The sequence below is a fragment of the Polynucleobacter necessarius genome (genome assembly GCF_900095205.1).
GTDB lineage: Bacteria > Pseudomonadota > Gammaproteobacteria > Burkholderiales > Burkholderiaceae > Polynucleobacter > Polynucleobacter necessarius_E.
Genome location: NZ_LT606951.1, coordinates 344,629 through 402,299, shown reverse-complemented (window position 1 = coordinate 402,299; position 57,671 = coordinate 344,629). Strand labels below are relative to the sequence as shown.

The following is a 57,671-nucleotide window of genomic DNA, read 5'->3' as shown; positions in this document are numbered from 1 at the left end:
AGTCTTTCAGATTGATCCACTGGGTGTAATCGGAAACAGTGTTCTTACCATCGGTAGATCTAGCAACACCTACTGGAATATCCACGTTATTCAAGACATGATCAGCAGCTTGCATGGCATCAATAACATTGTTTGGCTTATATGCAAAATGTTTTAAATAAGTCGCTCTAACAAAGCGAGATGGTGGTGTGTAATCAGTCGGTAAGCCCATTAAGCCGCCGCCCTGCCCTAATTCAGTAACGTTGAGGTTATTCACACAGTTACTGCTGCGGTTGCAGTAGATGTAAGCGATAAATAGTTACGCAGATTATTTAAGTGCCAGTCATAGGTTGTGGGGCATTCGTTAATACCCCTGCCAGATTGTTATGGATGATCATTTGACCCTTAACAAACTCAACAACAATGCTGTCACCACTACGATCAGCAATCACATAATGTAACCATGGCGGCGTTGGAATGCCCTTTACCTCGCTCAGGTCATACCAAACTTTATATTTAGGAATCTCTGCCTTGACCTCTTTTATCGAAGCAAAAGATCCCAACACAAATCCACCGAAATTCAATACGGAAACATATTTCTTGTCTTGTGGAGTTACTGTTTGGTACTCAGTAAAACCAGGTAAAAAATTTCCACTAATGCCAAGACCTGCTTCATTCTGGCCTTCTAAAAATGCTGGGGATCCTTGCAACACTCCAGGGGCAACTCCAACAAAAGCATAGTTAGTAGATAGGTTTGCGGCCGGCAACTTCGTGGAGGCTGGCGCAGTCGAAGCAATAGTAGAGCCCTTAGGATTAGCAATCAGCTCCCATTTCATATCAAAAGCCCACTCCATGGTTCTTCCAGCAGCAACAGAACCATCTTTGGCTACTATATTTACTGCTGTACATGCATTACCCAATATTGGGGCAAATGCCAAAGTTGTAGCAACGGATGCGGCTACTAATCGTTTCATTATTTGCCGATTCATTGTCATCCCTGTATTTACTTATCGTGAAATTAACTTAAAAAATAATATCACTTATTTTGACCATAGATAGACGATTTATAACGAATTATTAAAGCTAGGGAAAAGGTTTAAGACCTAAATTCACGACCCTGTAAGCAGTTCATTGCTTCAGTAGCAGAACCCATATATATTTACTGGGATTGAACTGGAAAATGCGTATAGATTGCTACACCTAGTGGTGCTGAAAGAAAAACGGCTTAAGAATCGCTCCCTAAGCCGTTGATTTCATTGGTGGGCCCACCAGGACTTGAACCTGGGACCAAAGGATTATGAGTCCTCTGCTCTAACCAACTGAGCTATAGGCCCATTAGTCTTTGGGTCAATCTTCCTCGAGGAAAGTTTTGAGTTTGTCGCTACGGCTTGGGTGACGCATTTTACGTAAAGCCTTTGCCTCAATCTGACGAATACGTTCACGAGTAACGTCAAATTGCTTACCTACTTCTTCGAGTGTGTGGTCAGTACTCATCTCAACACCAAAGCGCATATGTAATACTTTTGCTTCGCGAGGTGTTAAAGAGTCAAGAACATCCTTCACAACATCTCGCATCGAATCATGTAATGCCGCTTCAGCTGGAGCCAAGGTATTGCCGTCTTCAATAAAGTCACCTAAATGTGAATCTTCATCATCACCAATTGGCGTCTCCATAGAAATTGGCTCTTTAGCGATCTTCATGATCTTGCGAATCTTGTCTTCAGGAATCTCCATTTTCAAAGCCAATGTTGCAGCGTCTGGCTCGTGACCAGTTTCTTGCAAGATCTGACGGCTGATACGGTTCATCTTGTTGATAGTCTCAATCATGTGAACAGGGATACGGATCGTACGCGCCTGGTCAGCAATAGAACGAGTAATTGCTTGACGAATCCACCAAGTTGCATAGGTTGAGAACTTATATCCACGGCGGTATTCAAACTTATCTACCGCCTTCATCAAACCAATATTGCCTTCTTGAATCAAGTCCAAGAACTGCAAGCCACGGTTGGTGTACTTCTTAGCAATGGAGACCACCAAACGTAAGTTTGCTACTGTCACTTCATGTTTCGCCTCACGAGCTCGCTTCTCGCCCGCAATCATTTGCTTATTCACTTCTTTTAATTCTGGTAGCGGGATAACCACGTTCTTTTGAATATCAATCAACTTCTGTTGAAGTTCTTGAATAGCAGGAACGTTACGTTGTAAGAGTGCGCTGTAAGGCTTATTTTCTTTAAGCAACTTGTCAGTCCAAGTCAAGTCCATCGACATCTTAGGGCAATCTTTTAATACTTCACCACGATTTACGCCAACTTTATCTACCAACAAACTGACGATGCCGCGCTCCAACTTCCATACTTGGTCTACTTGTGAACGCATGGTGTCACATAACTTCTCAACACTTTTCGCAGTTAAGCGGAAGCCGAGTAATTCAGCACGAATTGCGTTTTGAGCCTTGATATATGCAGGACAGTTATAGCCATCTTTATCAAAGGCACGACGCATCTTGTCGGCTTGCGCACGAACAATTGCAAATTTCTCTAGAGAAATTTGCTTCAACTCTTCTAATTGCTTGGCGTTAGCTGTCGCAGCACCACCTCCGCCACCCTCATCGTCGCTGTCATCTTCTTCATCTTCAGCATCCGGGTCAATTTCCGGCTCTTCAGGGCCAAGCTTAATATCTTCCGCGTTTGGATCAACCAAACCATCAACAAATTGATCAATCTCCATCTTACCACTAGCGATCTTGTCGACGTTACTCAAAATCTCAGCAATAGTCACAGGGCAAGCGGCCAAAGCCATCACCATATCTTTGAGTCCGGCTTCAATCTTCTTAGCAATGACAATCTCACCTTCGCGAGTTAAAAGATCTACCGTGCCCATCTCACGCATATACATACGAACTGGATCAGTAGTTCGACCGAATTCTGAATCCACTGTAGATAAAGCAGCTTCAGCCTCTTCCTCTGCCTCTTCTTCAGAAGCAGCAGCGGCTGTATTGTCAGAGAGGATTAATGTTTCAGCATCAGGCGCTTGTTCATAAACAGGAATACCAATGTCATTGAGCAAGCTAATTAGAGTTTCTAATGCATCAGCATCAGATAACTCATCAGACATCACGTCATTCATCTCTCCATGGGTTAAATAACCCTTGGACATACCCACCTTGATCAATGTCTTCAAGCGAGCACGACGAAGTTCTTGCTGCTCTTCCGTACCTAGCTGTTGTGCAGCGAATTCTTTTAAGAGTGCTTTCTCTTTTGCTTTACGCTCACGCGCCTTTTGACGGTCGGTTAAAACTGGTTCTGCATTCTCGGCAGGCGCATCCGCTTTTGCCTTACGTCCGCGCTTCTTCTCCTCTTCAACCGCTGGAACTTCAAGCTCAGCAACTTTGGCTTTTTTATCTTTAGTCTCTTTTGCCGCTTTAACTTCTTTTGCAGGCTCAACCTTAGGGGCAGCCGCAGTCTTACCTTTTTTTACAGGCTCAACTTTGACTTCAGTTTTAGCAACTGGCTTGGCCGGTGTTTTGGCAATAGGTTTTGCAGCAGCTTTAACTGGCTTAGCTGGAGCTTTTGCCTTTGGATCTGGCTTTGCTGCAGCTTTAACTGGCTTAGCTGGAGCTTTTGCCTTTGGATCTGGCTTTGCTGCAGCTTTAACTGGCTTAGCTGGAGCTTTTGCCTTTGGATCTGGCTTTGCTGCAGCTTTAACTGGCTTAGCTGGAGCTTTTGCCTTTGGATCTGGCTTTGCTGCAGCTTTAACTGGCTTAGCAGGCGCTTTAGCAACCACTTTTACTGGTTTGGCTGGAACCTTTGCTTTCGGAGCAGGCTTTGCTGGTGCTTTTGCCTTTGCAGCTGGTTTTGCTGCGGCTTTTACTGGTTTAGCAGGTGTTTTTGCTTTTGGAGCTGGTTTTTTGGTCTTGGTATTTGGCATTTTATTAGCACTTACTCACATTACTGTTATTGATATCGACTGATGAAACACACAGCCCCGTAACTCACTTACCCACTTACCCCAAATTTCATCAAAATAAAGCGTAAGTGGCTGAATTAAATCGGTTTTTTCTTGGGAACAGAAGATTATAGTCGATTGCGACTTTTTTTACCCCTTCCTCAATAAAAAATATGGGGAAATTTAAGTCGATTTCTAGGGGTGTTTCAGGAAATTTTTACGAGAATTTGAGCTTTTCACCCAATTCTCGGTAGCGAGCTCGATCTTGCTCCGTCGCAGTACTGCCTGCAATTTTTTGAGCAATTTCTGTCATTTCTTGCTTTAAGTGGGTCAATTCCAGTTTTTTGAAGGCGCCTTCAAGATCGGCGGTAGCACCCTCCAATTCCACATCAGAACCCATCACTCGATTTCTCAATACTTCATACAGGGGAGCAAGCTCACTTCGCGAGAGTTGATCTTGGAACATGGCAAATGCACCCGCTCCAACAGTTGCCGTCTTGCCATCCTCGCCTAGAATTTGCTCCACTAGATCACACTGAGAAAAAAGATCCCTCATCAAAGCATGGGCCTTTTGAGATCTTTGCTCTGCTGCGTTTAGAGCGAGAGTTCGCTTGTTAGCATCTAACGCTTTGCCTAAATGCGGAAATTGAATAATGACTCGTAATATTTGCTCGGCCAAATCAGTGGGTGCCTTAGGCGGATCAATGTTTTGCGTGGCAACCCGTTTTGCAGATCCTTTGGATGCCTGCCAAGGAGCACCCTGCCGATTTCCATTGCTGGAAAAATGATTCTGATTATTTTGGTTTATCTGCGCCGGCTGATAAGTAGTTTGACGAACAGGTGCAGGTACCACAGTTAAGCCACAAAATGCCTCAAGCTCAGCAGGTGTGGTGTTAGTTCGAATAGCAAGTTCTCGTAAGATTTGAGTGCGCAACGCAATTGGCGGCATCGAGAGTAAAAGTGGTTTTGCAGCATGGTGTGTTTGAGCCCGCCCTTCTGGGGTAGTTAACTCATGTCCTTCACTCACCACTTTAAAGAAAAAGCTGGAGATAGACATTGCCTCCTTGATCACCTTTTCAAAAGCGGGCGCACCATAAGCACGAACATAACTATCGGGATCGTGTTCTGTTGGTAAAAATAAGAAACGGATTTCTTTATCATCAAACATTAACGGCAAACAAGCCTCTAGCGCGCGTTGTGCTGCTCGTTGGCCAGCAGAATCACCATCGAACGAGAACACTGCTTTATCGGTTTGTCGTAAGAGCATACGAACATGGTTTGCTGTGCACGCAGTACCCAAAGTTGCCACCGCATTTGGAAATCCCAATTGAGCTAATGCAACAACATCCATATAGCCTTCACAGACCAGCACAAATTCTTGTGCGCGAATAGCTTGCCTTGCTTCAAACAATCCATAGAGCGTATTGCCCTTTGAAAACAGCGGCGTCTCAGGAGAATTTAAATACTTAGGTTTGCCTTGATCCAGAATTCTTCCACCAAATCCTATGGTTTGACCTTTAGGATTACGAATAGGAAACATGATGCGATCACGGAATCGATCGTAGCGTTTAACAAGCTGACCAGCTTCTGAGGGCTCACTCTGAATAAGTAAACCGCCTTCTAATAAAGTTTTAGCGACTTCATCATTGGAGTAAGGGCCAAAAACAGCTTCAAGGCCCTGCCAGCCATCAGGTGCATAGCCGAGAGCATAGCGCTTGGCTATTTCACCAGTTAGTCCGCGCCCCTTGAGGTATTCAACCGCTCTTGCGTTCCCTTTAAGTTGAGTGCGATACCAGTCTGCAGATGAATTCATGACTTCGCTCAACGCCATTGCTTGCTGTTGACGAGCTACATCGTTAGCAGTCCGCTCTTCTCGAGGAACATCTAAGCCCGCTGAACGAGCAAGATCTTCAATCGCATCTACATAACCGAGACCAGAGTATTCCATTAAGAAACTAATGGCAGAGCCATGCGCCCCGCAACCAAAGCAGTGATAGAACTGCTTAGTAGACGACACCGAAAAGGAAGGTGATTTCTCTGAGTGAAAGGGGCATAAACCTTGAAAATTTGCGCCTGCTTTTTTTAACTTTACGTGCTGCCCAACTACGTCAACAATATCAACCCAATTTAATAGATCGGCAATGAAGGATTGTGGAATAAGTGCCATATGGCTAGTAGTATGAGTCTGTTTTACTGAGCAATATACTAAGTAGGCTACGTATTACTTTGCTAGCGCCGCTTTAACCAAGCCAGAAACTTTACCCATGTCAGCCTTACCTGCTAACTGACCTTTGAGTACGCCGATGACTTTACCCATATCTTGTGGTCCAGCAGCTCCCGTAGAACTTACTGCGGCAGCTACAGCAGCCTCAACTTCAGCATCGGATAATTGCGCAGGCAAATAGGCTTGCAAAATAACCATCTCGGCAGCTTCAACAGCCACTAAATCATCGCGTCCTGCTTTTTCAAACTGAGCGATTGAGTCTTTGCGTTGTTTAATCATTTTTTCAACGGTCGCAATCACACCCGCATCATCGACCACAATACGTTCATCGACTTCACGTTGCTTAATTGCAGCCAACAAAAGACGAATCGTTCCCAGGCGCTCAACTTCTTTAGCGCGCATCGCGTTTTTCATATCTTCGGTAATTTGGTCTTTTAAAGTCATGGCTTGATTCCTAATGTTGAATACATCTAGCAGTATTTGGCAATTTAAAAAAACAAAAACCCGCTGCGTTTCACCGTCAGCGGGTTTCAAAGCTTCTCGGTGAAGAGAGCTTTTAAATTCTATTAGTAAAGCTTTTTAGGCAACATTTGGCTGCGAATACGCTTATAGTGACGCTTAGCAGCAGCAGCCTTCTTACGCTTACGCTCAGCCGTTGGCTTCTCATAGAACTCGCGCGCACGCAAGTCGGTCAAAAGGCCATTCTTTTCAATAGTGCGCTTGAAACGGCGCAATGCCACTTCAAATGGTTCGTTTTCGCGGAGGCGGACTGTAGTCATACTTGTTTAACTCGTATATGCTCGAAAAATATCGAAAAATTAACTAAACTGCAATTCTAGCACGACAACGACAAAAAATGATTGTTTTAGGAATAGAAACTTCTTGCGACGAGACTGGGGTGGCTTTATACAACACCACCCCCTGGGAAGAGGGTAAACCTGCCTTCCAGGGCATTCTGGGACAGGGTTTGCACTCCCAGATCGCCATGCACCGTGACTACGGGGGCGTTGTACCGGAATTGGCCTCTCGCGACCATATTCGTCGAGTTTTACCCCTTTTAGACCAATCTTTAGCCCAATCTGGGCTCAAATTAACCGATATTGATGCGGTGGCATTCACCCAGGGCCCCGGTTTGGCTGGCGCCCTCCTCGTAGGCAGCGCATTTGCTAAATCGCTGGCCCAGGGTCTCAATTTGCCATCAATTGGGGTGCATCACCTTGAAGGGCACCTACTTTCCCCACTTCTAGGTCAGACCGCTCCACAGTTTCCATTTATTGCCCTTCTGGTATCAGGAGGGCACACTCAACTGATGAAGGTCTCAGGAATTGGGCAATATGAACTGCTTGGCGAGACTTTGGATGATGCCGCGGGAGAAGCCTTTGATAAAACAGCGAAGTTACTTGGCTTGGATTACCCGGGTGGCGCAGTAATTTCTAAGCTCGCTGAAAAAGGGCGGCCTGGAATTTTTGATCTCCCAAAACCCATGCTGCATTCAGGTGATTTAGATTTTTCCTTCTCCGGCCTAAAAACTGCAATTCTCAATCAAACCAAAAAATTTGCCAAGAAAAATATAGTGGACGCCAATGAGATTGCGCAATTTCATGCCGATCTCGCTAGAAGTTTTGTCGACTCCATCGTCGCTGTTCTAGTCAGCAAATCTGAAAAAGCACTTATGCAAACTGGTTGCAAACACTTAGTGCTTGCTGGTGGTGTTGGTGCCAATTTGCAATTACGTAAAGCACTTAATGATAAAGCAACGCGTAATGGTTTTGAAGTGCATTATCCGCCGCTAGAGTTATGCACCGACAATGGTGTGATGATTGCGTTTGCAGGAGCACTACGAATGCTTGCTAAAAATAATGGCTCCACATTATCTGGAGCATTTGATATCAAACCCCGCTGGGATTTACAAAGCAATAATTTGAAGTGATTAATGAACTGCTGTTTTAGCTTATTGAGATTTTTTATCTAAGCTAATACGGGCAAATGCGCTATGGTTGTGTATAGACTCGAAGTTCTCAGCTTCAACCACAAAAGATTGAATACGCTGATCTGCCTTGAGTCTGCCAGCAACATCGCGCACTAAGTCTTCCACAAACTTTGGATTACTGTATGAACGCTCGGTAACCCACTTCTCGTCAGGGCGCTTTAGTAAGCCCCACAACTCACTAGAGGCTTCGCTCTCAGCAGCAGCCACTAAGTCTTCGACTGTCATTTTAGTTTCAGCATCTAATACTACTGACATCGTTACATGTGAGCGCTGGTTATGCGCACCAAAATCAGAAATTTCTTTTGAGCACGGGCATAAACTCATTACTGGAACTTGCGCACGCAAACTTAACTCAACATCAGCGCTACCAGAAGTATTTTGTTTGGCAGTAGCCATCCAAGTCACTTCATAATCCATCAAACTTTCTACACCGGATACAGGCGCTGCTTTTTTGACGAAGTGAGTATAAGTAAATTGCACATGCCCTTCTTTAGCATCGAGCAAAGGCAACATCTCACGCACCATCGCCACCACCGAACTGCTATCCACTGCGACATCTTGTTTTTGCAACAAAGCCATAAAGCGTGACATGTGAGTACCTTTCACATGCGCAGGCAACGCAACGTCCATCTCAAAAAGACCCACTGAAGGAAAGTTACCAGTCTTGCTGCGAATAGTCAGCGGATGTCGCACTCCACGAATACCCACCTGCTCAATCGGCAATGCACGCTCATCCAAAGTGGATTGGATGTCAGGCATTGCGCTAGCTTTTAAAAAGGCGGGATTCATATCATTCATAGCTCTATTTTCAGGCAAAACAGGCTTATTTGCCTGCCAGCACTGAATTTATGGCTACTACAGCCGGAAAACGCTGTTTTATGGAGTTAGTGATGCCCTCCACATCCAAGCCACACTTAGTCATCAACAGGTTATATTCACCGTGTTCGATGAATTGGTCAGGAAGGCCTAACTGCAAGAGGGGCTTGTTAATTCCAAGCTTAGAAAGTGCCTCTAAGCAAGCGCTTCCAGCTCCGCCAGCAATCGCGCCATCTTCAATTGTCACAAAATAATCGTAGTCTACAGCCAAAGATTGAATTAAATCTATATCGAGGGGTTTCACAAAACGCATATTGGCCACTGTGGCATCAATACCTTCAGCCACCTCAAGTGCCGAGTAGAGCAAAGTGCCAAATGACAAAATTGCTACACGCTGTCCAGTGGGCGCACCCGATTTGCGTCGTATCTCACCTTTACCTAGAGGTACAGTTCTCAGCTCTTTTGATGGGATGGTTCCAACACCCGAACCACGTGGATAGCGAACTGCACTTGGGTGTGGTTGATGAAAAGCTGTCGTTAATAAATCACGGCACTCCGCTTCATCTGCTGGTGTCAACACCAACATATTCGGGATACAACGCAAGAATGGAATGTCATACGCACCTGCATGAGTAGCGCCATCAGCGCCAACCAAGCCTGCGCGATCAAGCGCAAACAATACGGGTAAATCTTGCAACGCTACGTCATGAATCAGTTGGTCATACCCACGCTGTAAGAAAGTGGAATATATCGCCACCACGGGTTTCATGCCTTCGCATGCCATACCCGCTGCAAATGTCACTGCATGTTGCTCAGCAATACCTACATCGTAGTAACGCTTTGGGAAATTCTTTTCAAACTCAACTAAGCCAGAACCTTCACGCATAGCAGGAGTAATACCAATGAGCATAGGATCGGCATGCGCCATATCGCACAACCACTCACTAAAGACTTGAGTAAAGGTTTTTTTGCTAGCAGTCGATTTTTTAACACCCTCTTCAGAATTAAATTTACTTGGTCCGTGATACAGCACCGGATCAGCCTCAGCCAACTCATAGCCTTGACCTTTTTTGGTCACTACATGTAAGAGCTGCGGGCCGCGCCCTTCAAGGGCCAAACGGTGGACATTTTGCAACATCGGAATCAAGGCATCAAGGTCGTGACCATCGATCGGGCCGAAGTAATTAAAGCCAAACTCCTGAAAAATGGTCGATGGAGAAACCATGCCTTTGGCATGATCTTCAAGGCGTTTAGCGAACTCACGCAATGGCGGTGCAATCGACAAAACGCTATCAATCCCTTTTTTAGTTGCTGAGTAAATGTTGCCGCTGAGCAATCTTGCCAAGTGACGATTAAGCGCACCTACTGCTGGCGAGATAGACATATCGTTGTCATTCAAAATAACAACTAATGGCAGGTCGTCATACACGCCTGCATTATTCATGGCCTCGAAAGCTTGGCCCCCCGTCATCGCGCTATCACCAATGACTGCTACCGACACATGTCGCTCACCTTTGGTTTGAAATGCCCGCGCCATTCCCATTGCAGCAGAAATACTGGTTGATGAATGGCCTGTACCAAATGCATCAAACTCACTCTCAGAGCGATGCGGAAATCCAGAGAGTCCTTTGTATTGACGCAATGTGTTCATGCGTTCACGTCGACCAGTGAGAATTTTATGCGGATAACTTTGATGCCCCACATCCCATACAATGCGATCGTCTGGCGTGTCAAATACATAATGCAATGCAATTGATAACTCCACAGTTCCTAAATTGGATGAAAGATGACCGCCTGTTTTAGATACTGAATCCAAAACAAACTCACGTAACTGCTCAGCTAAAACAGGAAGCTCTTCGCGTGAGAGTTTTTTGAGTTCGGTAGGGGAGTTGATGGAATCTAAAGTCATTGAATCTTCATAATCTGTAAGAATCTGTTTCTCTTATTTACTTCTATTAACCACCAAGAGAGCCAAATCTTTTAATGCTTGGGCTTGCTCGCCAAATCCATCCAAGCTCGCTATAGCGGTTTCCTGGAGTTCTTTAGCTTGTTTCTGTGCATAGTCTAAACCCATCAAAGTGATATAGGTTGGCTTGTCATTGGCAGCGTCTTTACCAGCTGTCTTACCGAGGGTTTGACTATCAGCGGTGGCATCCAGTACATCATCCACAATCTGAAATGCCAAACCCAGAACTTTTGAATAACGTTGTAGTTGCTCCATTTGGGAGCTTTGCAAATGCGCGGCAATGCCGCCCAACTCCACTGCACAGGTTAGTAAGGCACCGGTCTTCATGGCATGCATTTGCTTCAAACCCACGAGATCGAGTTTTTTGCCAACACTCTCAAGGTCAATCGCCTGCCCACCGGCCATCCCACGGGATCCAGAAGCGGCTGCCAAAGCCTTCATCATGCGCAGTTGAACTTCAGCATCACCATGTGCATTAGCCAAAATTTCAAAGGCACGGGTTTGCAAGGCATCCCCAACTAAGAGTGCGGTGGCTTCATCAAAGGCCTTGTGAACCGTTGGACGACCGCGACGCAAGTCATCATCATCCATGCAAGGCATATCATCATGCACTAGCGAGTAAGCATGAATACACTCTATCGCTACAGCCGCTGCATCCAAGACATCTCCATTTACAGTCTCTGAACCAACACTAAGTTGTCCTGCCGCATAGACCAACAAAGGGCGAATACGCTTCCCTCCGCCTTGTGCGGCATAGCGCATGGCTTCATGCAATCGCTGCGGGACAGTCTGCGCAGAATCGAGCAAGCGATCTAGAGCCCACTCAGCTCGCTGAGAATGGGCATTAACCCATTCTTGAAATTGAAAAACGTTGGTCATTAGGCCTCAAATACTCGAACCTGTTGCTCAACTTGAGCCAACATACCTTGACAGTGTTTTAGCAAAGCTGCGCCCCTCTGATAAGCCAGCAATGTTTCTTCTAGGGAAAATTTGCCAGATTCCATATCGGAAATCAGCTTTTCTAGCTCTTTTACTGCTTCTTCATAGCGTAATTCGGGGTCAATTTGGACCTCGAGACCAGGTTTTGGGTTCTCTGACTTCTTAGCTGGCACAAGTAATTTCCTTCCTATTTCCTACACGGATAACCCCACATCTTAAAGCGAGAAGCCTTTTGGATGGGTATAATCCACCCCTTCCTTTCCAATATCGATCCGTCGATGGTTGGATTGGTTATTCCGCTTAGCTTCGGCTGATGTTTTCGGGGGTGGGGAGAATGACTAATCTGGCTACCGCGCAGAAGCTTGCGCCGTCCAATCTACAACTGCCGGTTTCGGCATACTTTGACGCTGACTTGTATCAGCGGGAAATTGAACTGCTTTTTAAGCAGGGACCAGGCTATGTCGGCCATGAATTAATGGTGCCTGAAATTAGCTCGTATCAAACTTTAAGTGCGGAAAATGAAGGTCGCATTCTGGTTCGCAATGAATCCGGCGTAGAACTTCTTTCAAACGTTTGTCGTCACCGTCAAGCGCTCATGCTCAATGGCGGTGGCAAAGCAGACAATATTGTTTGGCCCATTACATCGTTGGACTTATGACTTAGGTGGCACTCTATTAGGTGCTCCACACTTTGAAGATAAGCCATGTCTAAATCTGGGTAAGTCCCCTCTGCAGAATTGGCAAGGGCTACTGTTTGAAGGTCCGCACGATGTGCGTTCTGATCTTGCCAAACTCGGCGTAGCTGACGACCTCAAGTTTGATGGTTATGTTCTAGACCATGTTGAAGTACATGAATGCAACTACAACTGGAAAACATTCATCGAGGTTTTTTGGAGGACTATCACGTTGTTCCTTTCCACCCAGGTTTAGGCAAGTTTGTTTCTTGCGAAGATTTGCATTGGGAGTTTAGTGATTGGCATAGCGTACAAACGGTAGGTATTCATAAAGATTTACAAACCCCGGGTTCGTCAACTTACCGTAACTGGTATGAGGCTGTCCTGCGCCAATTTGACGGCAAAGGCCCCACGCCACGGCGTCATTTGGCTTACCTACTATCCTAATGTCATGGTGGAGTGGTATCCAGGAGTTCTCTGCGTATCAACACTGCACCCTATGGGGCCTGGTAAAACTCGCAATATTGTGGAGTTCTACCCAGAAGAAATTGCATTATTCGAGCGCGAGTTTTTAGAAGCAGAGCGTGCAGCTTATATGGAAACTTGCATCGAAGATGATGAAATCGGCGAACGCATGGACCAAGGACGTGCAGCCCTACTGGCGCGCGGCATCAATGAAGTAGGTCCATATCAAAGTCCAATGGAAGACGGTATGCAGCACTTTCATGAATGGTATCGTCGCGTCATGAAATTTGAAGGCGCACAATCAACTCAGTTTGATAGTTTTCATATAACGCTCTCGTCACATAAAACAGGAAGCATCATGACTCCTCTAATCTCAGCGAATCAATTAAAAGAAATCCTCAATAGTGGCGAGAATGTCTTGCTGTGCGATTGTCGCTTTGATCTAGCGGATCCACAAAGTGGTAAAAAATCTTACGAAGAAAGTCATATCCCTGGCGCAATTTATGTCAATCTCGATAATGATATGTCGGGCAACAAGATTGGATCTAACGGTAGGCACCCTCTTCCTAGCCCAGAGGCTTGGGCGCAAACCAAAACGCGTTTGGGTATTAGCCCCAATACCTTGGTTGTTGCTTACGATAAGCAAGGCTCGGTATACGCTAGTCGCTTATGGTGGATGCTCAAAGCCACAGGTCATGCCCATGTTCGCGTTCTAGATGGCGGTTTGGACGCGTGGAATAGTCCGATGGGTACCATTCCTGGATTACCTAATCCATGTACCCAGGCCGTTGGGGTGATGCCCTTTGCAGGATTAGTTCTCGTTGATGAAGTCCTTGGCAATCTTCAGTCAAAGAAAAATAAGGTCATCGATGCACGAGCGGATGACCGCTTTCATGGACAAAATGAAACGCTTGATCCTGTTGGTGGCCATATACCTGGTGCCCTGAATCGCTTCTTTAAAAATAATCTCAATGCAACTGCATTTAAGACTCCGGAACAGTTGTTCTCAAAGAGTTTTCAGAATTTCTCGGCCCAATTAAAGCCTCCGAAGTGATTCATCAATGTGGATCTGGAGTAACTGCTTGTCATAATCTGCTAGCTATGGAAGTCGCAGGGTTTAAAGGCTCACGCCTTTATGCAGGAAGTTGGAGCGAGTGGTACGCAGACTCTGCTCGCCCAGTTGAGCTCTAAATTAGTGCAAGAGCGATAGTAGGACGACAAATCCTACGCCACAAGCAATCAATATTGTTTGACGCAAAGATTCAGCCCAGTGTGGACGACGGTGCATTTGCGGAATCAAATCACTCACCGCAATATAAATAAAACTACTAGAAGCAATGACCAGCAAATAAGGCATGGCTGCATGTGCCCGCTCCAAGAAGAAGTATGCAAGCACGCCACCGACTACCGCTGATAAACCGCAGATAAAATTATACAACAGGGCACGCGCACGCGAGAAGCCAGCATTAAGCAAGACGATGAAGTCGCCGATCTCTTGTGGAATCTCATGCGCAATGATCGCTATCGCTGTAAACATCCCCACCTGATAGTCGGCCATAAATGCAGCGGCTATCAAGATGCCATCTACAAGGTTATGAATGCCATCCCCCACCAAAATCATCCAGCCGCTTCGCCCAGCATTTTCTGCATCATGCCCATAATGATGGTGGTGACCATCACCCTCATGATGATGGTCATGACGCAACAGGGCAATTTTCTCAAGCAAGAAAAAGCCTAAAAGACCACCAAGCAAAGTGGCAAATAAAAGCTGAGGCTTTGTGCCCTCCATGCTAAAGGCCTCAGGCAATGAATGGAGTAATGCTGTAGCCAGCAAAATGCCAACAGACAAACTCACCATGTTGTTGACCATCTTGGAAAGCATGGCTAAAGAGCAGCTTGCTGCAACTAATACGCTCGCAGTGCCCGCTAACGCTGTAACCAAGAGAATGCTTTGTAAAACAGTCATTACGCTTACGCTACTCCCATTTTCTTAAACCAAGCGAGGCACTTTTCCCAACTATCCTTTGCTGGGCCTTCGCGATAACTGGCGCGATAGTCTGCGTGAAATGCATGAGGCGTATCAGGATAAATCTCAAACTGACAAGCTTTTGCTGCTGGATTCTTGGGGGCTGCTTGCGCTAAAGCAGCGCGCATTTGGTCAACGCTCTCCAAGGAAATACCAGTATCAGCCGCTCCATATAAACCAAGTACCGGAGCTTTTAGGTCTGCTGCGATATCTACTGGATGACGCGGGCTATTCTCTGTCTTTTCACCAACGAGTCGTCCATACCAAGCTACGCCTGCACGTACCTGAGGCAAGGTTGCGGATAACCAAGTAATGCGGCCACCCCAACAGAAACCAGTAACGCCAACTCTTTTCAAATCCCCACCATTTTTACCAGCCCAGACTAAAGCAGCCTGTAAGTCATTTAAAACTTGTGAATCAGGTGTTTTGGCAACAATATTTTGCTGAATCTCTGCAATTGTTCCGAAAGCGTTTGGATCGCCTGCGCGAGTAAAAAATTCTGGAGCAATGGCGAGATAACCCAGCTTTGCAAAACGCCGTGTAACGTCAGTAATATATTCATGAACACCAAAAATTTCGCTCACCACAATAATGACAGGCAAAGATCCTTTGGCATTTTCTGGGCGCGAAACATATGCAGGTAACTGAAAACTACCAACTGGAATTATCTGCTCGCCAGCCTTCAGTCCTTTGAAATCGGTCTCAATGGTAGCAGCCAGCACTGGCTCGGATGCCGTAACAAATCCGACCCCTATTGCAGTAGCTCCCAACGCAAACGTCTTCATAAAATTGCGTCGACTATTTTGAATATTGTTACCCATTATTTTGTCTCCTATCTTGGATTTTTCATGGAATTCTTAGTGCGCCTCTTCCCAATTATCGCCAATCCCAATGCTGACCATCAAAGGCACTTTCAGTTGAGCGCCATGACACATCAAATCTGGCAACTTGGTCTGCAGCAATTCAATCTCATCAAAGGGCACATCGAACACCAATTCATCATGCACCTGAAGCAGCATTTTCGTTTTTAACTGCTCTTTTTCTAGCCAATTTTCGATGGCAATCATGGCTAACTTAATGAGATCTGCAGCAGTACCCTGCATCGGCGCATTAATGGCTGCACGCTCTGCACCTTGACGACGATGGCCATTAGAACCCTTAATCTTTGGCAACCAAAGGCGTCTCCCGAAAACCGTCTCCACATACCCATTCTCCCGAGCTTCGAGACGGGTACGCTCCATATACTGAGCAACGCCTGGATAACGATCAAAGTATTTGGCTATGTAATTTTGGGCTGCAGATCGCTCAATACCCAAATTTCCAGCCAATCCAAAAGCACTCATGCCATAAATAAGACCAAAGTTGATCGCTTTAGCATAACGACGTTGCCCTGAATTTACATCCTCTAAGGGAACTCCAAAAATTTCTGCTGCAGTTGCTTGATGGACGTCTTTACCATCTCTAAAGGTAGCTAAAAGATTTTCGTCTTCAGCAATATGAGCCATGATACGCAGCTCAATTTGGGAGTAATCGGCTGATAATAATTTACAACCCTCAGCGGGAATAAATGCCTCCCGAATACGTCTACCCTCTTCTGTGCGCACCGGGATATTTTGCAGATTTGGATCGCTAGACGCTAACCGCCCTGTGACTGCGGTAGCCTGAGAAAAGTTGGTATGGATGCGTCCCGTCTTTGGATCAGCCATGCGGGGAAGCTTTTCAATGTAGGTTGACATCAACTTTGCCAAACTACGGTAGTCCAGAATTCGCGCTGGAAGGGGATAGTCTTCAGCCAACTTCTGCAAGACCTCTTCATCAGTAGAGGGCGCACCAGAAGGCGTCTTTTTAATTACTGGTAATTCAAGTCGCCCAAACAATATTTCCGCAATCTGTTTAGGAGACTGAATATTAAATGGCTGACCTGCCAGTTGATGTACCTCACCCTCAAGCTCTAAGAGACGCTTGCCTACCTGTTGACCTTGTTTTGCTAACAATGCAGAATCTATCCGAATGCCATTACGCTCCATAATGCCAAGCACACGCATGGCCGGCATCTCTGCTTGTTCATAGATATAAAGCAAGCCTGGACTTTCCTGTATCTGGGGCCATAGCTCTAGATGGAGGCGCAATGTAATGTCAGCGTCTTCTGCTGCATAGTCGGTTGCGATTTTCAAATCTACTTGGTCAAAACCAAGCTGATGAACCCCTTTGCCACAGACCTCTTCATAGCGGATCGTTTTCATGCCGAGATGACGTTCTGCCAAACTATCCATATTGTGAGGAAGATGAGACTCAAGCACATATGATTCCAGCAGAGTATCAAATGCAATGCCCCGTAATGTGATTCCGTAGTTTGCAAAAATATGCGTGTCGTACTTGAGGTTTTGACCTACTTTTAATTTCGTAGCACTCTCTAACCAAGGCCTGATTTTTTCAAGTACATAGACGCGATCTAGCTGCACCTCACCATTACGATGTGCAACTGGTATGTAACAGGCTTCACCTGGCTTCACAGACAAGGAGATGCCAACCAATTCAGCAGCTAGAGCGTCTAAGCTGGTTGTCTCTGTGTCCACTGCAGTCAGCTCTGCAGCCTCAATCTTTTCCAGCCACTTCTCCAAACTAGCTTCATCCGTCACGCACTCATAACTACGTTCAATTGCACCTTGAAAATCTGTTGTATTTTGCGATAACGCTTTGGTAGGAGCGCTTGCAATTACACGCAATGGCTTGGAGTCGTCCTCTTCTGAAGCGCTGATAATTGGAGTGCCAGCTAAATCAAGCGATATCGCCTCAGAAGCCTGACCATCCGAGCCAGTCAGCTGCCTCTCTACATCACGCAACCAAGTTTTAAACGCATAACGCTCAAACAATTCACGCAATAAAGGTGCGTCTTCAGATTTGGTATGCAGGTCATCTAAACCAGGGAGATGTGGAGATAAATCACAGTCTGTTTTTACAGTGATGAGTTGGCGCGCTTGCGGCAACCACTCTAATGAAGCGCGTAAATTTTCTCCCACCACACCCTTAACTTGAGCGGCATTGGCCATCAAGTTATCTAGATTGCCAAACTCAGCCAACCATTTATTTGCCGTTTTAGGTCCTGCCTTAGGAACGCCCGGTACGTTATCAACAGCGTCGCCAATGATGGATAAATAATCTACGATCAACTCAGGAGGAACACCAAATTTTTCCTTTACACCCTCGATGTCTAACTTTTCGTTTGTCATCGTATTGATAAGCGTGACTGATGGATTGACAAGTTGCGCCAGATCTTTGTCGCCAGTGGAAATGATGGTCTCCCAGCCAGCCTGAGTCGCCTGACAAGCTAAAGTCCCGATCACATCATCCGCTTCAACCCCCGAAACCATCAGGACAGGCCAACCCAAGGCCTTCACCATGGCATGAATGGGCTCAATCTGCTTGACCAAATCCTCAGGCATCGGAGAGCGGTGGGCCTTGTATTCAGAGTACATTTCATCGCGAAAAGTCTTACCCTTGGCATCGAAAACACAGGCTATGTGGTCTGCCTCGAGCTCTGACCTAGCCCGGCGCATCATATTAACCATGCCATATATAGCCCCAGTGGGCTCTCCAGCCCCATTTCGGAGGTCTGGCATGGCGTGAAAGGCGCGATAGAGGTAGCTAGAGCCATCTACCAACAAGAGTCTATGTTTAGTCATACCGCAATCGTACAATCTAGTTGTGAATTGCCTACACGTCTGGTTAAGGAACCATCCGAAAATAGGCTTAAAAAGGTGAAAAAATGCCTTATTTAACGAACTTAATTAGCCACTCAATGAGCCATAACCTCGTACGGACGAGTTTTTTAATGGTTTTTGGTCTGTTTGGAGCACTTTCAGTCCAAGCTCAGAATAACAGCCAAGCTCTCAGTCCAGCCGAATTAAACCGCATCAATAATCAACCACTTGCACCTACGGTAAGTCCAGCTGGCACCATGAATACCCCTGAGGCGCGTAAACCAAACTATCAGTACAGAGACAAAAACGGCACTACAGTTACTGAATATAAGGATGCCAATTCTCCAACCCAGGTTGATGTTAAAACTCCGTATACCAGTTACGAAATGGCGCCCCCTTCCACGGTGATGCCAGCCCCCCCAAAAGAAACTGATCTAATTAGCGTTCCCAGCATTAGCATTCCACTTAGATAAAAAACCTGAATTTAATTTATGGCTGTATTCACCCCAATCGAGCTTGAGGATATTTCTCAATGGATTTCTCAAGACTTTGATATCGGCCAAGCCACTGAAATTCGCGGTATTCATGGCGGCATCGAGAATTCTAATTTTTTCTTAGACACCATCAAAGATGGCAAGAAGCAGGAATATGTTTTAACAATCTTTGAAAGACTGTCGGCCGAGCAACTTCCCTTCTATTTGGAGTTGATGCGTCACCTTGCGAATAAAGGCATCCCTGTGCCTAGGCCGATTGAAAATAAACAAGGGGCAATCCTATTTACTCTTAAAGGAAAGCCTGCCGCCATCGTCACCAAACTCCCCGGCCTCTCAAGGTTGCAGCCAGAAGCAAATCATTGCGCCCTTGTTGGGGAGATGTTGGCAAAAATGCATTTGGCTGGCAAAGACTTTCCAAGACTACAAGAGAATCTTCGCAGCCTTGCTTGGTGGCAAAAAACGATACCGCTGGTATTGCCTCACTTAAGTACATCTCAAAAAGAATTGCTGACTCATGAGCTTGCAACGCAAGAAGCATTTTTTGACTCCGCTTCTTATGATGCACTTCCACAAGGCTCGAGTCATTGCGATCTTTTTCGCGATAACGTCTTATTTGATCCAAGGGGTTCAGATACATCTCAGGATCAATTGGGCGGATTCTTTGATTTTTATTTTGCCGGCACTGATAAATGGCTATTTGATATCGCAGTAACAGCTAATGACTGGTGTCTTGCGGCTAATAAACAGGATTTAGATCCAGTCCTATTTGAAACATTTATGAAGACCTATCAATCCGTTCGCCCACTGACCAAAGAAGAGCAAGCTGGTTGGATTCTAATGTTGCGTGCAGCAGCCTTGCGCTTCTGGGTTTCTCGATTGTGGGATTTCTACTTACCACGCGATGCGCAAATGCTGACTCCACATGACCCTGCACACTTTGAATGTATTCTTTTAAGTCGTCGAGCCCTATGAAACTGAATTACGTTGCACCTAAAGATGGTTACACCTGGATTAGACAGGGCATTTGGCTCTTTAAACAGAATCCCTTGGGATTCCTAATGCTAGTCTTTACGTATGTGTTTGCAGCACAACTAGCAGTCATTGTTCCAGTCATCGGTGCTTTTGCAGTCTTACTACTTACACCAACGCTTTCAGTAGGATTCATGACTGCTTGCCGCCAAGCAATTCAAAAAGAACGTATCAGGCCAATGGTTTATTTAGTGACGTTGCAGTCTAGCCCGAGCACTCGTAAAAGAATTTTGCAGTTAGGGCTGGTGTATACGGCCATGGTTTTAATTCTGAGTTTTACATTAAGCCTTTTAGTCGACTTTGAATTACTTATTCCGCTAATGACTAGTGATAAGGTGATTAGTCCTGAAGCGCTTCGTCAAGTCTATTTAGTGCTATTTTTTGGCGCGACACTTTACATACCAATAGCGATGTTGATGTGGTTCTCACCCGTTTTGGTGGCCTGGGCAGATATGTCTGTGTCTCAAGCATTATTCTCAAGCTGGCTAGCATGCTGGACTAATAAAGCGGCATTCTTTTTATACCTCTCCATTTGGGGCGCCATCCTGATTGCAATTCCCCTTATGGTGGGAATGATTTTTGATGCCCTCGATCTAGGACAAGCGGCCCCATACATCGTTGCCCCAATCTCTATGGCTGGCCTAACGGTGATGCACTGCTCTTTTTATGCAACTTGGAAGGCCTGTTTTACAGAAGACGAAGTGGCTCTAGAAGTCTAATTCAACAATCAATCGCTGCAAGCTTGGCAATACTGAGCTGTAGCCATTTAACGCCGTGACGTTTGAAATTTACTCGTGCTCTTGCGTCGGCATCAACCCCTTCTAAACCAGTCACACGCCCCTCACCAAACTTGGCATGAAATACATTTTGTCCAATCGTGAATGGGTAATTTCCACGCGGTGGAGAAGCCAATCTCTTGACTTCCATCGAAGCTGAGCCAACTCGTTTGGTAGGTCTTTGTCGCTCAGAGCCTGAATCAAAAAAGTCATTCGATTCGTATTCACGTTGACGGGTATAACCATTCTGCCAAGTTGACCCTGATCTTGCATTACCTCCACCCCAACGCGCATCTCTTGCTTTAGGAGTAAGCCACTTCAGAGAATCCAATGGAAGCTCTTCCAAAAAGCGTGAAGGCATGTTGTAACGGACTTGGCCATGCTGCAACATCCGTGACTGCGTATGCGACAAATACAAGCGCTCCTTAGCGCGGGTAATGGCGACATACATTAAACGACGCTCTTCTTCTAGGCCATTTTGTTCATTCACACTATTCTTATGTGGGAATAAACCCTCCTCAAGACCAGTAATAAATACCGATGTAAATTCCAAACCTTTGGCTGAATGTACCGTCATTAGCTGTACTGCATCCTGACCAGCCTGTGCTTGGTTATCACCTGCTTCCAATGAAGCAAGTGATAAAAATGCCGCCAAAGGAGAAACGTCTACTACACCGGGAGCATTTTCCCCTGGCAACATCGCTGCAGCAGCATCTTGACCATACCCTTCTTCAGCAATAAAGGCTGTTACTGCATTAATTAATTCTTGTAAGCTCTCTACACGATCTTGTCCCTCGCGCTCAGAGAGATAATGCTGAATCAGACCACTATTCTGAATGACAAACTCTACAGTCTCCGGCAAAGTATTGTGACGAGTAACTTCACGCATGTGATCAACTAATCGCACGAATCCACCAAGCGCAGCACCCGCCTTACCTTCTAGACTAGAAGCAGCTAGATATAGAGAGCATTGCTGCGCTCTTGCAGCATCTTGCAATGCTTCGATAGATCGTGCACCGATACCGCGTGTTGGAAAATTCACCACCCGGGAGAATGAAGTGTCATCATTCGGGTTCTCGAGCAAACGGAGATATGCAAGCGCACGTTTAATTTCAGCGCGCTCAAAGAAGCGTAAGCCACCATAAACGTGATATGGAATACCAGCTGAAAACAACGCATGCTCAATGATGCGAGACTGTGCATTGCTGCGATAAAGCAAAGCGACTTCAGTGCGTTTAATACCGCTATTCACTAAAGCTTTAATCTCATCTACCAACCAAGCGGCTTCCGCATGATCACTGGGCGCCTCATAGATATGGACTGGCTCACCATGTCCGGCATCAGTACGTAAGTTTTTGCCAAGACGTTCAGAGTTATTGGCAATTAAATGATTTGCAGTATCGAGAATATGACCGTGTGAACGATAGTTCTGCTCCAACTTCACTAGCATCGGATGAAATTGCTTTTCATAGAGACGCATATTTTCTACATCAGCGCCACAGAAAGCATAAATACTTTGGTCATCATCACCTACGGCGAATACTGAACTGCTACCCATATCACTGACATTAATGCGGCTTGCGTCATGACCTGATAACAATTTCAACCATGCGTATTGCAAAGCATTGGTATCTTGAAATTCATCAATCAGAATGTGACGGAAGCGTTCTTGATAATGTGTGCGAATAGGCTCGCTATGTTTGAGTAATTCATAACTACGTAATAGGAGCTCAGCAAAATCCACTACACCCTCACGCTGGCATTGCTCATCGTAAGCTGCATAGAGTTGCGCCATTTTTGCCTGAAAATCGTCGTCAACCGCTAACTCCTTGGCACGTTGTCCACGTTCTTTGGCATGAGCAATAAAGTACTGCAATTGCTTTGCAGGGTATTTTTCATCATCGACTTTCAAGCCCTTTAAAAGACGTTTAATTGCGGAAAGTTGATCCTGAGTATCCAAAATCTGAAAAGTAGACGGCAAACCCGCCTCTTTATGATGAGCACGCAATAAGCGGTTACAAAGACCATGAAAGGTACCAATCCACATTCCACGAGTATTGATGGGCAACATAGCGCTGAGACGAAGCATCATCTCCTTAGCAGCCTTATTCGTGAAGGTTACCGCTAGGACGCCAATAGGCGACACCTGACCGGTCTGAATCAACCAGGCTATACGGGTGGTAAGGACGCGGGTCTTGCCGCTCCCAGCCCCAGCCAAAATCAAAGCCGATTGGGCTTGGCCATTTTCATTTACGGGCGGGAGGGTCACTGCCTCGCGCTGTTCTAAATTGAGGTTCGCGAGCAAGGCTGAGTACATCAGCCCAATTATAATTTGCCTCTTATGCCAAATGCCTCAAATACCCCCAATTCACCAGCGGCCAGCTCAGCAGATGAACTCGCCAAATCCTATGAACCCGCCCCGATAGAGGCCTACTGGGGTCCAGAGTGGGAGCGTCGTGGGATTGCCGATGCCTCAATGGATGAAGGTAAGGGTGATTTTTCGATTCAACTACCCCCGCCAAACGTCACTGGCACCCTGCACATGGGTCACGCCTTCAACCAAACCATCATGGATGGCTTGGTCCGCCATGCACGCATGTCAGGCAAAAATACCTTATGGGTACCTGGAACCGATCATGCGGGCATTGCTACTCAAATTGTTGTTGAACGTCAACTCGATGCGCAAAAAGTATCTCGGCATGACTTAGGCCGTGAAAAGTTTTTAGAGAAAGTATGGGAGTGGAAAGAAACTTCCGGTAACACCATCACACGACAAATTCGTCGCTTAGGTGCATCGATTGATTGGGGTAAAGAATATTTCACGATGGACAGCAAGATGTCCGAAGCCGTAGTTGAAGTTTTTGTGCGCCTGCATGAACAAGGCTTAATTTATCGTGGCAAACGTTTGGTGAACTGGGATCCGGTTCTTGGCACTGCAGTCTCTGATTTAGAGGTGGTTAGCGAAGAAGAAGACGGCTCAATGTGGCATATTCGCTATCCATTAACGGATGGATCTGGTCATCTGACTGTTGCCACCACCCGCCCAGAAACATTGTTGGGTGACGTTGCGGTCATGGTAAATCCAGAAGATGACCGTTACAAGCATCTCATTGGTAAATCAGTGAATCTACCTTTATGCGATCGTCAGATCCCCATCATTGCCGATGACTATGTTGATTTGAACTTTGGTACTGGCGTAGTAAAGGTTACTCCTGCGCATGATTTCAATGACTACGCAGTAGGCCAACGTCACCAACTAGAGATGATCAATGTCCTCACTCTAGATGCCAAGATCAATGAAAATGCTCCGGCGGCGTACCAAGGTATGGAGCGTTTTGCAGCCCGCAAGCAAGTGGTTGCGGATTTAGAGGCTACTGGCTTATTGGAAAAAGTTCAGCCCCATAAATTAATGGTTCCACGTGGTGACCGCACCCAAACGATTATTGAGCCGATGCTCACGGACCAATGGTTTGTCGCAATGTCCAAGCCAAACCCTAATAACAAGTATCAACCTGGCTCCTCGATTGCTGGTGCCGCATTAGATGCGGTTACTAAGGGAGATATCAAACTCGTTCCTGAAAACTGGATTAATACTTACACGCAGTGGTTGGAAAATACTCAGGATTGGTGCATCTCTCGCCAACTCTGGTGGGGCCATCAAATCCCCGCCTGGTATGGTGATGATGGACAGATTTTCGTAGGGCGCTCTGAAGAAGAAGCTAAAGCGAAAGCTTCCGCAGCAGGCTACACCAGCAAACTGAATCGCGATCCCGATGTTTTAGATACTTGGTTCAGTTCCGCATTGGTGCCATTTAGCTCATTAGGCTGGCCCAATGAGACTCCAGCACTAAATCATTTCTTACCCTCCTCTGTTTTAGTCACAGGTTTTGACATTATCTTCTTCTGGGCAGCTCGCATGGTGATGATGACCTGCCACTTCACTGGAAAAGTACCGTTCCATACTGTCTATGTTCATGGCTTGGTACGCGATACTGAAGGTCAAAAGATGAGCAAGTCCAAAGGCAACACTCTGGACCCTATCGATTTAATTGACGGCATACAGATTGAGGAGTTGGTGGGCAAGAGAACTGCTGGCTTGATAAATCCCAAACAAGCAGAAAGTATCAGCAAAAAAACCAAAAAAGAATTCCCAGATGGCATACCCGCATTTGGCACTGATGCCTTGCGTTTTACTTTTGCATCCCTAGCTTCGCTTGGTCGCAATATTAATTTTGACCAAAAACGTTGTGAAGGCTATCGTAATTTCTGTAACAAACTTTGGAATGCTACCCGCTTTGTTTTAATGAACTGCTCTGGCAGCGATGAAGACAACGGCCTAGCGCCATGCGACAACCAATGTGGTCCTGATGGATATTTAGATTTTTCTCCCGCAGACAAATGGATCGTATCTCAACTCCAAAGAACTGAGGCTGATGTTGCTAAGAGCTTTGAGAACTATCGCTTTGACAATATTGCAAGCAGCATTTATCAGTTTGTATGGGATGAGTATTGCGATTGGTACTTAGAGCTTGCTAAGGTGCAACTACAAACTGGCACGCCAGCACAGCAACGCGCTACTCGTCGCACTTTATTACGTGTTTTAGAAACTATCTTGCGCATGGCGCATCCATTGATTCCATTTATTACAGAAACGCTTTGGCAAACTGTTGGTCCGAAATCTGGAAAAGAGTTAGCCAAACAAAATAAGCAAACGATTGCACTCCAACCCTACCCCGTTGCTCAGCCAGAAAAGATTGATGAGCAAAGTGAGGCTTGGGTTGCGCAAATTAAAGCAATCGTAGATGCTTGTCGCAACCTACGGGGTGAGATGCAAGTTCCTCCGGGTCAGAAGGTACCTCTCTGGATTTTTGGCCCACAAGCCTTTTTAGAAAAAGCCACTCCTTATTTGATGGCACTAGCCAAGTTAACCGAAGTTAAGATCTACAGCGATGAATCCGCCTTAGAAAAGGATGCTCCAGGCGCACCAATAGCGCTAGTGGGCGATATCAAGCTTTTACTCAAGATTGAGGTAGATGTTGCAGCGGAACGTGTTCGTCTAGGCAAGGAAATTGACCGCCTAGCCAATGAAATCAATAAAGCCAAGGGCAAGTTAACCAACGAAAGCTTTGTGGCTCGTGCCCCAGCTGAAGTGGTAACTCAGGAAAAACAACGTCTTGCAGGGTTTGAACAAAATCATGAGATGCTTGTTGCACAATTAGAGCGTCTGAAATAAGCGGTAGCCAAATAAAGCGATTGGATCTCATATGCCATTAAGCACCAAAGTAGTCACTAAAGCAGTCTTCCCAGTTGCAGGCTTAGGTACGCGCTTTTTACCTGCAACCAAGGCGAGCCCAAAAGAGATGTTGAATGTGGTCGATAAACCGCTTATTCAATACGCAGTTGAAGAAGCCATCGCTGCCGGCATTACTGAAATGATTTTCGTTACTGGGCGGAGTAAACGAGCTATTGAAGATCACTTCGATAAAGCGTATGAACTAGAGGCTGAGTTAGAAGCTAAAAATAAACAGGCGCTTCTTGAAATCGTCCGTAGCGTTAAGCCGAGTCACATAGATTGTGTATATGTACGCCAACCAGAGGCATTGGGACTAGGTCACGCAGTGCTGTGCGCGGAAAAATTGGTTCGCGACGAACCATTTGCTGTAATCCTGGCAGATGACTTATTAGATGGCCAACCCCCCATTCTCAAACAAATGCTCAAAGTATTTGAAGAGCAGAATGGCTCAGTGCTAGCAGTTGAGAAGATCGACCCAGCCAAGAGTAGTTCATACGGCATTGTGTCAGGCTCTGAAGTTGCAAAAGGTATCTATCGCCTCAATGGCATCGTGGAAAAACCCCAACCAAAAGATACACCGTCCAATCTAGCCGTTGTTGGTCGCTATGTTTTGTCATCAGACATCTTTAGTCATATTCGCAATCTGAAGCCCGGTGCCGGTGGCGAGATTCAGCTCACCGATGCCATTGCCTCTCTATTAAAACAAGAGCCTGTTTTTGCCTATGAATATGATGGCGTGCGCTATGACTGCGGCAGTAAATTAGGCTATCTCAAGGCTTCTGTTGAGTTTGCCTTGCGTCACCCAGAGGTCTCCAGCGACTTCGCCGCTTATCTCAAAAGCCGGTCTTTAACCTAGAATTGTTTAATTGAAGCAAAAAGGCAGAGATCATTCTCTGCCTTTTTTCTTGTGCTGATGAGCTAAACGATCCATCAGACCTATCCAAGATTGGCTACATTGCTTTACCTACGTTTCATATAGAAAACTAATACATTACCTTCAGTAGAGCTAGCAAGCAACTCATTACCGGTTTGCTTAGCGAATGCTGGAAAGTCATGAGCAGCGCCAGCATCTGTTGCCTTAATCTTCAATACTTCTCCAGATTGCATTGTTGCTAGCGCTTTTTTAGTGCGCAAGATAGGTAAAGGGCAATTCATCCCGATAGTATCTACTTCTACATTAAAGGGAATATTAATAGCCTCGCTCATTTGCTCGCCACCCAATCTTTAACGCCATCTAAGGCCGCGCCCAATTTGCTCGGATCATTGCCTCCTGCCATCGCCATCTCAGGCTTACCACCACCCTTACCGCCCACTTGCTGAGCAATAAAGTTCACTAGGTCATCTGCCTTCAATTTACCAATCGAGTCGGCAGTTACGCCAGCAATTAAGCTCACCTTGTCACCCTGAACCGAAGCTAAAACAATAGCGGCCGTCTTTAGCTTTGCCTTCAGGGCATCCATAGTCTCACGGAGTACGCCAGCGTCAGCACCATCTAAACGGGCAGCGAGTACTTTGATGCCATTCACATCAATTGCTTGGCTAGCTAGCTCATTGCCTTGGCTGGCTGCCAACTTAGAATTTACTTTCTCTAACTCACGCTCAGCTTGTCGCAGACTTTCGTGTAATTGAGTAACGCGATTTACTAAATCTCCCGGATGCGTTTTTAGAATGCTAGCTGCTTCATTGACTCTATCTTCCAAGCCCTGCAAGAAATGGAGAGCATTCTTACCAGTTACCGCCTCAACGCGGCGGATACCGGCAGCAACACCACCCTCAGAAACAATCTTTAGACTACCAATATCACCAGTGCGTGATACGTGGGTTCCACCACACAGCTCCTTGGAAGATCCAATTTCCAGCACACGCACTTCATCACCATACTTTTCACCAAAGAGCATCATGGCGCCAGTCTTTTGCGCATCATCCAAAGACATTACTTTGCCAGAGGTTGCGGTATTTTCCAAAATCTCTAGATTCACAATATCTTCAATGCGACGAATTTGCTCAGCGGTGACTGGTGCCTTGTGTGTAAAGTCAAAACGGGTCTTTGTAGCATCGACCAGTGACCCTTTTTGCTGCACATGATCACCCAACACTTCACGTAATGCTTTATACAAGATGTGAGTTGCACTGTGGTTCCGCATGGCGTCAATTCTTTGCTGAGTATCTACCAATGCATTCAGCAAATCGCCTACCTTCAACTCTCCCTCAAGCACTTCGCCTTGATGACCAAATACATCTGCTTGGATCTTAAAAGTATCTTCTACTGCGAAACGGATGCTTTCATTACGAAGCTCCCCCTTGTCGCCAACCTGACCACCAGACTCCGCATAGAAAGGGGTGCTATCCAACACAATCACAGCGGCATCACCAGCTTTGACAGACGGCACGGCTGAACCATCAACATACAAGGCGGATACTTTCGCGCCCTCGTGTTTTAAGGTGTCATAGCCATGAAACTGGGTCGGCGTACCTTTGTAATCTAATCCCTGTGCTACCTTGAACTTACCAGCAGCTCTGGCTTGATCGCGCTGCTTTTGCATCGCAACTTCAAAGCCATCCGCATCAACAGTGACGCCACGTTCGCGGCAAACGTCAGCTGTTAAATCCAACGGGAAACCAAAAGTATCATGCAGGCGGAATGCAGTTTCACCATCAACCACTTTTGCGCCACTCGCTAAGGCTCCATCCAAAATTTCCATACCATTAGCAATCGTTTGGAAGAAACGCTCTTCTTCCTGCTTTAGCACTTCACTGACCTTATCTTGAGCCGCACACAACTCTGGATAAGCATCGCCCATCTCTTTTACAAGTGCTGGTACCAATTGATAAAAAAATGGCTTTCGGGCGCCAAGCTTGTATCCATGACGAATCGCACGACGGGCAATACGACGCAATACATATCCACGCCCAGCATTACCCGGAATCACACCATCAACCACGATAAAGCTACAGGCGCGGATGTGGTCAGCAATCACCTTCAATGAAGGGCTTTCTGCATCACAGTTGTCTCCGCCAGCAACGTCTACTGCCTGTTTGGAAGCTTTGAGCAAATTAACGAAAAGATCGATTTCATAATTGGAGTGAACATGCTGCAAAACTGCAGCTATTCGCTCAAGACCCATGCCGGTATCAACGCTAGGCTTAGGTAACGGATGCATTACACCTGCCTCATCCCGATTGAACTGCATAAAGACGTTATTCCAAATTTCGATAAAATGATCACCATCTTCATCTGGACTGCCAGGAGGACTGCCAGGAGGACAGCCAGGAGGACAGCCAGGAGGACAGCCAGGAATATGCTCGCCGTGATCGTAAAAAATTTCTGTACAAGGGCCACAAGGCCCTGTGTCTCCCATCATCCAGAAATTGTCTGATGCGTAACGCGCACCCTTGTTGTCCCCAATCCGAATAATGCGATCGGCAGGAACGCCTATTTGTTTATTCCAAATCTCATATGCCTCATCGTCTTCAGCATAAACAGTCACCAAGAGTTTTTCTTTAGGTAATTCAAAGACTTGCGTCAACAAATCCCAAGCAAACTGGATTGCGTCTTTCTTAAAATAGTCCCCAAAGGAGAAATTTCCCAACATTTCAAAAAAGGTGTGATGACGGGCTGTATAGCCGACGTTATCTAAGTCATTGTGCTTTCCTCCAGCCCGAATGCACTTTTGGGCTGTCGTAGCACGGTGATAAGGGCGCCTATCAAAACCCAAGAACACGTCTTTGAACTGATTCATACCTGCATTGGTAAATAGCAGGGTTGGGTCATCCCCCGGCACTACAGGGCTGGATGGAACGATTTGGTGGCCCTTTTGGGCAAAGAAATCCAGGTAAGCCTGGCGAATTTGGGAAACTTTCATGGTAATAATTATCGCATTGGCACTAGCCTAGGGCAAACGCTAGGCAAGAAGCCCCAAACCTGCCTTACAATCCCACAACATCAATAAAAATCGGCAGTTAAGTCGACAACAAGGAGAGCAACTTGAAAATTCGCAATCAACGGGATTTTGGGGCTGGGGTCATGTACATGGTCATCGGCCTCTTCTTCGCCATCATGGCTACCCAATATCCAATAGGCACTGCTGCAAAAATGGGTCCAGGCTACTTCCTATTTGGGCATTTTGATGTTCCTTTTGGGGGTTCTAGTTGCGGTCAAAGCTTTCGGAGCTAAAGCAGCCATTGAATCCATATCTAAATTTAATTGGAAGATCATTGCCCAAATTACTGGTGCAGTCGTGCTCTATGGCATCCTGCTACCTCGCCTTGGTTTCTTGATTGCAGTTGTAGTTTTGGTATTTATCTCGGCCAGTGCAAGCAAAGAATTTACCTGGAAAGGCACCGCTATCAATGCAGCCTTCTTAGTAACGTTCACTTATTCAGTATTTGTGTTGGGCCTGAAACTTCAGTTCCCCTCCTGCCTGTATTCCTACAACAATAACGAACCGGGACTCTGAAAAATGGATTTATTTACTAATTTAGCTCTCGGTTTTGATGCCGCGTTCACACTACAAAATCTTCTGTACTGCCTCGTCGGTTGTATTTTAGGAACACTCATTGGCGTATTGCCTGGTCTTGGTCCTATCGCAACAATTGCGATGCTTTTGCCAGCTACTTATGCCTTACCTCCAATTGCAGTATTGATTATGTTGGCTGGTATTTACTACGGCTCACAGTACGGCGGCTCAACAACAGCGATTCTCTTAAATATCCCAGGAGAGACGTCCTCGGTGGTGACTGCGATCGACGGCTATCAAATGGCTCGAAATGGTCGCGCTGGTGTTGCACTCTTTACTTAGCGGGTATGGGCGCTCATTCTTTGCTGGTTGCGTGGCAACTTTGGTCTTGGCTGCCTTTGCTGCCCCACTCTCACAACTCGCATTTAAGTTTGGTCCTGCTGAGTACTTCTCGTTGATGGTCTTAGGCTTAATTGGTGCAGTGGTATTGGCATCTGGCTCTTTGATCAAAGCGATTGGCATAATCATCTTGGGTCTACTGATGGGCTTGATTGGTACTGACGTGAACTCTGGCGTATCTCGCTATGCATTTGATATTCCTGAGTTGAGCGACGGTATTGGCTTCGTAGCAGTTGCTATGGGCGTATTTGGTTTCGCAGAAATCATGGGCAACCTTAAAAGTCTGGTGAAGATGAAGGCTTCCTCAATAAGCTCACCAGCATGATCCCAACTAAGAATGATGTGAAGTGCATGATTCCATCCATCTTGCGCGGCACCACTATTGGTTCTATCTTGGGAATCTTGCCAGGCGGCGGTGCGGCATTGGCTGCAGTGTTTGGTGCCTACTCTGTTGAGAAGAAGTCTTCTAAGTACAGCCACGAATTCGGTAAAGGTGCGATCGAGGGTGTTGCAGGCCCAGAAGCAGCAAACAATGCTGCTGCACAAACATCACTTATCATTTGTTCCATTGCTCACATTAGGTATCCCACCAAATGCTGTGATGACCTTGATGGTTGGCGCAATGACTGTTCACAACATTCAACCTGGCCCACAAGTGATAACTAGCAATCCAGCCTTGTTCTGGGGTCTGATTGCTTCTATGTGGATTGGCAACGTGATGTTGATTCTCTTGAACTTGCCACTCATTGGTATTTGGGTGAAGCTCTTGAAGATTCCTTATCGCTTCCTTTACCCAGCAATTTTGGTGTTCTGCTGTATAGTATGTACACCGTGAACAACACCGTGGTTGACGTTTATGTGACCGCAGGCTTTGGCTTGATTGGTTACCTCTTCTTCAAGCTCGGTTACGAACCTCCTCCATTGCTCTTGGGCTTTGTGCTCGGACCAATGATGGAAGAGAACTTCCGCCGTGCACTATTTTGTTGTCACGTGGCGACTTCTCAACCTTCGTAACCCGTCTTCTGTCTTTAAGCTTGCTGATTGCAGCAGCCCTGTTGGTGGTGATTGTAGCTCTGCCAACGGTGAAGAAGACTCGCGAAGAGGCATTCGTGGAGAATTGATTCCTTGTAGCTTCCCAGAAACAAGCCCGCTGCAGTTAGCAGGCTCTTTAAGGGTCTCGGGGTTTTCTCTACAATGTGGCTATGTCCCAAGATAGCAAACCCCCCAAAGCAAGTGCCGGCGGTGTAGCCGAACCGTCCAACTTCTTACGTCAGATCATTGACCATGATTTAGCTAGCGGCGCTTTTTCACAGCGCACAAATTTAGCTGAACAACCTATTCCATCCATCATCACACGCTTTTCGCCTGAGCCAAATGGCTATTTGCATATTGGCCACGCTAAAAGTATTTGCCTGAACTTTGGTTTAGCCGCTGATTACAACAACCAAGCTGGTGGCGCTCGTTGCAATATGCGCTTAGATGACACCAACCCAGTAAAGGAAGATGTTGAGTACGCCGATAGTATTTTGGATGCGGTCAAGTGGTTAGGTTTTGACTGGGGAGCCCATCTCTATCACGCAAGCGACTACTTTGACAAACTGTATGAGTTTGCCGAGATCCTAATTCAAAATGGTAAGGCGTATGTTGATAGTCAAAGTGCTGATGACATCCATACCAATCGCGGCAACTTTGGTCAGGCCGGAAAAAATAGCCCTTATCGCGATCGCAGCCCAGAAGAAAATCTGCAAATGTTTCGCGACATGCGTGATGGCAAATTTAAAGACGGTGAACACGTTTTACGCCTGAAAATTGACATGTCTCATCCAAATATCGTCATGCGTGATCCTGTGGTGTATCGCGTTCGCCATACCGATCACCATCGTACTGGCAGTAAGTGGTGTATTTACCCGCTGTATGACTTCACACATTGCATCTCTGATGCCCTAGAGAACGTCTCTCACTCCATATGTACACTGGAGTTTGAAAACAATCGCCCTTTGTACGATTGGATTGTGAACTCCCTCAAAGAGCTTGGTTTATTTAAGGACCCAGTTCCACATCAATACGAATTCGCACGCCTCAACCTTACATATACCATTACTAGTAAACGTAAGCTTTTGCAGCTTGTTGAAGAAAAGCATGTAGAAGGCTGGGATGATCCGCGTATGCCAACTATCGTAGGTATTCGGCGTCGTGGTTATACCCCTGAGAGCATTCGTCTGTTTTGTGAACGCATTGGCGTGTCTAAAGCAGATAGCTGGATTGATATGAGCACGCTAGATCAGGCTCTGCGCGATGATCTCGAGGTTAGAGCATCGCGAGCAACTGCAGTATTAAAACCGCTAAAGCTTGTAGTTGAAAATTTTGATGCCTTTGCAAAAGAGGCTTGTTCTGCACCACGCCATCCAAATCATCCTGAGTGGGGCAATCGTGACTTCAACTTCACACGCGAACTGTGGATTGAGGCAGATGACTTCATGCAAGAACCTATCAAAGGATTCTTCAGGCTATACCCACCAATTGGTGATCAGCCCGGTAGCCGTGTGCGTTTACGCCATGGCTTTGTAGTCGAGTGCACCGGTTTTGAAACTGATACTCAAGGGAAAATCACTCAAGTCCATGTAACCCACTTCCCAGATAGTAAGAGCGGCACGCCAGGCTCTAATAATTACAAGATCAAAGGTAATATTCACTGGATCAGCGCTGCCGAGGCCATCCCTGCTGAGGTGCGCCTTTTCGATCATCTCTTTACCGATCCACATCCCGATAGTGGTGAGAAGAATTTCTTAGATGCCACTAATCCCAACTCCAAGCAAATAATTAACGCTTACATAGAGCCGTGTATGAAGGATGTCAAAGCAGAAGATCGCTTTCAATTTGAACGCCATGGCTACTTCGTTGCAGACAAGAACGATTCCAAACTTGGCAAGCCGGTATTTAACCGTACGGTTAGCCTTAAGGATTCTTGGAAATAGCTTTCAAAAAATGTCCTACGCTGGGATAGCGTAGCGGCATTCTGAGTTCATGTATGCGGGTGTTCGTCACTCTGCGAGATTCGCGCATAAAAAACCAAAGCATTGGACTAACCACTTTTTGCAGTTCGCTACTTGGCAATCGAGCCGGTCTTTCCAAGCCAAATGCATCGGCCACTTCATCAAAGTAATCGCCCATTTTTGTTTCATTACCATCACACACATTGATAACCCGCTGCGGCTTTGCAAAATAAACTGCGGCGCACACCAATCTTGCCAAATCATCGCTATGAATATGATTGGAATAGGCATCCTCCTGATGCACTAAGGCAGGTGTTTTAGCCTGAAGGCGTTCAATCGGCAGTCGGTCAGATGCATAAATCCCTGGAACACGCAGAATCGTTAAAGTTACCCCATGCGCAGGCGCCCAAAGACGTAGGGCACATTCAGCATCAACTCGTCTCTTGGCGCGCTCGCTTTGTGGGTTTACTGGAGTCACCTCACTCACTTTGGCGCCCTGATGATCACCATATACACCAGTCGTGCTGATATAAATGAGGCGCCTGACGGCATTGGGGCCTTGGGCTAAAATTCGAATGAGGTTGCGGGTTCGGCAATCACGATTCCCACTATTTTGTGGTGGCGCTAAATGGATCACGGTTTGAGCTAATCCGCTGAGGCGCCATAAAGATTCTGGATGATCCAGATTCCCTAAAATTGGGATTGCGCCAACCTTCCTCAACTCCTGAAAGCGATTACGTTGGGAAGTGAGAGCAAAAACACGATGACTTCGCGAAAGCTGTTTAGCTACACGAAGTCCGATGTCTCCACAGCCAATAATCAGGATGGATGGTTTACCAAAAGATTGCATAAGTGACATCGTAACGATTTATTGAAAGGAATGAGAGTGTCTTACCAAGTCACGCTCAAAACGAGCGGTAAACAATTTACAGTGAATCCAGATGAAACCCTTTTGGAGGCTGCTCTTCGCCAAGGTATTAACCTTCCTTATGGTTGTAAAAATGGCGCCTGTGGTTCTTGCAAGGGCAAAGCCTTAGAGGGGCAAGTCACACACGGGCAACATAGTGAAAGCACTCTTAGCAAAGCTGATGAGACATCAGGCAGTATTCTGTTTTGTTGCGCCCACCCACAGTCGGACCTCCTAATCGAAGCACGTGAAGTTCAAGGAGCTGGGGATATTGCAATTCGTAAAGTCCCCTGTCGCGTAAATACCATTCAGAAACCTAGTGACGATGTTGCTATTTTGAAACTACAGCTACCCGCGGCTGAGCGTTTTCAGTTTCTGGCTGGTCAATACATAGAGTTTCTTCTTAAAGATGGTCAGCGTCGTGCCTATTCAATAGCGAATGCACCTGAGCAGGAAGGCCCTCTAGAGCTACATATCCGACATTTACCGGGTGGTCTATTTACTGACTTTGTCTTTGGAGTATCTACTCCAGCCCTAAAAGAAAAGGATATTCTTCGTTTTGAAGGGCCATTAGGTAGCTTCTTTTTACGAGAAGACTCCAAAAAACCCATCATCTTTGTTGCGGCTGGAACAGGCTTTGCCCCGATCAAATCCATCATTGAACAAATGCAAGCAAAAAATATCTATCGTCCAATTCACCTCTACTGGGGTGGACATCGCCCAAGCGACCTGTACTTGGATGTTCTTTGTAAAAGCTGGGCAAATGAGATCCCTGACTTTCAGTACATTCCAGTCATATCAGATGCCCTAGCGGAGGATGCTTGGCAAGGTCGCACCGGCTTTGTTCATCAGGCGGCCATGGATGACCATCCGAATATGAAGGGCTTTCAGGTGTATGCCTGTGGAGCACCAGTGATGGTCAATGCCGCCAGAAATGACTTTTCATCCCAATGTCATCTTCCTGAAGAAGAATTCTTTGCAGACTCGTTTACCAACGCCGCTGATTTGGCGATATCTTAAGAACTGCAAAAGTCGAATCAGCGAGATAATAGAACTTCTTTTTATTACCAATCATCCTATATCAGCATGAATAATCCCGTACAGACTATTGATACCGATGCAGTGATGTTCATTACCCCACGTCCAGAAGTCATCATGGTCGAAGGTAAAGGCTCTTGGCTGATCGACAACAATGGCAAACGTTATTTGGACTTCCTGCAAGGTTGGGCGGTGAATTGTTTAGGTCATGGCAACACAGAGATGATTGAGGCACTGAATGCGCAAGCAAATAAGTTGATTAATCCAAGTCCTACGTTCTACAACGAACCCATGATTGGGCTATCTAATCTCCTGACTGAAAATAGTTGCTTTGATAAGGTTTTCTTCGCCAATAGCGGTGCAGAAGCCAATGAAGGCGCAATCAAACTAGCTCGCAAATGGGGTCAACTCAATAAATCGGGCGCTTTTGAAATCATTACGTTTGATCATAGTTTTCATGGGCGCACCTTGACAACCATGAGCGCCTCAGGTAAGCCAGGCTGGGATACCATGTTTGCCCCTCAGGTAGCGGGGTTTCCTAAAGCAGATTTAAACAACTTAGAGTCAGCCAAAAAACTCGTTACTGATAAAACAGTGGCAGTCATGCTCGAGCCTGTTCAGGGAGAAGGTGGCGTCATTCCAGCCACTAAAGAATTTATGCGTGAACTGCGCAAGTTCACTAAAGAAAATAGCATCCTTTTGATTGCTGATGAAGTGCAAGCTGGTTGTGGACGAACTGGCATGCTGTTTGCTTACCAAAACTACGGCATTGAACCTGACATCATGACCTTGGGCAAAGGCATTGGAGGTGGCGTTCCTTTGGCAGCGCTACTGGCAACTAATAATGTGGCCTGCTTTGTGCCTGGAGATCAAGGGGGCACTTATAATGGCAATCCCCTTATGACAGCTGTAGGCATTAGCGTCATCGAGCAACTCTTAGCCCCTGGATTCTTAGACAGCGTAAAAGCCAAAGGCGAATTACTGAAAGCGGAGTTACTCAATCTTTGTGTTGAATTCAATCTGGAAGGTGAACGTGGTGAAGGTTTACTGCGGGCTTTGATGTTAGGCAAAGATATAGGCGGGAAACTGGTTGAACTCGCAAGGGATCATAGCCCTGAAGGTTTATTAATTAACTCGCCTAGACCAAACCTATTGCGCTTTATGCCTGCCTTGAATGTATCCGATGATGAAATTCGTCAGATGTGCAATATGCTACGTGAGTTACTCAAAGAAGTGGCTTAAGACTTACCTAACCCATTGCCTATCTACTCACCTAGATAGGCAATTTTTACCATTGGATCCTCGAGCAATTCCTTGCCAGATCCACTCAGAGTAATTAAACCGCTTTCCATGACATAGGCTCGCCTAGCCATCCTCAAAGCAAGGCGCGCGTTCTACTCAACTAACAAAATGGTCATGCCGCTAGAAGACAGGCTACGTATGACGTCAAAGATAGTTTCGACCATGATCAGCAAGAGACCCATAGAAGGCTCATCTAAGAGTAATAACTTTGGCTCTGCCATCATCGCCCTAACCCATGGCAACCATTTACTGCTCTCCCCCAGAAAGCGTGCCAGCCAACTGAAATAGTCGCTCTTTTAATCTCGGAAAGTATGTGTAGATTTCTTCTAGCTTGCGCGCAATTTCTTTTGCATCCGATTTTAAGTAGGCGCCCATTTGGAGGTTTTCCAAAATAGTCATGCGCTTAAACACACCACGCCCTTCCGGAACCATACCTAATCCCAGTCGAACCAATTCATAAGCTGGAAGCTTTTTAGTGTCCAGATTCTCAAACTCAATCTCACCAGCGGTTGATGACAATAAGCCTGCAATGGCTTTTATTGTAGAACTTTTACCAGCGCCATTCGCGCCTATTAAGGCCACTAATTCACCATGGTTAACATGCAAATCGATTCCCTTAACAGCATTAATGCTGCCATAAGCCACTTCTTTTAAATCTTTTACAAGAAAAGCCATTCATCATGCAATTCCCTGACCAAGATAAGCTTTAATCACCTCTGGATGGACGCGCACATCTGCAGAGTTTCCCGAAGCAATCACTTTGCCATAATCCAATACCGTCAGACTATCACAGATACCCATCACCAAACTCAATCATGCTCAATCAGCAAGATTGTTTTACCGTCAGCTCGGATTCTGAGCAATAACTCGCGTAACTCTAATTTTTATGCGTTTTACTTCTTATCGCCCGCTCTTCATGCCTAGTAGATGGAAAGCGAAAAATGGCACCTAGCAAGCCTGCTTTGGAGCGGCAATGACACCCCACCATCACATTTTCGAGAACCGTCATTTCACCAAAAAGACGAATGTTCTGAAATGTTCTCGCTAAACCCGACTTGGTAACCTCTGATACCGACTCTGGAAAATAGGATTTGCCATTAAATAAAAAAATTCCAGTATCCGCAGGATACAGGCCCGGTAATGACATTAAAGAATGTTGTCTTACCAGCACCATTCGGACCAATAAGGCCCACAATTGAACCATGAGACACTTGCAGACCAACGAATTCAAGGGCCTGGACTCCACCACAAAGCGCTTAGAGACATCTGCCACATCCAAAATTAAATTAGGCGGGGGTTGGTCATTGCTTTGCCCCGCTCTTTTGCCAAATACCGCCAGGGCGATAAAGCATGATCAAAATTAAAGCCAAGCCATAAATCAATTGACGAATAATCTCGACATCAACAATGACATGCCCAAATAGCGCTTGCTGTACTGGTTGAGCGATGCCGCATAAGATTTCTGGGAATATCGCAAACAATACTGCCCCTAAGATCACCCCTGGAATATGTCCAATACCACCTAGCACGACCATAGCTAGAACTACGATGGACTCCCATAACGTAAAAGATTCGGGAGAAACAAAACCTTGAAAAGCAGAAAATAATACGCCCGCGACACCAGCAAAAGAGGCGCCAATTGCAAAAGCCAATAATTTCATATTCCGCGTATTGATACCCATGGCTTTGGCTGCAATCTCATCTTCACGAATTGCAACCCAAGCGCGTCCAATGCGAGAGTCTTGCAGGCGTAAGCAGACGATTGTTACTAATACTCCCAGGGATAAAAATAGATAGAACACCAAATACAAACCGGGTATTTTAATAAAACCTAAATCTAAAGTTTTGGCAAAAGAAATACCAAAGAATTGAATCGGATCTATAGCGGAAATCTCCTTAGGACCATTGGTCAGATTTAATGGCCGATCCAGATTGTTCATAAAGATACGAATAATTTCGCCAAAGCCCAAGGTAACAATTGTCAAATAATCGCCACATAACTGAAGCATTGGCAAGCCTAAGGTGATTCCAAATAATGCAGCCAAAATAATCGAGAAGATCGCCACCATCCAGGGTGAAAAGTGCATACCCTCTGGAAATGCTGCCGCAATCGTTTCAAACTGCTGAGGTAAATGCGGCGAAGCCAATAATGCAAAACTGTATGCGCCTAAGGCATAAAAAGCGATATATCCCAGGTCCAATAATCCGGCAAAACCCCACCACTACATTTAAGCCGAGGGCTAAAACGATATAAAGCAGGGCAAAGTCCAGTACACGAACCCAATAATTACCTCCAGCCGCCCCAACCACCCAAGGCAACAGAACCAATGCAATCACTCCAAGCCATAAATAGGCCGAGCGGCTTAGTCGATTCACAATGAAGCCTTTAGGCACGATCTGAAATCTTTTCACCCAACAGCCCCATAGGTCGCAAAACCAATACCAATATCAAAACAAGGAATGCAAAGATATCTTGATAGTTAGAGCCAAACACACTGCCTGTCAGCTCACCAATATATCCTGCACCCAAAGACTCAATCAACCCTAAAAGCAATAGCCTCCTAGCATTGCGCCCTGAAGATTGCCAATGCCACCACAAGAACGGCTGCAGTAAAAGCTTTGAGGCCTGGAATAAAGCCCATATAAAAATGGACATTGCCATAGGTTGCTAGCAATTATGACTCCAGCCAAAGCCGCCAACGCGCCACCCAACATAAAGGTAAAATTGAAATCACACGATTAGGATTAACGTCCATTAATGCAGCTATTTGAGTCTGTTCAGCGGTAGCGCGCATAGCCCTACCTAGCTTTGTTTTTTCTACTAAGAACAATAGTCCTAATATCACTACTAGAGCCACCACGATGATGACAATTTCTTTTCCTGTAATCGATGCGCCGGCGCTCCACAAATCAATTGGGGTAGATGGCAGAAGTTGAGGATAGGTCATCGGATTGCGCGACCAAATCATCATTGCAATAGTTTGCAAAAGAATTGACATGCCGATCGCTGAAATCAAAGGAGCCAATCGGGGCGCATTTCGTAAAGGTCTGTAAGCAATTCGCTCAATCCAATAACTCAATCCCGCACAAACTGCCATGGTGACTGGCAATATTATTAATAGCGTAAGCCAACCAGGCAAATCGCCCGTCAGATTCAAAATCAGTCGCAATAATGAAAGCGATACCATGGCGCCAATCATCAAAACTTCACCATGAGCAAAATTAATGATTCCCAAAACACCATACACCATGGTGTATCCCAAAGCGATCAATGCATAGATACTGCCGAGCACTAAGCCGTTAACGATCTGCTGAAGAAGAATATCCATTAAGTTCGAGAATGAATTTAGACTTGATAAAAAATGGCGCCGCTATACTGCGGTGCTATTTTTTCCTAAAGGATCATTACATCTTGATGACATCAAAAACATTTTTCTTTTTATCTTTGAAGTCGTACAAGGTAATCACACCCTCTTTCATATCACCCTTGTTATCAAAAGCAATATTGCCGATCAAGCCCTGCATTTTGGTATCAGGCATCACGGCCAATATCTTCACAGGATCAGTCGAATTTGCACGCTTCATCGAATCAACTAGAACATAAACAGCATCATATGTGAAGGGCCGCATAAATCTGAACATCAGCATTAAAGCGCTCTTTAAATCGCTTCTGGAAGTCAGCGCCTTTAGCTATCTTAGGCAGAGCCATGCCTTCTTCAGAACAAATCACATTTACAATTGCTTCTCCTGCCAACTCAATTAACTTCTCAGTACACATGCCATCGCCACCAACGACTTTTGCTCGAATACCAAGCTCAGTGGCTTGTTTTGCCAATGGACCTCCGGTAGCATCCATGCCGCCATACATGATGACATCTGGTTTACTACCTTTTACCTTAGTCAGAATCGCTTTGAAATCTATTGCCTTGTTATTGCTAGCTTCCCGAGTAACGACTTTCAAACCTGCAGCCTTGATGGTTTTTTCAAACTCATCCGCCAAACCTTTGCCGTATTGAGTAGAGTCGTCAATGATGGCTACCGTCTTAGCCTTCCAAGGTATTGATAACGTAATTTGCCAATGCGGGGCCTTGCTGGGCATCCGTCGCCACTAAGCGGAAGGTAGTTTTAAAGCCTTGCTTGGTGTAATCGGGGTTGGTCGCTGAAAATGAGACCGGGCAATACCAGCATCACTGTAAATTTTGGATGCCGGAATACTAGTTCCGGAATTTAAGTGGCCCACCACACCGACCATCTTGGCATCAACTAATTTTTGAGCTACTTGAGTTGCTATTTTCGGATCCTCTGCATCATCCCTCAGGAACCAAAGTGAGGACTACTTTTTTCCGTCGATGGTTAGGTCGGACTGATTGATTCCCTCAATCGCCATTCTTGCGCCGTTCTCGTTATCTTTACCCAAATGAGCAATCGGACCGGTTAACGGAGCAACGTGACCAATCTTGACTTCCACTCCATCTACACAGGAGCTGCCGCTGATTTGTTATCGCTCTTTCCACAACCAGCAAGAATGAAAGTTGCTACGGATACCGCGCAATAGCACTTTTCATAAAAATCACTTTTGACGCTTTTAAATTAATCATGTAAAGCCCCTCTATTATGGATGCAAACTTCAATCAACTAAATTTTTAGGCAAAGAAAAAGTGACATCCTCAACAACCCCATCTAATGCACAGACTTGCCTTGGACCAAACTCTTGAATGCGCTTAACAATCGATTGAGCCAAGCTCTCCGGAGCCGATGCGCCTGCCGTTAAACCAATGCGCTTTTTTCCAATAAACCACTCTGGCTTTAATTGCTCAGGTGAGTCCACCATGTAAGAAGGTACACCCAACTTTTCAGAAAGCTCACGCAAACGATTGGAATTCGAGCTAGTCGCACTTCCCACCACAATAACTAACTCAACTTGAGGCGCCATAAATTTCACCGCATCTTGGCGATTCTGGGTGGCATAACAAATATCTTGTTTACGAGGCTGAACAATATTGGGAAACTTCTTCGTTAACGCTTCAACAATTTCTTTTGTCTCGTCTACTGAAAGCGTTGTCTGGGTAACAAAAGCTATCTTCTCATCAGCAGAGAAAGGCAAGGAGCCAATATCACCGACTTTCTCAATCAAGAAAACACCCTCTTTGACCTGGCCCATTGTTCCCTCAACCTCAGGATGTCCAGCGTGACCAATCATCAACACTGTATAGCCGTCCTTACACATTTTGACGACCTCAAGATGAACCTTCGTCACCAATGGACATGTTGCGTCATAGACCTGCAGACCTCGCTCTTGAGCATCCTTGCGCACTTCTTGAGAAACGCCATGAGCACTAAACACGACAATGCCACCTTTGGGAACTTCATGCAGTTCTTCTACAAAAACTGCACCCTTCTCGCGCAACTCATTTACAACATAAGCGTTATGCACAATTTCGTGACGAACATAAATTGGCGCACCAAAACGATTGAGCGCCTCATTCACAATATTGATCGCACGATCTACGCCTGCGCAAAAACCGCGCAGCTGAGCCATCAGAATTTCTGCTTTATCAGGAGTCATCATCAGCTACAGGATCGCTACAATCTCTGCTTCAAAAGTAACCGGTCTTCCTGCGAGAGGATGATTGAAGTCAAACCAGGCGCCTTCATCGTCTATAGATTGCAGAACACCTGCATATTGAGCGCCGCCAGGCGCATTGAATTCAATTACATCGCCCGGATTAAATTCCACATCGTCATCGCGACCTTCTCTAAGAGCCTTCAAAGAGGTCCATTGCACTAATTCATCTTTGCGCTCGCCAAAACTTTCTTCAGGCGTAAGCACTGCACTTTTTTTCTCACCAACCGCCAACCCCAATAATACTTTTTCAAAACAAGGAGCGAATTGTCCAGACCCCATCAAAACCGTAGCAGGACGATCAACAAAGGTGTTGATGTAATCCTCCCCATTAGGCAAGGTAAGCCGATAGTTGAGAGTCAAATAGGAATTAGGCAAAACAGTAAGTTTGTTCATAAGGTGATTATATCTAGGCCTGCGCTAGCTGTGCATTCCCCAATTTCAAACTGGCCAAAAAATGAGCAACCTAGAGAAAAGTTGCGCCTAAATAGGGCGGTAACACTCTCAGATGCTGAATTGCTGACCATCTTTTTAAGGGTAGGAGTCAAAAGCAAAAGTGCAGTGACATTAGCCAAGGACCTTTTGCATCATTTTGGAAGCTTACCCCGACTTCTAGCTGCCACTCCCGAAGATTTAACACGCATTCACGGCGTGGGGCTATCCAAATGGTCCCAAATTCAAGCGGCCTATGAGCCGGTTAAGCGCAGCCTTGAACAAAGCCTTGAGTGCAGACCCTATTTTCTCTTCCCAGAACCATGTCAGAGAGTTTTTGCAAGTCAACATTGGCCGTCTACCCCATGAGGTATTTCTCTGCCTTTATCTAGACTCTCAATTACATCTTATTAGAGGCTCCATTGCCTAAACAGCCATTTACCCTCGTGAAACCCTTAAGGAAGTCTTGGCAAAAAATGCTAGCGCTCTCATCGTGGCTCATAACCACCCCAGTGGCAACCCTTTACCTAGTGCCGCAGATCAGGAACTTACTCAGATACTCCTAAATGCCCTGCAATTAGTAGACATTCAACTACTTGACCACTGCATTGTGAGTGGCAGTGGATTTTTCTCATTTTCCGGCGCAGGCCTTATGAATAAATAGCAAAAATGAAAGTAATTACTAACTTATAAGCCTTTTTTGAGAATATTTGCCATATACCCACGTAATTCACACTTAAGAAAGCCATTTAGGGCTAGCCCAAAATAGCTTAGGACTGATACAATCTTCTCTTTTCGCAATTAATGGAGTTATGTCATGGCAAAAGTTTGCCAAGTCACTGGGAAGAAGCCGATGGTTGGCAACAATGTATCCCATGCAAACAATAAAACGAAGCGTCGCTTTTTGCCGAATTTGCAAAACCGCCGTTTCTGGGTTGAATCTGAAAATCGTTGGATTAGCTTGCGCTTAACCAATGCTGGTTTGCGCGTTATCGACAAAAACGGCATCGATGCTGTGTTGTCTGATCTCCGTGCACGTGGCGAAATTTAAGGAGCGCACAAATGGCTAAAGGCGGCAGAGAAAAAATCAAGTTAGAGTCATCAGCAGGTACTGGTCACTTCTACACTACTTCAAAAAACAAGCGTACTAAGCCTGAGAAAATGGAGATCATGAAATTTGATCCAACCATTCGAAAGCACGTAGCTTACAAAGAAACAAAACTAAAGTAAGACATTCTTTAGTTCCTACTTTTAGTAAATAAAAAACCCGCTGATCGAGCGGGTTTTTTATTGCCTAGAATTTCTGCTGATTTAAACGTAGCGTCGCAACCTCAAAGAGAACTCACGCAAACTACTTAAGCCACTCTCTTCAGCACGTTGGCACCACGCATGCAATTGTGCAAGCAGTTGCTCTCTAGTGGCCGATGAGCGACTCCAGATTGCTTGTAATTCACGACGCATCTCAATCATCTTACGTAACTGAGCGTTACTAGCCATCAGCTCTTCAAGATTCGCCTTCTCCTGCTCAGTCAGACGAGACTCGTCTTTGGACAACCAGGACCGAGCATCACTTAAATGCGCGGCTAAGACCTGCATATGCTGCACTTCATTACTGAAGAAGCTGCGTAATGTCTTGCTATAGCGCGCCATGATTTCATAGCGGTTTGCAATGATGGCTTCTAACATATTTTGATCGGCTGGACGTAAATCACCGAGAACAGGCTTAGGTGGAGTCTTCTTTACAGTAGCTAAGCCAACAGCACTCATGGTCTGGATATACATCCAACCAATATCAAATTCATACCACTTGTTTGATAGCTTCGCACTCGTTGCAAATGTGTGGTGGTTGTTATGAAGCTCTTCACCACCAATCAAAATTCCCCAGGGCACAATATTTCTTGAGGCGTCTTCGCAATCAAAATTACGATAGCCCCAATAGTGACCGATACCATTAATAATGCCAGCAGCAGTAATAGGAATCCACAACATTTGAACTGCCCAAACCGTTAGGCCAACTGCACCAAATAATAACACATCAATGATGAGCATGATGGCCACACCTTGCCAAGAAAATTTGGAATAAATATTGTGCTCAATCCAATCGTCTGGAGTGCCATGACCAAATTTATCTAAGGTCTCTTTGTTCGTCGCTTCTTTTTTGTACAGCTCAGCACCACGAGAAAGAACAGTATTAATGCCTAAAACTTGAGGGCTGTGTGGATCATCCACTGTTTCACATTTGGCATGGTGCTTACGATGAATAGCGGCCCACTCTTTGGTAACCATGCCCGTGGTTAACCAAAGCCAAAACCGGAAGAAATGAGAGACGATTGGATGCAGATCCAAGGCACGGTGAGCTTGGCAACGATGCAAAAAGATGGTGACAGCGGCAATGGTGATGTGGGTGGCTACCAGAATAAAAACGGTAATTTGCCACCATGACCAATCCAAATATCCATTAGTAAGCCATTGAAGAAACAAATCAAAACCTGAAACTGTATTCAAAAGGAGATCCCTAAAGAGAGCTAAAACTCTATTTTAGCTCTTCAGGAGGCTTCTTGTATTTGACCTTAGTCGCCTTTTGGTCGTCTTTATTCAATTCTGGCACTTGTGGACTACAGCCTTCTTCTGAAAAACAGCCCCAAAAAAGCCGTCGGTACCGTGAATATGCGGCCATAACTGCCACCAGGGATTATCAGCATTGCACCCTAAAAGCAATTTATCCTTTGGAAACAATGGTTTGAGAGCTTCTGCAGCAGGAACTGCCTCAAATTGTGGGTGTTTTGCCAGAAAATCTTCGGCAATAGCTTGATTCTCTTGTGGCAATAGACTGCATGTTGCATAAACCAAACACCCACCTGGCTTTAATAAACGGGCTGCAGAGGCCAATATGCTCATTTGCTTCTGGTTTAACTCCAAAACCCCCTCGGGGGTTTGGCGCCACTTCAGATCCGGATTGCGTCGCAAAGTACCCATGCCACTACAAGGGGCATCTACCAGAACACGGTCAATTTTTCCCGCCAGACGTTTGATCTTGGCGTCGTTCTCACTATCAATCCATACTGGATGCACATTAGAAAGCCCGCTACGAGCCTGCCTTGGCTTTAGATTGGCCAAGCGACGCTCGGATGTATCCAAAGCATATAAGCGCCCTGTGGAGCGCATCAGCGCCCCAATGGCTAAAGTCTTGCCGCCAGCTCCCGCACAAAAGTCCACAATCATCTCGCCACGCTTAGGCGCAAGGAGATAAGCCAAGAGCTGACTACCTTCATCCTGCACCTCGAACATGCCCGCTTTAAAGCCAGCCGTATTTTGCAAAGCAGGTTTACCCATAATGCGCACCCCATCAGGTGCATATGGGGTTTGGATTGCTTGATAACGACCACCTAATGCATTCATCTGGGCGAGCAATTCTTCGCGATTGGTTTTCATAGTATTCGCACGCAAGTCTAAAAGCGCTGGATGCATTAAAGACTTTGCTAACTCTTCACGAGCATCTTCACCAGGATATTCGCCAAATGCATCCCACAACCATTCGGGCAAATTATTACGAACGAGTGGATTTAATGCCGCTGGATCCACGGTCGCAAAACGTTGCAACCACTCGTATTCACCAGACTTAAGTACATGCGCTAAGTCAGCTATCGCACTCTCTGCACGATTCGCTGAGCCTAAGCCGCCCTCGGATAGTGCGGACAGCAAACCCAATAGAGCTAAGCATCTAGCCTGTGAGCCTTCACCGCTTGAGGCAAATTGAGAGAACTCATTCTTACGACGCAAAATAGCAAAGGCACTCTCGGCGATCAATGCGCGATCACGATTACCAAGCTGTTTCTCTTCTCTGAAATAACGACTGACTACGCGGTCAGCCGGTTGTTCAAAACTAAGTAATTCAGGAAGTAAGCGCTCCAGATGTATCGCATGCTGTGGCAATGCTTTAGCGTTTGAAAAATTCTTTTGACCTTCTGGCGCAATCAAATTACCACTAGCATTGCGACGCTCAGGACGACGCAGTGGATCTTTCGATTTAGTCGCGTAACTTTTGTGGGGGGCTAGTCTGCTGCCAGATCTATGGGGTGGACGTTCTGCACTCATAATTTAATAAATCGCGACTCTGGGGGTTGTAACTTCACTTGATTACCTTCTATTCGCAATCGTCCATCAAGAAACCATTTTACGGCCCGCGGATAAATTTGATGTTCAGCAGTCAAAACACGGGCCGCTAGGGTGTCTGGATCATCACCTTCTAGGACCGGAACTGAGGCCTGACAAATAATCGGGCCCTCATCCACCTCCTCATTGACGAAGTGGACAGTAGCACCATGTTCCTTCACCCCTGACTCCAAGGCACGCTCATAAGTATGCAAACCAGGGAAGGCAGGCAATAGAGCAGGATGAATATTGATTAATCGGCCTTCAAAATGTCGAATAAAGCCTGACGTCAGAATTCTCATGAAGCCAGCTAAAACCACTAAATCAGCTCCTAACGCATCAATTTGCTGAATTAAAGCGTTATCAAAAGATTCACGACTCGGATGCTCTTTATGCTCAATGACATAAGCTGGAATCCCCTGCGAGCGAGCAAAATCAAGGCCTTTAGCCGCAGAATGGTTTGCAATGACGCCCGCAAAAGTGACGGGCCAACGCTCTTTTTGAGCCGTTTTGACGATGGCCTCGAAATTAGATCCGCGGCCTGAGATTAAGGTGACGATAGAAGGCATGCCCACAATATAATTGACGGCTACCCTGAAAGCGATTTTGTGAACGTATTCCGTGGCCCCAACCAGTTTTCTGCAGGACCAGCTTGTGCCTTAACCATCGGTAATTTCGATGGCGTGCACAGGGGTCATCGCACCTTACTCAAAGAGCTAGTAGACGGCGCTAAAGAACGCAGCTTATTGAGTTGCGTGATGACATTTGAACCCCACCCAAAGGAATTCTTCTCTCCGGATCAAGCACCCCCCCACATTCTCAACTTGCGCGACAAATTAGCTGCGCTTGCAGGACTTGGTATAGACCGAGTTGTAGTAGAGCATTTCAATGCGGCTTTTGCGAAACTCTCACCCAAAGAGTTTGTTACAGAAATTATTGTGAAGCGCTTAAATACAAAATGGATTTTGATCGGCGATGATTTTTGCTATGGAGCAAAGCGTGGCGGTAATTTTTCTAGCCTAAAAGCTGCTGGTGAAAAATATGGTTTTGAAGTTTCCAGTATTCACACTATTCAAGAGAACGGTGAGCGAATTTCAAGTTCTGCATTGCGTTCTGCGCTTGCTAGTGGCGATATGAAATTAGCTGAAACATTGTTAGGTCGCCCTTATGCAATTTCTGGGCACGTGATTCATGGCCAAAAACTAGGGCGTCAACTTGGCTTTCCAACTTTGAACTTAGCCGTCGCCAATCATCTTCATCATCGCAAGCCAGCAACTACTGGCATCTTCACCGCCCAAGTAGTGGGCTTGAGCGATAAACCGTTGCCCGGGGTAGCTAGCTTGGGGGTAAGACCTACTGTTGAAGATGAAGGTCGCGTACTCCTTGAGACACACATTTTCGATTACCAACAAGATGTCTATGGAAAAATCATTACCGTAGAACTCTTAGAAAAAATTCGTGACGAGGAAAAGTATGACAGCCTCGATGCGCTTACCAATGCGATTGCAGGTGATGCAACGCATGCCAGAAATTATTTCCAGAAAAAAGCTTATGTCTGATAAAGAAAACTCTTATCCCGTTAACCTTCTTGACACATCATTTCCGATGCGGGGAGACCTAGCGAAACGTGAACCACAGTGGGTAGCTCAATGGCAAAAAAACAAACTCTACGAAAAGATTCGTGCAGCCCATGTAAATCAACCAAAATTTATTTTGCATGATGGCCCTCCCTATGCCAATGGTGATATTCATATTGGTCATGCTGTAAATAAGATTTTGAAGGACATGATTGTGAAGTCTCGCTGGCTCATGGGTTTCGATTCAGTCTACGTCCCCGGTTGGGACTGCCATGGAATGCCGATTGAGATTCAGATTGAAAAAGAATTTGGCAAAAATCTACCGGCCGCAGAAGTGCAGTCTAAAGCTCGCGCCTACGCTCATATTCAAGTAGAGAAGCAGAAGAAAGATTTTGAGCACTTAGGTGTTCTAGGGGACTGGAATAACCCCTATCTCACCATGAACTATCGTAATGAGGCAGATGAAATCCGTGCACTCGGCAAGATTTGGGAAAAAGGTTACGTTTTCCGTGGTCTAAAACCAGTGAACTGGTGTTTTGATTGTGGCTCCGCGCTTGCTGAAGCCGAAGTAGAGTACCAAGATAAAACCGATCCCACAGTCGATGTTGGTTTTGCATTTGATGACGCGCAGCGACCACAACTAGCTAAGGCATTTGGACTCTCCGATCTTCCAAATAAGCCAGGTCAAATTGTGATCTGGACAACTACCCCATGGACTATTCCTGCTAACCAAGCAATGAATGTCCACCCAGAGCTCACTTATGCCCTAGTTGATGTTGGTAATAAGTTATTAATCCTCGCAAAAGATCGCGTTGAGACTTGCTTACAAGACTATGGCATGGAAGGAAAAGTCATTGCCACTTGCCAGGGCGCTCAGTTAGCCAATATTTCTTTCTGGCATCCACTTGCGCCGTTGCATGAGGGCTATAAACGTCTCTCTCCAATTTATCCAGCTGAGTATGTCACGCTAGATACTGGTACGGGTATCGTTCACTCAGCTCCTGCATATGGCGAGGAAGATTTTAAGTCTTGCAAAGCAAATAAACTCTCCGATAAAGATATTCTGAATCCAGTAATGGGCAATGGTGTGTATGCGTCTTGGTTGCCACTCTTTGCGAATGAATATATCTGGAAGGCGAATCCTAAAATTGTCGAAGCTATGCGTGAAGCTGGTAGCCTCCTTAGAGACAAAACCTATACCCACTCTTACATGCATTGCTGGCGCCATAAGTCTCCAATTATTTATCGCGCAACCTCACAATGGTTTGCAAGCATGGATAAAAAGCCGTCAGACGGCAAAGCCAGTTTGCGGGAATCGGCCTTGGCAGGAATCGATAGCACAGAGTTTTTCCCAGCCTGGGGAAAACAACGCCTTCACAGCATGATTGCCAATCGCCCTGATTGGACCCTTTCTCGCCAACGACAATGGGGCGTCCCGATGGCCTTTTTTGTTCATAAGGAAAGTGGTGAACCCCATCCACGCACAGTTGAGCTACTTGAAGAAATTGCTAAGCGGGTGGAAAAAGAAGGTATTGAAGCCTGGCAAAAATTAGAGGTTTCAGAACTTCTTGGCGAAGAGGCAGCTCAATATGAGAAAAACCGCGACACCTTAGATGTTTGGTTTGACTCTGGAACAACCCATTGGCATGTCATCCGCGGTTCGCATCGTGATGAACTGCTGACTACTCAAGCAGAGTCACCAAATGGACGCTTGGCAGATTTATACCTAGAGGGATCAGACCAGCATCGTGGCTGGTTTCATTCATCTCTTCTTACTGGTGCCATGCTTGACGGCAAACCACCATACAAAGCCTTGCTGACACACGGCTTTACTGTGGATGGTCAAGGCCGAAAAATGAGTAAGTCAGTGGGCAACGTGATCGCCCCACAGCAAGCAGCAGACAAGTTAGGCGCCGAGATTATTCGTCTTTGGGTTGCCTCTACAGATTACTCAGGTGAAATGACAATCTCTGATGAGATTCTCAAGCGGGTTACCGAAAGCTATCGTCGTATTCGCAATACTTTACGCTTCTTACTGGCCAACCTATCCGATTTTGATCCAAGCAAACACACATTACCGGTTGATCAATGGTTAGAGATTGATTGCTACGCTGTAGCCCTAGCAAATGATTTACAGATCGACATAGAAGCGCATTACAAAGCATATGAATTCCAACCTGCAGTTGCACGTATGTTGACCTTCTGCTCAGAAGATTTAGGTAGATTCTATTTGGACATCCTTAAGGATCGTCTTTATACCAGCGCGCCCGACTCGCCTGATCGTCGCGCCGCACAGAATGCCTTATTTCATATCACTCGCAATCTTTTAAAATGGCTTTCTCCATTCCTCTCCTTTACCGCCGAAGAAGCATGGAAAGATTTCCCGCATGACCCCGGAAGCAAGCCTTCTGAATCTATCTTTATGGAAGAGTTTGGTCAGTTCCCTGAAATTACTCATGCTGATGAACTGCTTGCAAAATGGAATCGCATTCGGGAAATTCGCTCTGAAGTGACCAAAGCAATCGAAGTAGAGCGTGAAGCAGGCAATGTTGGATCATCTTTACAAGCTGAACTGACAATTAAAGTGCGTGATGTTGACTTTGCTCTCTTGCACTCTCTCGAAGATGATTTGCGTTTCGTTACCATTACCTCTAGCGCCAATATAGAACTCAGCAATGAAGATTTAGAGGTATTGGTACGAGGCAGTCAATTTAAGAAGTGTGGCCGTTGTTGGCACCATACTAAAGATGTTGGAAGCAATGCTGATCATCCAGAGCTATGTGGTCGCTGTATTAGCAACTTGTTTGGTGATGGCGATCATCGCCTCTTTGCTTAAGAACGATCTACATGAAAAGCCTTACCTTACTTCGTTATCTCGCAATTGCGACCATTGTGCTCTTGCTTGATCAACTCAGTAAATGGTCAGCGCTGAGTAATTTACAAATGGGTGTGCCGGAGCCTGCCCTTCCTTTTATGAACTGGTTGCTCCTCTTTAATCCGGGCGCAGCATTTTCTTTCTTAGCCCAAGGTTCTGGCTGGCAACGTTGGTTCTTCACTATTCTTGGTTTAGCAGCATCCATCTACATTATTTGGCTGCTCTCCAAAAGCCTCGGTGATAAGTTGCTATGCGTAGCCTTGAGCCTGATCTTGGGTGGTGCACTTGGCAATGTTCTTGATCGAGTCATGTATGGCGCAGTAGTCGACTTTATTGACTTGCATTACGGTAACTGGCATTGGCCCGCATTTAATATTGCTGATAGCGCTATCTGCGTTGGTGCCACCCTCATTATTTGGGGTGAATTACGCAAGTCATTTGGCAAATTCCCTCAATCCCATTAAGCTGGCGCCATGCAATCACTTTTAAATAAGAAGATCGTTCTCGGAATTTCTGGCGGTATTGCGGCCTACAAAGCCCCAGAACTTGCTCGCCAATTGATGCAAGAAGGCGCATCTGTTCAAGTAGTGATGACTGAAGCTGCACAGCAATTTGCAACTCCAGTGACAATGCAGGCCCTGACTGGCAACCCAGTATATTTAAGTCAATGGGATAGCACTATTCCGAATAATATGGCTCATATTGAGTTATCTCGTTCTGCAGATGCCATTTTGATTGCACCTGCAAGTGCTGATCTCATGGCAAAGCTATCGCTGGGCTTAGCTGATGACTTATTAACCACGCTTTCCCTCGCAAGAGATTGCCCGCTCCTGCTTACCCCTGCCATGAATAAACAAATGTGGGAGCATGCAGCCACACAACGAAGTGCCAAAAGACTAATAGACGATGGCGTTACCCTCTTAGGTCCAGCTAGCGGATTTCAAGCTTGTGGAGAAGTAGGCATGGGCAGAATGCTCGAGCCAGCAGAAGTTACTGAGCAAGTGGTTGCTTTCTTTCAAAAAAAATCACTGGCCGGAAAAAAGGTATTAATAACAGCCGGCCCCACTTTTGAGGCAATCGATCCTGTACGAGGCATCACCAACCATAGCTCAGGCAAGATGGGTTTTGCCATTGCAAGAGCTGCTGTTGAGGCTGGCGCGCAGGTTCATTTAATTGCTGGGCCTTGTGATCTTCCAACCCCACTTGCAGCAACTGGGGGAATCATTCGCACTGATGTAGTAAGTGCAAATGAAATGCATGCCGCCACACTCAGCGCAGTTGACTGCGATATTTTCTTTGCGGTTGCCGCGGTTGCTGATTGGGGTATTGCTAAACCTGCCAAAGAAAAAATGAAGCGTCAAGGCAATCAAGCGCCTGCGCTCGAATTTATCGCCAACCCAGACATTCTGCTGGACGTCTCAAAAACAGTGAAGACCAAAGCTGGCAAACCTTACCCTTATTGCGTAGGCTTTGCTGCCGAATCAACCGACCTTGAGAAGCACGCCGAAGAAAAACGCAAACGTAAAGGCATTCCAATGGTTGTTGGCAACATTGGCCCAGACACCTTTGGTAGCGATCTTAATCAATTATTGGTAATTGATTCTGTAGGTAGCAAAAAAATTGCTAAGGCTGAAAAACTACAGCTTGCACGTCAACTGATTCAGTTAGTTGCCAAGAAAATCTAAACCCAATTTTTTGTAGTTCTTTTTTCTACCCGCTTTAGGACATTTCATGCAATCACTTCAAATCAAAATTCTCGATGAACGGATACGCGACCAATTACCTACTTATGGCACTCCTGGTAGCGCTGGATTGGATTTACGTGCCTGCATAGATGAAACAATTGAGATTGCGCCAGGTCAGACCGTTCTGGTACCTACTGGTTTAGCAATCTACGTAGAAGACCCAAAATATGCGGCATTTATTCTTCCTCGTTCAGGCCTTGGCCATAAGCATGGGATCGTCTTAGGTAACCTCGTAGGCTTAATTGACTCTGATTACCAAGGGCAATTAATGGTGAGCACCTGGAATCGCGGATCAACTCCATTCAAACTTGAGCCTATGGAGCGCTTAGCCCAATTGGTTGTGATGCCCGTTCAGCAAGTCGAACTCAAAGTAGTTGAAGAATTTACCGAGAGCAGTCGTGGCGCTGGTGGTTTTGGCAGTACTGGTAGAACTTAATATGATGAATCGCCGCGGAGCCTTAACCTGTTTATGCGCCCGCGGCTTATCTGGCCTCACTCGAGGCGTCCTGGCAAAAACCAAACTTTCATCTATTCCGATGAAGAATCATGAAGCCGCAATGTGAGATGCTATTGCTATAGCCGTTCAAAATCAGACATATCCGTTTGGCGCTGTCATCACGAATTCCAATAGTGGAACTATTCTCGCTAAAGGCGTTAATCAAACCCTTCATAACCCAATACTTCATGGTGAGATGGTCTGCATGAATAATTACCTCGGTCAATATGGAAATAAAAATTGGGGTGACTGCATTCTTTACTCCACTGGCGAGCTCTGCCCTATGTGTATGAGCGCCCTGATCTGGGTAGGCATAGGCGGGGTTGTCTATGGTAGTTCGGCAGCAACTATTCAAAAATCAGGTATTGATATTTTTACCTTTAGCGCTAAAGAAATTAATCAAGGGAGCAACTTTAGCCAAACCCAAATAGTGGGCGGTGCTCTTGAATCAGAATGTAACGCTTTATTTTTAAATCGAAAACGGTCTTAAAAAATTGACCAATAAAAAGCCACCCGTAGGTGGCTTTTCTTTTAAATACGCATACCTTATTTACGAATGTGCGCCTTGCGAGCAGCATCTTGCGATATGCCAACACCAGCGCCTTCACGAGACTCTTTTTTAGCGGCAATTTCTTTACGGCGCTCTTTGCAAGATCCAGCAATTTCTTGCAAGGCCTTGCGAGCACGAGCCGCAAACGCTTTAATGCCTTTGCCTTGAAACTTTTCGTTTTCAGCCTTGTAGGTTTCAAAAGCTTCTAATAATTTATCGTGATAAGACATATTTTTTGGTTTTATCTTTTCAAATCGTTGGTTAATTAAATTTCTTCTGCTGGCGCTACATCCGCTTTAGTTGTTTTTCCTGGCAATACTGGAGTATCAAAATTCAGAAGCACTTTACCATCCGCATCAATGTCAACGTCCACATGTCCACCCTGAGCCAGCTTACCAAACAAAAGTTCATCGGCAAGGGCTTTACGAACAGTATCCTGAATAATTCGTTGCATAGGTCGCGCGCCCATTAATGGATCAAAACCATGTTTAGCTAAATGCGCCCTTAATGCGGGACTAAAGGTAGCATCAACCTTCTTCTCATGGAGTTGCTCTTCAAGTTGCATCAAGAACTTATCTACTACGCGCATGATGATGGACTCATCAAGCGCCTTAAAGGAAACGATTGCATCCAAACGGTTGCGGAACTCAGGTGTGAAGAACTTCTTAATATCCGCCATCTCATCGCCAGATTCGCGTGCATTGGTAAACCCAATGGTCGATTTCTGCATCGCCTCGGCGCCAGCATTGGTAGTCATAATGATGATCACATTACGGAAGTCAGTCTTACGACCATTGTTATCCGTTAAAGTGCCGTGATCCATTACTTGCAAGAGAATATTGAAAATATCAGGATGGGCTTTTTCAATTTCGTCTAATAGCAGGACGCAATGTGGCTTCTTATTAACTGCCTCAGTTAGTAGACCTCCTTGATCAAAGCCAACATAGCCGGGTGGCGCGCCAATCAAGCGGCTTACTGCATGACGCTCCATATACTCAGACATATCGAAGCGCAAAAGCTCAATTCCCAAGATGTAAGCAAGTTGCTTTGCCACCTCAGTTTTACCAACTCCTGTTGGGCCAGAGAACAGGAAGGAGCCAATTGGACGATCAATCTTGCCTAAACCAGCACGAGTCATCTTAATGGCACTCGCCAAGGCCTCGATGGCAGGATCTTGACCAAACACCACGCTCTTAATGTCGCGGTCTAAAGTTTGCAGCTTGCTACGATCGTCAACAGTGACAGATTGAGGCGGTATGCGAGCAATCTTTGCAACAATCTCCTCAATCTCTGGACGACCGATGGTTTTCTTTTGTTTTGATTTTGGCAAGATGCGTTGGGCCGCCCCTGCTTCGTCGATGACATCAATAGCTTTATCAGGTAAATGACGATCATTAATGTAACGAGCAGAAAGCTCAGCTGCTGCAACCAAGGCACCCGCTGCATACTTCACACTATGGTGCTCTTCAAAACGAGATTTTAGGCCACGCAAAATTTGCACGGTCTGATCTACCGTTGGCTCTACTACATCAACCTTTTGGAAGCGACGAGATAAAGCTGCGTCCTTTTCAAAAATACCACGATACTCTGTAAAAGTAGTAGCACCAATGCACTTCAGCTGGCCATTAGATAAAGCGGGCTTTAAAAGATTGCTTGCATCTAAGGTTCCGCCAGAGGCAGCACCCGCCCCAATCAGCATATGAATCTCATCGATAAATAAAACACCATGCGCATGATCTTTAAGAGATTTCAGAACACTCTTTAAGCGCTGCTCAAAATCACCACGATATTTGGTGCCAGCCAATAATGCGCCCATGTCCAATGAGTACACAGTAGCGTTGGCCAAAATATCTGGCACATCATCTTTAACAATTCTCCAGGCCAAGCCCTCGGCGATCGCAGTCTTACCAACACCCGCCTCACCCACCAACAGCGGGTTATTCTTGCGACGACGACAAAGAACCTGAATAACACGCTCGACTTCGCTCTCACGACCAATTAATGGATCGATCTTGCCTTGTCGAGCTAGGGCATTCAGATTTTGCGTGTATTGCTCAAGAGGACTTTCTTTACCAGAGGCTGCAGCCTCCTCAGTCTCTTGTGTGGACTCTACTGGCTTCACGTGCTCGGACTGATCTTTACGCACACCATGACTAATGAAGTTCACTACATCCAAGCGGGTAACACCCTGCTGTTGTAAGAAATACACAGCATGCGAATCTTTTTCACCAAAAATAGCAACCAATACGTTCGCACCAGTAACTTCTTTTTTACCATTTGAGGTGGATTGCACATGCATGATGGCGCGCTGAATCACTCGCTGAAACCCAAGCGTAGGTTGTGTATCAACTTCATCATTACCCGGCACAACCGGAGCATTGTCATTAATAAAGTTTTTCAATTGAGCGCGCAGCTCTGCAATATTTACCGCACAAGCTTTTAAAACCTCAACGGCCGTCGCATTGTCCAATAGGACTGCGAGCAAATGCTCGACAGTAATGAACTCATGTCGTGATGCCCTTGCGTCAACAAACGCCATGTGCAAACTTACTTCTAATTCTTGGGCAATCATGCTTCCTCCATAGTACACTGTAGTGGGTGGCCCGCTTCACGGGAGAGTTCAATAACTTGATGCACTTTGGTGGCAGCAACATCGCGGGTAAAAATCCCGCAAACACCTTTACCAACTAAATGAACCTGCAACATGATGCGTGTAGCTGTTTCATGATCTTTATCAAAATACTCCTGAATGACCATCACCACAAATTCCATTGGCGTGTGGTCATCATTCAAGAGTAAAACTTTGTAC

The 57,671-nt window shown here is 45.8% G+C and carries 46 protein-coding genes, 1 tRNA gene and 8 pseudogenes (2 of these 55 only partly in view); 24 read left to right on the top strand and 31 right to left on the bottom strand.

Translation table 11 applies throughout. The annotated features are described in order from the left end of the window. The 7 genes from DXE37_RS13235 to rpsU all read right to left on the bottom strand — a co-directional run. Positions 1-256, bottom strand: partial view of a linear amide C-N hydrolase gene (locus DXE37_RS13235; RefSeq protein ID WP_197713046.1) — the 5' portion only. The gene continues 158 nt to the left of window position 1, outside the view; only the first 256 of its 414 coding nucleotides appear in the window; the start codon lies at positions 254-256; the stop codon falls past the left edge of the window. A 55-nt stretch (positions 257-311) separates the two neighbouring features. Then, positions 312-953 (bottom strand): linear amide C-N hydrolase, encoded by a 642-nt coding sequence (locus tag DXE37_RS13230; RefSeq protein ID WP_269460256.1) that lies wholly within the window; start codon positions 951-953, stop codon positions 312-314. Between the two features lie 283 nt (positions 954-1,236). Further along, positions 1,237-1,313, bottom strand: a tRNA-Ile gene (locus DXE37_RS02085). A 13-nt stretch (positions 1,314-1,326) separates the two neighbouring features. Beyond that, complete coding sequence (gene rpoD / locus DXE37_RS02080) at positions 1,327-3,906, bottom strand: RNA polymerase sigma factor RpoD (RefSeq protein WP_114636422.1); 2,580 nt, start codon at positions 3,904-3,906, stop codon at positions 1,327-1,329. A 235-nt stretch (positions 3,907-4,141) separates the two neighbouring features. After that, complete coding sequence (dnaG, locus tag DXE37_RS02075; RefSeq protein WP_114636421.1) at positions 4,142-6,091, bottom strand: DNA primase; 1,950 nt, start codon at positions 6,089-6,091, stop codon at positions 4,142-4,144. Between the two features lie 54 nt (positions 6,092-6,145). Continuing rightward, entirely contained in the window at positions 6,146-6,592 is a 447-nt protein-coding gene (locus DXE37_RS02070) for a GatB/YqeY domain-containing protein (protein WP_114637510.1), read from the bottom strand. Positions 6,593-6,714: 122 nt separating this feature from the next. Next, complete coding sequence (gene rpsU, locus DXE37_RS02065) at positions 6,715-6,927, bottom strand: 30S ribosomal protein S21 (protein ID WP_011903537.1); 213 nt, start codon at positions 6,925-6,927, stop codon at positions 6,715-6,717. 77 nt (positions 6,928-7,004) lie between these two features. Here rpsU and tsaD point away from each other — a divergent pair, with 77 nt between their 5' ends. Next, positions 7,005-8,078, top strand: a complete 1,074-nt coding sequence (gene tsaD, locus DXE37_RS02060) for a tRNA (adenosine(37)-N6)-threonylcarbamoyltransferase complex transferase subunit TsaD (RefSeq protein ID WP_114636420.1) — start codon at positions 7,005-7,007, stop codon at positions 8,076-8,078. Positions 8,079-8,099: 21 nt separating this feature from the next. Here the strand turns inward: tsaD and folE2 are convergent, their stop codons facing one another. Genes folE2 through xseB form a run of 4 tightly spaced genes read right to left on the bottom strand, consistent with a single transcriptional unit; the run spans position 8,100 to position 12,032 of the window. After that, the gene (gene folE2, locus DXE37_RS02055) at positions 8,100-8,936 is read right to left on the bottom strand and encodes a GTP cyclohydrolase FolE2 (protein ID WP_114636419.1); all 837 of its coding nucleotides are present in this window, start codon (positions 8,934-8,936) and stop codon (positions 8,100-8,102) included. A 25-nt stretch (positions 8,937-8,961) separates the two neighbouring features. Then, complete coding sequence (dxs, locus tag DXE37_RS02050; protein WP_114636418.1) at positions 8,962-10,863, bottom strand: 1-deoxy-D-xylulose-5-phosphate synthase; 1,902 nt, start codon at positions 10,861-10,863, stop codon at positions 8,962-8,964. A gap of 33 nt (positions 10,864-10,896) precedes the next feature. Next, positions 10,897-11,799, bottom strand: a complete 903-nt coding sequence (locus tag DXE37_RS02045) for a polyprenyl synthetase family protein (protein ID WP_114636417.1) — start codon at positions 11,797-11,799, stop codon at positions 10,897-10,899. Beyond that, positions 11,799-12,032: an exodeoxyribonuclease VII small subunit gene (xseB, locus tag DXE37_RS02040; protein WP_114636416.1), complete on the bottom strand. Its 234-nt coding sequence runs from the start codon at positions 12,030-12,032 to the stop codon at positions 11,799-11,801. The genes DXE37_RS02045 and xseB overlap by 1 nt, the downstream gene beginning before the upstream one ends. Positions 12,033-12,193: 161 nt before the next feature. On the opposite strand from xseB, the pseudogene DXE37_RS02035 reads away from it, so the two are divergent. Then, positions 12,194-13,286: pseudogene (locus DXE37_RS02035) on the top strand (aromatic ring-hydroxylating oxygenase subunit alpha); the annotation flags it as partial. A gap of 69 nt (positions 13,287-13,355) precedes the next feature. Then, positions 13,356-14,188 (top strand): annotated as a pseudogene (locus tag DXE37_RS02030) (sulfurtransferase). Between the two features lies 1 nt (position 14,189). Here DXE37_RS02030 and DXE37_RS02025 read toward each other — a convergent pair. From DXE37_RS02025 to polA, 3 genes are read right to left on the bottom strand one after another with little or no spacing between them, the layout of a single operon-like run. Next, complete coding sequence (locus tag DXE37_RS02025) at positions 14,190-14,963, bottom strand: ZIP family metal transporter (RefSeq protein ID WP_114636415.1); 774 nt, start codon at positions 14,961-14,963, stop codon at positions 14,190-14,192. A gap of 5 nt (positions 14,964-14,968) precedes the next feature. Beyond that, positions 14,969-15,844: a dienelactone hydrolase family protein gene (locus DXE37_RS02020; RefSeq protein WP_114636414.1), complete on the bottom strand. Its 876-nt coding sequence runs from the start codon at positions 15,842-15,844 to the stop codon at positions 14,969-14,971. Positions 15,845-15,880: 36 nt separating this feature from the next. Further along, on the bottom strand, positions 15,881-18,706 hold the full coding sequence (gene polA, locus DXE37_RS02015; RefSeq protein WP_114636413.1) for a DNA polymerase I: 2,826 nt from the start codon (positions 18,704-18,706) through the stop codon (positions 15,881-15,883). A 116-nt stretch (positions 18,707-18,822) separates the two neighbouring features. Between polA and DXE37_RS02010 the strand changes: the two genes are divergently transcribed. From DXE37_RS02010 to DXE37_RS02000, 3 genes are read left to right on the top strand one after another with little or no spacing between them, the layout of a single operon-like run. Beyond that, positions 18,823-19,197 carry a hypothetical protein gene (locus DXE37_RS02010; protein ID WP_231970934.1) on the top strand — a complete coding sequence of 125 codons (375 nt, stop codon included), beginning with the start codon at positions 18,823-18,825 and terminating at the stop codon, positions 19,195-19,197. Positions 19,198-19,215: 18 nt separating this feature from the next. Continuing rightward, positions 19,216-20,190 carry a homoserine kinase gene (locus DXE37_RS02005; RefSeq protein WP_114636411.1) on the top strand — a complete coding sequence of 325 codons (975 nt, stop codon included), beginning with the start codon at positions 19,216-19,218 and terminating at the stop codon, positions 20,188-20,190. Beyond that, entirely contained in the window at positions 20,187-20,966 is a 780-nt protein-coding gene (locus DXE37_RS02000) for a BPSS1780 family membrane protein (protein ID WP_114636410.1), read from the top strand. The genes DXE37_RS02005 and DXE37_RS02000 overlap by 4 nt, the downstream gene beginning before the upstream one ends. Position 20,967: 1 nt before the next feature. On the opposite strand, the gene DXE37_RS01995 is transcribed toward DXE37_RS02000, so the two are convergent. After that, positions 20,968-23,340 carry a UvrD-helicase domain-containing protein gene (locus DXE37_RS01995; RefSeq protein WP_114636409.1) on the bottom strand — a complete coding sequence of 791 codons (2,373 nt, stop codon included), beginning with the start codon at positions 23,338-23,340 and terminating at the stop codon, positions 20,968-20,970. A gap of 24 nt (positions 23,341-23,364) precedes the next feature. Here DXE37_RS01995 and DXE37_RS01990 point away from each other — a divergent pair, with 24 nt between their 5' ends. Both DXE37_RS01990 and galU read left to right on the top strand, forming a co-directional pair. Next, the gene (locus DXE37_RS01990; RefSeq protein WP_114636408.1) at positions 23,365-26,256 is read left to right on the top strand and encodes a valine--tRNA ligase; all 2,892 of its coding nucleotides are present in this window, start codon (positions 23,365-23,367) and stop codon (positions 26,254-26,256) included. A 31-nt stretch (positions 26,257-26,287) separates the two neighbouring features. Continuing rightward, positions 26,288-27,172: a UTP--glucose-1-phosphate uridylyltransferase GalU gene (gene galU / locus DXE37_RS01985; RefSeq protein WP_114636407.1), complete on the top strand. Its 885-nt coding sequence runs from the start codon at positions 26,288-26,290 to the stop codon at positions 27,170-27,172. 104 nt (positions 27,173-27,276) lie between these two features. Here the strand turns inward: galU and DXE37_RS01980 are convergent, their stop codons facing one another. Together DXE37_RS01980 and alaS are read right to left on the bottom strand one after the other, a co-directional pair. Then, entirely contained in the window at positions 27,277-27,522 is a 246-nt protein-coding gene (locus DXE37_RS01980) for a sulfurtransferase TusA family protein (protein WP_415066573.1), read from the bottom strand. After that, positions 27,519-30,179 (bottom strand): alanine--tRNA ligase, encoded by a 2,661-nt coding sequence (alaS, locus tag DXE37_RS01975; protein WP_114636406.1) that lies wholly within the window; start codon positions 30,177-30,179, stop codon positions 27,519-27,521. The genes DXE37_RS01980 and alaS overlap by 4 nt, the downstream gene beginning before the upstream one ends. A gap of 122 nt (positions 30,180-30,301) precedes the next feature. On the opposite strand from alaS, the gene DXE37_RS12015 reads away from it, so the two are divergent. From DXE37_RS12015 to DXE37_RS01960, 4 genes and pseudogenes are all read left to right on the top strand, one after another. Continuing rightward, positions 30,302-30,490, top strand: coding sequence for a hypothetical protein (locus DXE37_RS12015; RefSeq protein ID WP_231970932.1), 189 nt, complete (start codon positions 30,302-30,304; stop codon positions 30,488-30,490). After that, the gene (locus tag DXE37_RS12010; RefSeq protein WP_231970929.1) at positions 30,453-30,773 is read left to right on the top strand and encodes a tripartite tricarboxylate transporter TctB family protein; all 321 of its coding nucleotides are present in this window, start codon (positions 30,453-30,455) and stop codon (positions 30,771-30,773) included. The genes DXE37_RS12015 and DXE37_RS12010 overlap by 38 nt, the downstream gene beginning before the upstream one ends. A gap of 3 nt (positions 30,774-30,776) precedes the next feature. Further along, positions 30,777-32,293 (top strand): annotated as a pseudogene (locus DXE37_RS01965) (tripartite tricarboxylate transporter permease). An 81-nt stretch (positions 32,294-32,374) separates the two neighbouring features. Continuing rightward, positions 32,375-34,147, top strand: a complete 1,773-nt coding sequence (locus DXE37_RS01960) for a glutamine--tRNA ligase/YqeY domain fusion protein (protein ID WP_114636405.1) — start codon at positions 32,375-32,377, stop codon at positions 34,145-34,147. Here DXE37_RS01960 and DXE37_RS01955 read toward each other — a convergent pair. Then, complete coding sequence (locus DXE37_RS01955; RefSeq protein WP_231970928.1) at positions 34,128-35,024, bottom strand: SDR family oxidoreductase; 897 nt, start codon at positions 35,022-35,024, stop codon at positions 34,128-34,130. The two genes, DXE37_RS01960 and DXE37_RS01955, sit on opposite strands and share 20 nt — an antisense overlap. 27 nt (positions 35,025-35,051) lie before the next feature. Between DXE37_RS01955 and DXE37_RS01950 the strand changes: the two genes are divergently transcribed. Together DXE37_RS01950 and DXE37_RS01945 are read left to right on the top strand one after the other, a co-directional pair. Beyond that, the gene (locus tag DXE37_RS01950; RefSeq protein WP_114636403.1) at positions 35,052-36,092 is read left to right on the top strand and encodes a CDP-6-deoxy-delta-3,4-glucoseen reductase; all 1,041 of its coding nucleotides are present in this window, start codon (positions 35,052-35,054) and stop codon (positions 36,090-36,092) included. A gap of 66 nt (positions 36,093-36,158) precedes the next feature. Then, on the top strand, positions 36,159-37,352 hold the full coding sequence (locus tag DXE37_RS01945) for an acetylornithine transaminase (protein ID WP_114636402.1): 1,194 nt from the start codon (positions 36,159-36,161) through the stop codon (positions 37,350-37,352). Between the two features lie 23 nt (positions 37,353-37,375). On the opposite strand, the pseudogene DXE37_RS01940 reads toward DXE37_RS01945, so the two are convergent. The 7 genes and pseudogenes from DXE37_RS01940 to DXE37_RS01910 all read right to left on the bottom strand — a co-directional run bounded on the left by DXE37_RS01940 (position 37,376) and on the right by DXE37_RS01910 (position 43,431). Continuing rightward, positions 37,376-38,087 (bottom strand): annotated as a pseudogene (locus tag DXE37_RS01940) (ABC transporter ATP-binding protein). Between the two features lie 3 nt (positions 38,088-38,090). Then, positions 38,091-38,694: pseudogene (locus tag DXE37_RS01935) on the bottom strand (ABC transporter ATP-binding protein). A gap of 19 nt (positions 38,695-38,713) precedes the next feature. Then, positions 38,714-39,788 (bottom strand): annotated as a pseudogene (locus DXE37_RS01930) (ABC transporter permease subunit). A gap of 10 nt (positions 39,789-39,798) precedes the next feature. Continuing rightward, a pseudogene (locus tag DXE37_RS01925) lies at positions 39,799-40,741 on the bottom strand (branched-chain amino acid ABC transporter permease). 76 nt (positions 40,742-40,817) lie between these two features. Next, positions 40,818-41,907: pseudogene (locus tag DXE37_RS01920) on the bottom strand (branched-chain amino acid ABC transporter substrate-binding protein). Positions 41,908-42,039: 132 nt separating this feature from the next. Next, positions 42,040-42,981 (bottom strand): 4-hydroxy-3-methylbut-2-enyl diphosphate reductase, encoded by a 942-nt coding sequence (gene ispH, locus DXE37_RS01915; RefSeq protein WP_114636401.1) that lies wholly within the window; start codon positions 42,979-42,981, stop codon positions 42,040-42,042. Positions 42,982-42,984: 3 nt separating this feature from the next. After that, positions 42,985-43,431, bottom strand: a complete 447-nt coding sequence (locus DXE37_RS01910; RefSeq protein WP_114636400.1) for an FKBP-type peptidyl-prolyl cis-trans isomerase — start codon at positions 43,429-43,431, stop codon at positions 42,985-42,987. 3 nt (positions 43,432-43,434) lie between these two features. Between DXE37_RS01910 and DXE37_RS13845 the strand changes: the two genes are divergently transcribed. The 4 genes from DXE37_RS13845 to rpmG all read left to right on the top strand — a co-directional run bounded on the left by DXE37_RS13845 (position 43,435) and on the right by rpmG (position 44,697). Further along, entirely contained in the window at positions 43,435-43,836 is a 402-nt protein-coding gene (locus DXE37_RS13845; protein WP_331852097.1) for a UPF0758 domain-containing protein, read from the top strand. Positions 43,837-43,933: 97 nt separating this feature from the next. Then, positions 43,934-44,131, top strand: a complete 198-nt coding sequence (locus DXE37_RS11110) for a JAB domain-containing protein (RefSeq protein ID WP_331852096.1) — start codon at positions 43,934-43,936, stop codon at positions 44,129-44,131. Positions 44,132-44,284: 153 nt separating this feature from the next. Then, positions 44,285-44,518, top strand: coding sequence for a 50S ribosomal protein L28 (gene rpmB / locus DXE37_RS01900; protein ID WP_011903570.1), 234 nt, complete (start codon positions 44,285-44,287; stop codon positions 44,516-44,518). 11 nt (positions 44,519-44,529) lie between these two features. Next, positions 44,530-44,697: a 50S ribosomal protein L33 gene (gene rpmG, locus DXE37_RS01895; protein ID WP_015421876.1), complete on the top strand. Its 168-nt coding sequence runs from the start codon at positions 44,530-44,532 to the stop codon at positions 44,695-44,697. A gap of 81 nt (positions 44,698-44,778) precedes the next feature. Here rpmG and DXE37_RS01890 read toward each other — a convergent pair whose 3' ends face one another. From DXE37_RS01890 to purN, 3 genes are all read right to left on the bottom strand, one after another. Next, complete coding sequence (locus DXE37_RS01890; protein WP_114636399.1) at positions 44,779-45,972, bottom strand: DesA family fatty acid desaturase; 1,194 nt, start codon at positions 45,970-45,972, stop codon at positions 44,779-44,781. 90 nt (positions 45,973-46,062) lie between these two features. After that, a complete protein-coding gene (locus tag DXE37_RS01885) occupies positions 46,063-47,562 on the bottom strand; it encodes an RsmB/NOP family class I SAM-dependent RNA methyltransferase (protein WP_114636398.1) in 1,500 nt (499 codons plus the stop codon). Then, on the bottom strand, positions 47,559-48,188 hold the full coding sequence (gene purN, locus DXE37_RS01880) for a phosphoribosylglycinamide formyltransferase (RefSeq protein ID WP_114636397.1): 630 nt from the start codon (positions 48,186-48,188) through the stop codon (positions 47,559-47,561). The genes DXE37_RS01885 and purN overlap by 4 nt, the downstream gene beginning before the upstream one ends. A gap of 39 nt (positions 48,189-48,227) precedes the next feature. On the opposite strand from purN, the gene DXE37_RS01875 reads away from it, so the two are divergent. From DXE37_RS01875 to DXE37_RS01850, 6 genes are all read left to right on the top strand, one after another. Further along, entirely contained in the window at positions 48,228-49,178 is a 951-nt protein-coding gene (locus tag DXE37_RS01875; protein ID WP_114636396.1) for a bifunctional riboflavin kinase/FAD synthetase, read from the top strand. Then, positions 49,153-52,032 (top strand): isoleucine--tRNA ligase, encoded by a 2,880-nt coding sequence (ileS, locus tag DXE37_RS01870; RefSeq protein WP_415067098.1) that lies wholly within the window; start codon positions 49,153-49,155, stop codon positions 52,030-52,032. The genes DXE37_RS01875 and ileS overlap by 26 nt, the downstream gene beginning before the upstream one ends. 11 nt (positions 52,033-52,043) lie before the next feature. Then, positions 52,044-52,535, top strand: a complete 492-nt coding sequence (gene lspA, locus DXE37_RS01865) for a signal peptidase II (RefSeq protein ID WP_114636394.1) — start codon at positions 52,044-52,046, stop codon at positions 52,533-52,535. A gap of 9 nt (positions 52,536-52,544) precedes the next feature. Beyond that, positions 52,545-53,756: a bifunctional phosphopantothenoylcysteine decarboxylase/phosphopantothenate--cysteine ligase CoaBC gene (coaBC, locus tag DXE37_RS01860; protein WP_114636393.1), complete on the top strand. Its 1,212-nt coding sequence runs from the start codon at positions 52,545-52,547 to the stop codon at positions 53,754-53,756. A gap of 46 nt (positions 53,757-53,802) precedes the next feature. Then, positions 53,803-54,252 (top strand): dUTP diphosphatase, encoded by a 450-nt coding sequence (gene dut / locus DXE37_RS01855; protein WP_114636392.1) that lies wholly within the window; start codon positions 53,803-53,805, stop codon positions 54,250-54,252. A gap of 133 nt (positions 54,253-54,385) precedes the next feature. Further along, positions 54,386-54,802, top strand: coding sequence for a nucleoside deaminase (locus tag DXE37_RS01850; RefSeq protein ID WP_114636391.1), 417 nt, complete (start codon positions 54,386-54,388; stop codon positions 54,800-54,802). A gap of 56 nt (positions 54,803-54,858) precedes the next feature. Here DXE37_RS01850 and DXE37_RS01845 read toward each other — a convergent pair whose 3' ends face one another. The 3 genes in view from DXE37_RS01845 to clpS are tightly spaced (at most 35 nt apart) and all read right to left on the bottom strand, a layout consistent with a single transcriptional unit that may run on beyond the window. Continuing rightward, positions 54,859-55,092 (bottom strand): hypothetical protein, encoded by a 234-nt coding sequence (locus tag DXE37_RS01845; RefSeq protein ID WP_114636390.1) that lies wholly within the window; start codon positions 55,090-55,092, stop codon positions 54,859-54,861. 35 nt (positions 55,093-55,127) lie between these two features. After that, the gene (gene clpA, locus DXE37_RS01840) at positions 55,128-57,434 is read right to left on the bottom strand and encodes an ATP-dependent Clp protease ATP-binding subunit ClpA (RefSeq protein WP_114636389.1); all 2,307 of its coding nucleotides are present in this window, start codon (positions 57,432-57,434) and stop codon (positions 55,128-55,130) included. Next, a protein-coding gene (gene clpS, locus DXE37_RS01835; RefSeq protein ID WP_114636388.1) for an ATP-dependent Clp protease adapter ClpS crosses the window boundary here: on the bottom strand, positions 57,431-57,671 show its 3' portion. The gene runs 116 nt beyond the window's last position; only the last 241 of its 357 coding nucleotides appear in the window; the start codon falls outside the window, past its right edge; the stop codon is at positions 57,431-57,433. The genes clpA and clpS overlap by 4 nt, the downstream gene beginning before the upstream one ends.

What these genes read in the sequence shown, in the direction of transcription:
- DXE37_RS13230 (WP_269460256.1), bottom strand. Translation starts at nt 953, where the DNA reads ATGAAACGATTAGTAGCCGCATCCGTTGCTACAACTTTGGCATTTGCC.
- rpoD (WP_114636422.1), bottom strand. Translation starts at nt 3,906, where the DNA reads ATGCCAAATACCAAGACCAAAAAACCAGCTCCAAAAGCAAAAACACCT.
- dnaG (WP_114636421.1), bottom strand. Translation starts at nt 6,091, where the DNA reads ATGGCACTTATTCCACAATCCTTCATTGCCGATCTATTAAATTGGGTT.
- DXE37_RS02070 (WP_114637510.1), bottom strand. Translation starts at nt 6,592, where the DNA reads ATGACTTTAAAAGACCAAATTACCGAAGATATGAAAAACGCGATGCGC.
- rpsU (WP_011903537.1), bottom strand. Translation starts at nt 6,927, where the DNA reads ATGACTACAGTCCGCCTCCGCGAAAACGAACCATTTGAAGTGGCATTG.
- tsaD (WP_114636420.1), top strand. Translation starts at nt 7,005, where the DNA reads ATGATTGTTTTAGGAATAGAAACTTCTTGCGACGAGACTGGGGTGGCT.
- folE2 (WP_114636419.1), bottom strand. Translation starts at nt 8,936, where the DNA reads ATGAATGATATGAATCCCGCCTTTTTAAAAGCTAGCGCAATGCCTGAC.
- dxs (WP_114636418.1), bottom strand. Translation starts at nt 10,863, where the DNA reads ATGACTTTAGATTCCATCAACTCCCCTACCGAACTCAAAAAACTCTCA.
- DXE37_RS02045 (WP_114636417.1), bottom strand. Translation starts at nt 11,799, where the DNA reads ATGACCAACGTTTTTCAATTTCAAGAATGGGTTAATGCCCATTCTCAG.
- DXE37_RS02025 (WP_114636415.1), bottom strand. Translation starts at nt 14,963, where the DNA reads ATGACTGTTTTACAAAGCATTCTCTTGGTTACAGCGTTAGCGGGCACT.
- DXE37_RS02020 (WP_114636414.1), bottom strand. Translation starts at nt 15,844, where the DNA reads ATGGGTAACAATATTCAAAATAGTCGACGCAATTTTATGAAGACGTTT.
- polA (WP_114636413.1), bottom strand. Translation starts at nt 18,706, where the DNA reads ATGACTAAACATAGACTCTTGTTGGTAGATGGCTCTAGCTACCTCTAT.
- DXE37_RS02010 (WP_231970934.1), top strand. Translation starts at nt 18,823, where the DNA reads ATGAGCCATAACCTCGTACGGACGAGTTTTTTAATGGTTTTTGGTCTG.
- DXE37_RS02005 (WP_114636411.1), top strand. Translation starts at nt 19,216, where the DNA reads ATGGCTGTATTCACCCCAATCGAGCTTGAGGATATTTCTCAATGGATT.
- DXE37_RS02000 (WP_114636410.1), top strand. Translation starts at nt 20,187, where the DNA reads ATGAAACTGAATTACGTTGCACCTAAAGATGGTTACACCTGGATTAGA.
- DXE37_RS01995 (WP_114636409.1), bottom strand. Translation starts at nt 23,340, where the DNA reads ATGTACTCAGCCTTGCTCGCGAACCTCAATTTAGAACAGCGCGAGGCA.
- DXE37_RS01990 (WP_114636408.1), top strand. Translation starts at nt 23,365, where the DNA reads ATGCCAAATGCCTCAAATACCCCCAATTCACCAGCGGCCAGCTCAGCA.
- galU (WP_114636407.1), top strand. Translation starts at nt 26,288, where the DNA reads ATGCCATTAAGCACCAAAGTAGTCACTAAAGCAGTCTTCCCAGTTGCA.
- DXE37_RS01980 (WP_415066573.1), bottom strand. Translation starts at nt 27,522, where the DNA reads ATGAGCGAGGCTATTAATATTCCCTTTAATGTAGAAGTAGATACTATC.
- alaS (WP_114636406.1), bottom strand. Translation starts at nt 30,179, where the DNA reads ATGAAAGTTTCCCAAATTCGCCAGGCTTACCTGGATTTCTTTGCCCAA.
- DXE37_RS01960 (WP_114636405.1), top strand. Translation starts at nt 32,375, where the DNA reads ATGTCCCAAGATAGCAAACCCCCCAAAGCAAGTGCCGGCGGTGTAGCC.
- DXE37_RS01955 (WP_231970928.1), bottom strand. Translation starts at nt 35,024, where the DNA reads ATGTCACTTATGCAATCTTTTGGTAAACCATCCATCCTGATTATTGGC.
- DXE37_RS01945 (WP_114636402.1), top strand. Translation starts at nt 36,159, where the DNA reads ATGAATAATCCCGTACAGACTATTGATACCGATGCAGTGATGTTCATT.
- ispH (WP_114636401.1), bottom strand. Translation starts at nt 42,981, where the DNA reads ATGATGACTCCTGATAAAGCAGAAATTCTGATGGCTCAGCTGCGCGGT.
- DXE37_RS01910 (WP_114636400.1), bottom strand. Translation starts at nt 43,431, where the DNA reads ATGAACAAACTTACTGTTTTGCCTAATTCCTATTTGACTCTCAACTAT.
- rpmB (WP_011903570.1), top strand. Translation starts at nt 44,285, where the DNA reads ATGGCAAAAGTTTGCCAAGTCACTGGGAAGAAGCCGATGGTTGGCAAC.
- rpmG (WP_015421876.1), top strand. Translation starts at nt 44,530, where the DNA reads ATGGCTAAAGGCGGCAGAGAAAAAATCAAGTTAGAGTCATCAGCAGGT.
- DXE37_RS01885 (WP_114636398.1), bottom strand. Translation starts at nt 47,562, where the DNA reads ATGAGTGCAGAACGTCCACCCCATAGATCTGGCAGCAGACTAGCCCCC.
- purN (WP_114636397.1), bottom strand. Translation starts at nt 48,188, where the DNA reads ATGCCTTCTATCGTCACCTTAATCTCAGGCCGCGGATCTAATTTCGAG.
- lspA (WP_114636394.1), top strand. Translation starts at nt 52,044, where the DNA reads ATGAAAAGCCTTACCTTACTTCGTTATCTCGCAATTGCGACCATTGTG.
- coaBC (WP_114636393.1), top strand. Translation starts at nt 52,545, where the DNA reads ATGCAATCACTTTTAAATAAGAAGATCGTTCTCGGAATTTCTGGCGGT.
- dut (WP_114636392.1), top strand. Translation starts at nt 53,803, where the DNA reads ATGCAATCACTTCAAATCAAAATTCTCGATGAACGGATACGCGACCAA.
- DXE37_RS01845 (WP_114636390.1), bottom strand. Translation starts at nt 55,092, where the DNA reads ATGTCTTATCACGATAAATTATTAGAAGCTTTTGAAACCTACAAGGCT.
- clpA (WP_114636389.1), bottom strand. Translation starts at nt 57,434, where the DNA reads ATGATTGCCCAAGAATTAGAAGTAAGTTTGCACATGGCGTTTGTTGAC.